This is a genomic window from Odoribacter sp. AF15-53 (assembly GCF_003479425.1).
Classification (GTDB): Bacteria; Bacteroidota; Bacteroidia; order Bacteroidales; family Marinifilaceae; genus Butyricimonas.
Genome location: NZ_QUHC01000006.1, coordinates 208,414 through 266,084 on the forward strand (window position 1 = coordinate 208,414; position 57,671 = coordinate 266,084).

The 57,671-nt window shown below is 44.4% G+C and carries 40 protein-coding genes (2 of these 40 only partly in view); 28 read left to right on the top strand and 12 right to left on the bottom strand.

Annotated features, from left to right (window positions below):
• The 14 genes from DWW52_RS13975 to DWW52_RS14040 all read left to right on the top strand — a co-directional run.
• Positions 1 to 1,533 carry the final stretch of a SusC/RagA family TonB-linked outer membrane protein gene (locus tag DWW52_RS13975; protein ID WP_233556917.1) on the top strand. The gene continues 1,821 nt to the left of window position 1, outside the view, so 1,533 of the gene's 3,354 nt are visible here — the last part of the coding sequence; its start codon lies off the left edge, out of view; the stop codon is at positions 1,531 to 1,533.
• An 11-nt stretch (positions 1,534 to 1,544) separates the two neighbouring features.
• Positions 1,545 to 3,023 (top strand): RagB/SusD family nutrient uptake outer membrane protein, encoded by a 1,479-nt coding sequence (locus DWW52_RS13980; RefSeq protein WP_118716120.1) that lies wholly within the window; start codon positions 1,545 to 1,547, stop codon positions 3,021 to 3,023.
• An 11-nt stretch (positions 3,024 to 3,034) separates the two neighbouring features.
• A complete protein-coding gene (locus tag DWW52_RS13985; RefSeq protein ID WP_118716121.1) occupies positions 3,035 to 3,868 on the top strand; it encodes a DUF4843 domain-containing protein in 834 nt (277 codons plus the stop codon).
• Between the two features lie 21 nt (positions 3,869 to 3,889).
• A complete protein-coding gene (locus tag DWW52_RS13990) occupies positions 3,890 to 5,497 on the top strand; it encodes a PKD-like family lipoprotein (protein WP_118716122.1) in 1,608 nt (535 codons plus the stop codon).
• A 528-nt stretch (positions 5,498 to 6,025) separates the two neighbouring features.
• Positions 6,026 to 8,422 carry a type I DNA topoisomerase gene (gene topA, locus DWW52_RS13995; RefSeq protein WP_118716123.1) on the top strand — a complete coding sequence of 799 codons (2,397 nt, stop codon included), beginning with the start codon at positions 6,026 to 6,028 and terminating at the stop codon, positions 8,420 to 8,422.
• 113 nt (positions 8,423 to 8,535) lie between these two features.
• Positions 8,536 to 10,668: a peptidylprolyl isomerase gene (locus DWW52_RS14000; RefSeq protein ID WP_118716124.1), complete on the top strand. Its 2,133-nt coding sequence runs from the start codon at positions 8,536 to 8,538 to the stop codon at positions 10,666 to 10,668.
• Positions 10,669 to 10,803: 135 nt separating this feature from the next.
• Positions 10,804 to 11,382 carry an acyltransferase gene (locus DWW52_RS14005; protein ID WP_118716125.1) on the top strand — a complete coding sequence of 193 codons (579 nt, stop codon included), beginning with the start codon at positions 10,804 to 10,806 and terminating at the stop codon, positions 11,380 to 11,382.
• A gap of 17 nt (positions 11,383 to 11,399) precedes the next feature.
• On the top strand, positions 11,400 to 12,527 hold the full coding sequence (locus tag DWW52_RS14010) for a DegT/DnrJ/EryC1/StrS aminotransferase family protein (protein ID WP_118716126.1): 1,128 nt from the start codon (positions 11,400 to 11,402) through the stop codon (positions 12,525 to 12,527).
• A 10-nt stretch (positions 12,528 to 12,537) separates the two neighbouring features.
• The gene (gene wecB, locus DWW52_RS14015; RefSeq protein WP_118716127.1) at positions 12,538 to 13,599 is read left to right on the top strand and encodes a non-hydrolyzing UDP-N-acetylglucosamine 2-epimerase; all 1,062 of its coding nucleotides are present in this window, start codon (positions 12,538 to 12,540) and stop codon (positions 13,597 to 13,599) included.
• A 1-nt stretch (position 13,600) separates the two neighbouring features.
• On the top strand, positions 13,601 to 14,908 hold the full coding sequence (locus DWW52_RS14020) for a glycosyltransferase family 4 protein (protein ID WP_118716128.1): 1,308 nt from the start codon (positions 13,601 to 13,603) through the stop codon (positions 14,906 to 14,908).
• Complete coding sequence (locus DWW52_RS14025) at positions 14,905 to 15,918, top strand: D-glucuronyl C5-epimerase family protein (RefSeq protein WP_118716129.1); 1,014 nt, start codon at positions 14,905 to 14,907, stop codon at positions 15,916 to 15,918. Before DWW52_RS14020 ends, DWW52_RS14025 begins: the two co-directional genes overlap by 4 nt.
• 45 nt (positions 15,919 to 15,963) lie before the next feature.
• On the top strand, positions 15,964 to 17,892 hold the full coding sequence (gene asnB / locus DWW52_RS14030; protein ID WP_118716130.1) for an asparagine synthase (glutamine-hydrolyzing): 1,929 nt from the start codon (positions 15,964 to 15,966) through the stop codon (positions 17,890 to 17,892).
• A gap of 166 nt (positions 17,893 to 18,058) precedes the next feature.
• On the top strand, positions 18,059 to 19,099 hold the full coding sequence (locus DWW52_RS14035; protein ID WP_118716131.1) for a glycosyltransferase: 1,041 nt from the start codon (positions 18,059 to 18,061) through the stop codon (positions 19,097 to 19,099).
• Between the two features lie 2 nt (positions 19,100 to 19,101).
• Positions 19,102 to 20,289 (top strand): glycosyltransferase family 4 protein, encoded by a 1,188-nt coding sequence (locus DWW52_RS14040; protein WP_118716132.1) that lies wholly within the window; start codon positions 19,102 to 19,104, stop codon positions 20,287 to 20,289.
• Here DWW52_RS14040 and DWW52_RS14045 read toward each other — a convergent pair.
• The 3 genes from DWW52_RS14045 to DWW52_RS14055 are packed head-to-tail and all read right to left on the bottom strand — an operon-like array spanning position 20,286 to position 23,721.
• Positions 20,286 to 21,056, bottom strand: a complete 771-nt coding sequence (locus DWW52_RS14045) for a hypothetical protein (RefSeq protein ID WP_118716133.1) — start codon at positions 21,054 to 21,056, stop codon at positions 20,286 to 20,288. The two genes, DWW52_RS14040 and DWW52_RS14045, sit on opposite strands and share 4 nt — an antisense overlap.
• 27 nt (positions 21,057 to 21,083) lie before the next feature.
• The gene (locus DWW52_RS14050; RefSeq protein WP_118716134.1) at positions 21,084 to 22,604 is read right to left on the bottom strand and encodes a lipopolysaccharide biosynthesis protein; all 1,521 of its coding nucleotides are present in this window, start codon (positions 22,602 to 22,604) and stop codon (positions 21,084 to 21,086) included.
• The gene (locus tag DWW52_RS14055) at positions 22,597 to 23,721 is read right to left on the bottom strand and encodes a glycosyltransferase (RefSeq protein ID WP_118716135.1); all 1,125 of its coding nucleotides are present in this window, start codon (positions 23,719 to 23,721) and stop codon (positions 22,597 to 22,599) included. Before DWW52_RS14055 ends, DWW52_RS14050 begins: the two co-directional genes overlap by 8 nt.
• A gap of 111 nt (positions 23,722 to 23,832) precedes the next feature.
• Here DWW52_RS14055 and DWW52_RS14060 point away from each other — a divergent pair, with 111 nt between their 5' ends.
• The 3 genes from DWW52_RS14060 (at position 23,833) to DWW52_RS14070 (ending at position 28,772) form a co-directional block, all read left to right on the top strand.
• On the top strand, positions 23,833 to 26,307 hold the full coding sequence (locus DWW52_RS14060; RefSeq protein WP_118716136.1) for a YfhO family protein: 2,475 nt from the start codon (positions 23,833 to 23,835) through the stop codon (positions 26,305 to 26,307).
• 261 nt (positions 26,308 to 26,568) lie between these two features.
• On the top strand, positions 26,569 to 27,966 hold the full coding sequence (locus DWW52_RS14065) for a PCMD domain-containing protein (RefSeq protein ID WP_118716137.1): 1,398 nt from the start codon (positions 26,569 to 26,571) through the stop codon (positions 27,964 to 27,966).
• A gap of 11 nt (positions 27,967 to 27,977) precedes the next feature.
• The gene (locus DWW52_RS14070) at positions 27,978 to 28,772 is read left to right on the top strand and encodes an outer membrane beta-barrel protein (RefSeq protein WP_118716138.1); all 795 of its coding nucleotides are present in this window, start codon (positions 27,978 to 27,980) and stop codon (positions 28,770 to 28,772) included.
• 535 nt (positions 28,773 to 29,307) lie between these two features.
• Here the strand turns inward: DWW52_RS14070 and DWW52_RS14075 are convergent.
• On the bottom strand, positions 29,308 to 30,564 hold the full coding sequence (locus DWW52_RS14075) for a peptidase U32 family protein (RefSeq protein WP_118716139.1): 1,257 nt from the start codon (positions 30,562 to 30,564) through the stop codon (positions 29,308 to 29,310).
• Between the two features lie 148 nt (positions 30,565 to 30,712).
• Between DWW52_RS14075 and nhaC the strand changes: the two genes are divergently transcribed.
• From nhaC to frr, 3 genes are all read left to right on the top strand, one after another.
• Entirely contained in the window at positions 30,713 to 32,152 is a 1,440-nt protein-coding gene (nhaC, locus tag DWW52_RS14080; RefSeq protein WP_118716140.1) for a Na+/H+ antiporter NhaC, read from the top strand.
• Between the two features lie 110 nt (positions 32,153 to 32,262).
• Positions 32,263 to 33,522: an energy transducer TonB gene (locus tag DWW52_RS14085; RefSeq protein ID WP_118716141.1), complete on the top strand. Its 1,260-nt coding sequence runs from the start codon at positions 32,263 to 32,265 to the stop codon at positions 33,520 to 33,522.
• Between the two features lie 65 nt (positions 33,523 to 33,587).
• Positions 33,588 to 34,151: a ribosome recycling factor gene (gene frr, locus DWW52_RS14090; protein WP_118716142.1), complete on the top strand. Its 564-nt coding sequence runs from the start codon at positions 33,588 to 33,590 to the stop codon at positions 34,149 to 34,151.
• A 32-nt stretch (positions 34,152 to 34,183) separates the two neighbouring features.
• Here frr and kdsB read toward each other — a convergent pair whose 3' ends face one another.
• From kdsB to rsgA, 8 genes are all read right to left on the bottom strand, one after another.
• On the bottom strand, positions 34,184 to 34,927 hold the full coding sequence (gene kdsB, locus DWW52_RS14095) for a 3-deoxy-manno-octulosonate cytidylyltransferase (RefSeq protein WP_118716143.1): 744 nt from the start codon (positions 34,925 to 34,927) through the stop codon (positions 34,184 to 34,186).
• Positions 34,928 to 34,934: 7 nt separating this feature from the next.
• Positions 34,935 to 37,460 carry a M1 family aminopeptidase gene (locus DWW52_RS14100; protein WP_148315374.1) on the bottom strand — a complete coding sequence of 842 codons (2,526 nt, stop codon included), beginning with the start codon at positions 37,458 to 37,460 and terminating at the stop codon, positions 34,935 to 34,937.
• Between the two features lie 8 nt (positions 37,461 to 37,468).
• Positions 37,469 to 37,822 (bottom strand): polymer-forming cytoskeletal protein, encoded by a 354-nt coding sequence (locus DWW52_RS14105; protein ID WP_118716145.1) that lies wholly within the window; start codon positions 37,820 to 37,822, stop codon positions 37,469 to 37,471.
• A gap of 15 nt (positions 37,823 to 37,837) precedes the next feature.
• Positions 37,838 to 38,185: a polymer-forming cytoskeletal protein gene (locus tag DWW52_RS14110; RefSeq protein ID WP_118716146.1), complete on the bottom strand. Its 348-nt coding sequence runs from the start codon at positions 38,183 to 38,185 to the stop codon at positions 37,838 to 37,840.
• A gap of 130 nt (positions 38,186 to 38,315) precedes the next feature.
• Positions 38,316 to 39,329: a beta-ketoacyl-ACP synthase III gene (locus tag DWW52_RS14115; RefSeq protein ID WP_118716147.1), complete on the bottom strand. Its 1,014-nt coding sequence runs from the start codon at positions 39,327 to 39,329 to the stop codon at positions 38,316 to 38,318.
• Between the two features lie 109 nt (positions 39,330 to 39,438).
• The gene (gene rpmF, locus DWW52_RS14120; protein WP_027201828.1) at positions 39,439 to 39,624 is read right to left on the bottom strand and encodes a 50S ribosomal protein L32; all 186 of its coding nucleotides are present in this window, start codon (positions 39,622 to 39,624) and stop codon (positions 39,439 to 39,441) included.
• 16 nt (positions 39,625 to 39,640) lie between these two features.
• A complete protein-coding gene (locus DWW52_RS14125; protein WP_233556920.1) occupies positions 39,641 to 40,153 on the bottom strand; it encodes a DUF177 domain-containing protein in 513 nt (170 codons plus the stop codon).
• Positions 40,154 to 40,665: 512 nt separating this feature from the next.
• Positions 40,666 to 41,589 (bottom strand): ribosome small subunit-dependent GTPase A, encoded by a 924-nt coding sequence (rsgA, locus tag DWW52_RS14130; protein ID WP_118716148.1) that lies wholly within the window; start codon positions 41,587 to 41,589, stop codon positions 40,666 to 40,668.
• A gap of 144 nt (positions 41,590 to 41,733) precedes the next feature.
• On the opposite strand from rsgA, the gene DWW52_RS14135 reads away from it, so the two are divergent.
• From DWW52_RS14135 to DWW52_RS14170, 8 genes are all read left to right on the top strand, one after another.
• Complete coding sequence (locus DWW52_RS14135) at positions 41,734 to 42,309, top strand: non-canonical purine NTP diphosphatase (RefSeq protein ID WP_118716149.1); 576 nt, start codon at positions 41,734 to 41,736, stop codon at positions 42,307 to 42,309.
• A gap of 8 nt (positions 42,310 to 42,317) precedes the next feature.
• Positions 42,318 to 43,034, top strand: a complete 717-nt coding sequence (gene recO, locus DWW52_RS14140) for a DNA repair protein RecO (RefSeq protein ID WP_118716150.1) — start codon at positions 42,318 to 42,320, stop codon at positions 43,032 to 43,034.
• Between the two features lie 334 nt (positions 43,035 to 43,368).
• Complete coding sequence (locus DWW52_RS14145) at positions 43,369 to 44,298, top strand: ABC transporter ATP-binding protein (protein ID WP_118716151.1); 930 nt, start codon at positions 43,369 to 43,371, stop codon at positions 44,296 to 44,298.
• 173 nt (positions 44,299 to 44,471) lie between these two features.
• Positions 44,472 to 47,708, top strand: coding sequence for a hypothetical protein (locus DWW52_RS14150; protein ID WP_148315375.1), 3,237 nt, complete (start codon positions 44,472 to 44,474; stop codon positions 47,706 to 47,708).
• Positions 47,709 to 47,725: 17 nt separating this feature from the next.
• Complete coding sequence (locus tag DWW52_RS14155) at positions 47,726 to 49,198, top strand: TolC family protein (RefSeq protein ID WP_233556921.1); 1,473 nt, start codon at positions 47,726 to 47,728, stop codon at positions 49,196 to 49,198.
• A 29-nt stretch (positions 49,199 to 49,227) separates the two neighbouring features.
• Positions 49,228 to 50,292, top strand: a complete 1,065-nt coding sequence (locus DWW52_RS14160; RefSeq protein WP_118716153.1) for an efflux RND transporter periplasmic adaptor subunit — start codon at positions 49,228 to 49,230, stop codon at positions 50,290 to 50,292.
• Between the two features lie 6 nt (positions 50,293 to 50,298).
• Positions 50,299 to 53,391 (top strand): efflux RND transporter permease subunit, encoded by a 3,093-nt coding sequence (locus DWW52_RS14165; RefSeq protein WP_118716154.1) that lies wholly within the window; start codon positions 50,299 to 50,301, stop codon positions 53,389 to 53,391.
• Positions 53,388 to 57,671, top strand: the 5' portion of a protein-coding gene (locus DWW52_RS14170; protein WP_118716155.1) for an efflux RND transporter permease subunit. The gene runs 456 nt beyond the window's last position; the window shows 4,284 of its 4,740 coding nt (coding positions 1-4,284); its start codon is at positions 53,388 to 53,390; the stop codon falls past the right edge of the window. Before DWW52_RS14165 ends, DWW52_RS14170 begins: the two co-directional genes overlap by 4 nt.

Here is a 57,671-nt window from a genome sequence, read left to right on the forward strand (position 1 = left end):
AAGAAAGGCACGTACAATTCTTCAAATGCTAAATTGAATCAAATAGAGGGCGAACTTAGCGTGACTTATGCCAAAGTGTTGGGCCTGCATCGGATTAATCTGGTCGCCGGGGGAAACATATACAGTAACAAGACATTAACGCAAGGGTATTCCGCACAGGGTTTCCCGGACGGGGATTTTACCTACCCTTCTTTTTCTAACGGTTACCCGGAAAACGGGACTCCTACCTATTATGAATCCGTATCCCGTTCCGTGAATGGTTACTTTAATGCCGGCTATTCTTATGACGATCGTTACTTGATGGATTTCAGTTTACGTACCAGCGGTTCTTCCGTGTTCGGGAGTTCCCGGAAATACAACACGACTTGGTCGGTCGGCTTGGGATGGAATATCCACAAAGAGAAATTCATCATGGATCATATCGCTTGGATCGACATCTTGAAACTACGTGCCTCTATCGGTAATCCCGGTAACCAGAGTTTCGATTCCGCACAAACCCTGTTGACGTATGCCTTCCAGTACGGCTCAATGAATTATTTTGGCTTAGGGGCAACCTTGTCCCAGATCGGTAACGCCGATCTGAAATGGCAGGTCACGGTGGATAAAAACATCGGTATCGACATCACGCTATTGAACAAACGTCTTTCCGTGACAGCCGATTATTATTACAAAGTAACAGATCCTCTTTTAATCAAAGTCAGTACCCCACTCTCTTCCGGGACTCAGACTTACATGACGAATGCCGGGGAACAGGTTTCACAAGGTTTGACTGCATCAATCTCCTATTACATTATTCAGAATTTCGCAGAACGCTTCACTTGGATGGTACGTGCCAACCTGAGAACGCAAAAGGCTCGTATCGACAAGATCGGAAACAAGTTGTCCACGCTCAACGCAAGCGGTAAAGGAGCAAACACGGTGAGATATTATGACGGGGCGGACCCGGATGATATCTGGGCAGTAAAATCCGCGGGAATCGATCCCTCGAACGGGAAAGAGCTGTTTCACGATAAAAACGGGAATTACACCTACGATTTCTCTTATGACGATGAGGTGATTTGCGGAAATACCCGCCCCGACCTGGAAGGCGTGATAGGCACTTCCTTGAATTGGAAGGGATTTTCCGTTACTATGAATTTCCGCTACCAGCTAGGAGCTGATGTCTTTAACAATGCCCTGTATAGCAAAGTGGAGAACATCACAACTAGCGGGTTGAATAAAAACCAAGATAAACGTGCGCTTTACGAGCGGTGGCAAAAAGAGGGCGATATCGTGCGTTTCAAAGATATTGCCAACGCAGCATCAACACCAATGTCTTCCCGTTTCGTACAAAGAGAGAACGTGTTGACCCTCGAATCCTTGTATATCGGGTACGAGTTTTATGACGGCTGGATCAAGAAAATCGGATTTAGTAGTTTGAAAATACAAGCTTCAATGCGGGATGTGTTCCGGGCATCCACGATCAGATCGGAAAGAGGAATTTCTTATCCTTTTGCTAAAAGCTTGGAAGCCGGGTTATCGTTTAATTTTTAATACTCATTCTTATGAAATTACGAGATATACTATTGTTTGGGATTCTGTTGATTATCGGTGCCGGATGCTCTGATTTTCTGGACGTGCAACCCAAGGATAAACAGTCGGAAGAACAACTTTTTGCCACGAGAGGCGGTTTCTACACCGCAACAAATGGCATTTACAACAAAATGGCTTCCTCGTATCTTTACGGGAGTAATCTTTCTTACGGGTTGGTAGATGTGATTTCAAAACGCTATATACCCCTGTCAACGAGTACCTACCTGACAGCTTTGGCCAATTTCAACTACACGGAAAGTACGGTAGAGACACAATTATCGAACACGTGGACGGAAGCGTATAACACGATTCTAAATTGCAACGTGGTGATCGAAAACGTGGATAAAAGTTCGGGGGTATTGACCGAACAAGAGGCAAAGGTGTTAAAAGGGGAAATGTTAGCCGTACGGGCTTTCCTGCATTTTGATATGTTGCGTCTGTTCGGACCCGTATACAAGAACAAGTCGGATGTCGAATCAATACCTTACAACGAATCTTCGAAAATATCAGTATTACCTTTATTGACAGCCGATTCCATCATTCACGATAAGATTTTGAGAGATTTGGACGAGGCCGAAAAATTACTGGAAGGAAATGATCCGATTATCGAGGAAGGACCGATGGCTTCACTCGAAGGCGATCAGGAAGTTTACCTGCGTTACCGTCAGTTACGTTTTAATTATTACGCCGTACAAGCATTGAAAGCGAGGGTTTATTTGTATGCGGGAGATAAGACTAATGCCCTGAATGCAGCCCGCAAACTACTGACCGACACGAAAGTAAGCGAACATTTCCCGGCTGTTGATCCGAACAAACTTCTGGCGAACCAAAGTAACCCGGATCGAGTATTCTCGACAGAAGTACTGACGGGTATTTACAAGAAAAATCGGAAAGACATTTATACCTCTTACTTTGATTCCGAACAAGCCGGGAGTAACTTCCTACAACCTCGGGCAGACTTCGTGGACGGAAGCCTTTTCGCAAACGCAACACAAGATTATCGTTTTCAGACTTGGTGGCAAGTTGCCTCCGGGATCGGGGTGAAAGGACACACGTTCATCAAGTATAAAGGCATCGACAAACCGGATAGCGAGGATGAGGATTCCGAATATTTTTATGCCGTCTTCATGTCTCTGATTCGTTTAAGCGAGATGTATTATATAGCCGCGGAAAGCGAAACCACACTAGTGAATAAATACGGGTGGTTAAACCAGATCCGGGTAAAACGGGGACTACCGGAATTACCCGTGACATCGGAAGACGACTTAATGAAAAACCTGCGTTTCGAGTATTTACGCGAGTTCTTAGGCGAAGGGCAGATATTCTTCATGTACAAAAGATTGTACATCAACATAGATAAAGATGAGAATGGATTTAATACAAGCACCTACGGAGGAACGGAAGCACGTTATGTATTGCCGATGCCTTCAGGTGAGATTGAAAACCGTTAAATGTTTAGATTATGAAATCGAGAATTATATTATTTACAATAGCTTTACTTCTTTCACTTTGGGGATGTGATAAGGAGGAAATTTCAACTTTTACCAGTGATGATGCGGGGATTTATTTTCAACGGGTGACCAGTTACATCTACGGTAGTCCAACGGAATATTACGGGGATTCCATCTCCTATTCCTTTGCATCGGCTAAAGCAACAACCAAGGCTGTCACACTTTCGGCTACAGTACGAACGATGGGCAAAGTAGTCGACTATGACCGTCCTTTCAAAGTAGTGATCGACGAGAAGGGTACAAATGGCATTGAGGGTAAACATTTTGAAGTCAACCTTGACACCGCAGTGGTTCCTGCGGGAAAAAGTACGGCATACGTGCGGGTACGTTTCAACCGGACAGAAGATATGATGGAGAAAGCCGTGCGAGTGGCTCTTCGCTTAGAGGATAACGAATATTTTAAATGTTATCTCCCGGAGTACAAGAACACAAATGCCTACACGGCGACCGGGGCACAGATTCATGGTACCCTGTTTGCCTTCTCTATCAGCGAGATGTACACGGAGCCTGGCTATTGGACGTCATTCGGGGGCGATTTCTTTGGCCCGTGGACATCTAAGAAGTACGTTATTGTGAATCAAGTCTGCGGGTTGACACCTTCGGACTGGAGTCAGGCCGGGTATGCCGGAACGAAAGTACAGTACGGCAGATTCAACTTTTTTGCGCTTTCCGTTCAAAAGTATTTGCAGGAACAAGCTGATGCGGGAACCCCTGTCACGGACATTGACGGGAAATATATGCAGCTCGCCTCCTCTTATTCGGTAGATTACTCTAAATATGAATAACCGCTTAAATCAAGTTACGTCATGAAAATAAATATTTTAGTTTTACTTTTTCTTATTTTCTCTTTTATCGCCTGTTTTGATGATAAGGGGAATTATGATTACCATGAGGTTGCGGAACTTACAATCGAAAATATCCCCGAATTGATAGAGGTATTAGGGAGTTCCGATCACATCATCGTGCAGCCGAAAGTAACCTCTTCCCTGGAGGGAGAGATTACCAATGATAACCCGAATTTTGAATTTACTTATAAATTGGAGAAGAAGTCCGGCGGGATTCTAGCTGATGAGAAATGGGTTAATTTGAACCCGTCAAAATCGTTAGACTTGGATACGTTGGCTTCCTTCCCCGCCGATACCTATATTGTCTGGTTCACCGTCAAGGACATTCGTTCCGGCGTGGAGACATCGACCACGTTTGATGTGAAAGTGACGTCTCCGACCTACGAGGGCTGGATGATTCTCTGCAACGAGGGCAATCAGGAACGGGTACGCATGGATATGATCTCCGTGATCTCGGCTGAGCGGGTTATTCCGGCTTATGACTTGTTGACCCCACTGGGATTACCCGACTTAAAAAAAGCGAACGAAATCGGTTTTTCCACATCGCTTTTTGCAAGTCCCAATGACCAGATTTACGTGATGTCAGAGGAAGGTGCTTATTTAATAGATAGAGAAACTTTTAAAACCGACGAGTCTTGGAATATTTATCTGGTGAGTTTCATTATTCCTCCTACAGAAGGAAACATCGTGAAATACACCTCGTTGAATTCCGGTAGTTCTTACGGTCCCCTTGCTTCTTTTTGTGTTTCCAACACGGGGAACGCTTATGCTCAAATATTAGGTATGGCCGGAGCTGCGTTCGAGTACCCGATAAATACTTCCGTACGGGGTGGAACACCAGAATACAAGGTTGCCCCATACATAGGGATTAGCATGGCTCGACCAGGAAACGGGCAGACTGCATTGTTCTATGACACGGATAACCAACGTTTCGTGGGGTGGAAGTACGGGAATAACGTAGATGCCCGGCAGACACTAACCCCGCTACCTGACCCGGAAAATAAACTATTCAGCTTCCAAACAGGAATGGATTTGATTTACATGGAAAGTACCCGTTATTCCAATGGATTAGTTTATTCCATACTACAGAACGCAAACGGGAAAAGGGTCATTTACGGGATTAACATGTCAGGCAACGGATTCGCACAAGAGTCCAAGTACGAGAATCCAGATGCCCCGGATTTTGATAAAGCGACGGTATTCGCTTTCCACTCGCAGTACCCCTATTTATTCTACGCCGTGGGAAATAAAGTATACCTACATAATCTGGGAACGAACAAGACATACCTCATGAATAATATTACCCTGGGAGATCAAGAAGTTGTTACCCTATTGAAATTCAATTTGTATCAACAAAATTCTCTGTCCGATTTGAACAATCAATCCGATGAGTTTATGGCCCGTCAATACGAATTGATGGTTGGCTCTTACGATTCGAGTATAGACGGGGTGAACGGCGGGAAACTAGGATTCTACCCCGTGGATGGAACCAACAACAGTGTAAGCAAACGCATTGAATATAGTGGTTTTGCCAAAATAAAAGATGTCGTGTATCGTGAAAGACGGTAAATTATTGACTCTTTTCGGGTAATAACCCGGAAAGCGGGGGGCGCCAGATAAAAAAAACTTTGAGGCTCCCCCCAATTTATAAGATACGGATTTAAATCACGAAACTAGAAATCCAGTCCTTTTTTTACTCAGATAAAATCATTCCACTTGAAAAATCCATTTCCCTTGTCCCCAGAAAAAGAGAGTTATTCGTTATAGTCATACAGAAATAAATGGGACTATATGTAAATTTCGAACACATCACTTTCGATAAAGCCCGGGCAACAGATGCCCAAAAGGAACGCTGGGAAAAAGTTATACAAAAAATTCCACAATAATCTTCCATAAAATCAATCACTTTTTCTGAAGCTGAACTCTCGTGGCATCTTAAAATCATAAAGATGAGGCTTCGAGTTCAGCTTTTATTTTCCGACCGTTTTTCATTTTCAATTGTTTTACGTAAGTTTGCACCCTAATTTTAGGACGAACCAGCTTGAAAAAGCGATAATCCGTTTCTGAAAGAAGCGGGAACGTAAAAGAAAATCGTATATGATTGAAAATTTAGTAATTGTCGAGTCTCCGGCTAAAGCCAAGACGATCGAGCGTTTTTTAGGAGAAAATTATGTTGTAAAATCAAGCTTCGGACATATCCGGGATCTGGAGAAAAAAGACCTGGGGATTGATATCGAACATAATTTTCAACCCAAATATGAAATATCTCCCGACAAAAAAGCTATTGTAAAAGAACTGAAACAACTCGCCAAAGAAGCCAAGACGGTATGGCTAGCATCCGATGAGGACCGCGAGGGAGAAGCCATCGCATGGCACCTTTTCGAGGTACTCGGCTTAAAAAAAGAAAATACCAAACGTATTGTTTTCCACGAGATCACGAAAGACGCAATCTTACACGCGATCAACAACCCGCGGGACATTGATAAAAATCTCGTTGATGCCCAACAAGCTCGCCGGGTTCTCGACCGTTTAGTGGGATTCGAGGTATCTCCCGTTTTGTGGAAAAAGGTGAAACCTTCTTTATCTGCCGGACGGGTTCAATCCGTTGCCGTAAAGCTCATTGTTGAACGGGAAAGAGAAATTAACCATTTCGTTGAACAGAAATACTATAAAGTAACCGGTACATTCGAAACGAAAGATGCAAACGGAAATGCAGTTCCGCTAAAGGCCGAATTATCCGAACGTTTTTCCACGAAAGAAGAAACGGTTGCTTTCATGGAATACTGTAAAGGAACTACCTTCACGGTCAGCAATGTCGAGACAAAACCGAGTAGCCGCAAGCCTGCCCCGCCTTTCACGACATCCACGCTACAACAGGAAGCCTCCCGTAAACTGGGATTTTCTGTTTCACAGACCATGACCGTGGCTCAAAAACTTTACGAACAGGGACACATCACGTACATGAGAACGGACTCCGTGAACTTGTCTCAATTGGCTATTGGGGCCGCGAAAGCCGTTATCTGTAACACACTGGGAGAAAAGTATTCCAAACCCAGAAATTTCGCTACCAAGACAAAAGGCGCACAGGAAGCCCATGAGGCCATCCGCCCGACTTACATGGACAAAGAATCCGTCAGTAGCGATAAAAATGAACAACAACTTTACGCGTTGATCCGGAAACGCACCTTGGCCTCTCAAATGGCCGATGCAGAACTGGAAAAAACGACAATCACGATAGCCATTGCCGGAAAGCAATACACTTTCGAGGCCGTGGGAGAAGTCATCATCTTCGACGGATTTTTAAAAGTGTACATAGAATCCCAAGATGACGAGAAAGAAGATGACGAAGCGGCATTATTACCTGCTATTCATAAAGGCGATCATTTGCAACGCTCGCTGATCCAAGCCCTAGAACAATACACGACGCATCTCCCGCGTTACACGGAGGCCAGTCTCGTGAAAAAAATGGAGGCCTTGGGAATCGGTCGTCCTTCCACTTACGCCCCGACAATCACGACGATTCAGAACCGGGGATACATTCTTCGGGAAAGTCGGGATGGTGTAGAACGCGAACTGGACCAGATCGACCTGAAAGGACAAGATTTGAAAGTCAAAAAGATCAAACGAATTTTCGGGGCCGAGAAGAAAAAATTATTCCCCTCGGATATCGGAATGGTCGTGACTGACTTCCTTTCCAATTACTTCACCAACATCATGGACTACAACTTCACAGCAAATGCCGAGGATGCTCTCGACCATATCGCCGAAGGAGAAGTTGAATGGCAATCCATGATCGGAACTTTCTATCAACCTTTCCATGCTAACGTGGAAAAAACACTGAAAGAATCCGAACGTAACACCGGAGCCCGCGTGCTTGGAACAGACCCGCAAACCGGAGAAAATGTCTCCGTACGTATCGGGCGTTTCGGCCCCATGGCGCAAATCGGGGAAGGCGAGAACGTTCGCTATGCCGGATTACTCAAAGGGCAACTCATGGAAACCATCTCCCTGGAGGAAGCCTTGGAGCTCTTCAAATTTCCCCGTCAACTGGGTGAATTCGAAGAGAAACCCGTATCCGTGGGTATTGGTCGTTTCGGTCCATACATCAAACACAACCAACTCTTCGTTTCCTTGAAGAAAGGCGTTGATGATCCGGGTACTATCACCCTGGAAACTGCTATCGAGCGTATCAACGAAAAGAGAGAAATCGAGAAAAACAGAAAAATCAAGGAATTCGATAATGGAGTACAAATCCTTAACGGACGTTTTGGCCCTTACATCACTTTTAACAAAGAGAACTACAAGATCCCAAAAGGTCAAGAGGCTGATAAACTGACTTTCGAGGAAACCATGGCCATTATCGCAAAAGGTGGGAGCAGTAAGAAGAAAACGACGAAGAAAACTACCAAAAAAACGACAGAGAAGACGGACGAAAAAACGACCGTGAAAACAACAAAAAAAGGAACAAAAAAAGAGACGAAAAAAAAGGAATAGGTCAATAAATGAAAGGGATTGAAATTTATTTGCATAAAACCAATCCATTTTATATATTCGTACCCTCGAAAAAATAGATTATTCGTGTGTAGAAACATAAAATTTTAATATAAATGGCAACGTTACAAAAAATTAGAAATCGCGGTGGAATACTTGTTAGTATCGTGATTGGATTAGCCCTAGTGGCTTTTATTGTTGGAGATGCTCTCAGTTCGGGCGCCAGCCTTATTAATCGTTCCAGAAACAAAGTTGGAGAAGTTGGTGGGGAATCTATCAGTATTCAGGAATACCAACAAAAGATAGCGAAAAACGAAGATTTCATCAAAAGCATGAACGGTCTATCCGCTCTTACGGATGATCAACAACGTATGATCCGGGAAAATACCTGGAACCAGATCGTTTCTGAAATCGTGTTGAACAAAGAATACGCGGAACTGGGATTGGATGTAAGTGGAGACGAATTGTACGATTTCTTGTTAGGGAACAACATGAATCCCGCCGTTAGCCAATTATTCGCAGACCCCAACACGGGACAAGTAGACAAAGATCGGGCTCGCTTGATCATCAAACAATTGATCGAAGCTCCTGCCGGAACCCCGCAAAAGGAATACTGGTTAAACATGGAAGAGCAAGTAAACACCGCTCGTAAACAAGAAAAATACAACACGTTGTTGGCAAAAGCATTGTTTGTAACAGATGCCCAGGCAAAAGAACTTGCCGAGAATGCTGCCACCACAGTTGACATCAGCTTCATCATGAAAAGCTACAACACAGTTAGCGACTCTGCCGTGAAAGTTACCCCGAACGAAATCAAGGATTACTACAACTCTCACAAATATTTGTTCGAGCAAGAAGAATCTCGACAAATCGCATACGTGAATTTTGATATCACGGCTTCCGCCGAAGACATCAAAGAAACTGAAGATTGGGTGAACGATTTAAAGCCCGAATTTGCAGAAGCAAACAACGTGCTTGAATTCGCAAGTCTTTCAACCGAGAAAAGACATCAACCCAAATATTACAAAAAGGGAGAATTGGAAAACGAAGCGTTGGATGAGTTCCTGTTCACGGAAAAAAGCAATGACGTATTCGGACCTTATTTGAAAGATAACGCATACAATATCGTGCGTGCAGCAGATCGCCGTGTATTACCCGATTCAGTAAGAGCTCGTCACATATTGATTGCAACAGGTAACGTGGCCCCCGCTCAGGCTCAAAGATTAGCCGACAGCTTGGCCGGTTTGATCCGTAAAGGCGGAGACTTCGATGCTTTGGCAAGACAATATTCTGCTGATCAGAACACGTCTGTAAACGGAGGTGATTTTGGCTGGTTCACTCAGGAGCAAATGATAAAACCGATCAGTGATTCTGCTTTCTTCTCCAAGAAAAACAACGAGGTGAAGATTGTAAAAACAGATTACGGATATCACATCCTACAAGTAACCGACAGATCAACCCCGGTAGAAAAAGTTCAGGTAGGTATCATCTCTAAAGAGATCACCCCGTCACAACAAACGATCAACACGATCTACAACAACGCCCGCACATTTGCAAACAACATTAATACCGTGGCAGATTTCGAGGCGGCTTTAACAGCCAACAACCAAACGAAACGTATTGCCAATTTGGCTAAAAATGCTCACCAGATCCCCGGACTGGACAATGCAAGAGAGATCATCCGCGAGGCTTATCTGGCTGACAAAGCGGGAAATATCCTGATGACAAAAGAGAAATCTCCGATTTTTGAAGCAGGTGATAAATTCACAGTTGCCGTTTTAACTGGAATTCAAGAAGAAGGTATTGCCCCATTAAATTCTGTCTCTGCTGCTATCCGGAACGAACTCATTCGCAAGAAAAAAGGTGAAATCATCGCGAAGGAACTGGAAAGCGCTATCGCCGGAAGTGAAAGTTTGCTTTCTGTAGCACAAAAAGCAAACGCTCAGGTAATGGATGCAACAGACGTTAGCTTCAGTTCATTCCAGATCCCCGGAGCCGGAATCGAGCCCGTGTTGAACGCCGAGGTCGTTACGATGAATGAAAACGAAATATCCAAACCCATTATCGGGAACCAAGGTGTTTACGTGGTAGTTGTCAACTCAAAAACAGTTGATACGGTTACCCCGGAACAAATTGAAATGGCAAAAAGAAGTATCGAACAAAATACCATATACTACAGATTCCGCCAACTCCTTCCCGCTCTCGTGAAAAAGGCCGGAGTAGTAGATACAAGATATAAATTTTACTAGTAACCTAAACCACAAACCGAAAAAGCCGTCCTCCATAGGGCGGCTTTTTTTAGTACAAACAGAAATAAAAAACATCATCCATGTTTCTCTCAATACTTTAAGAAAAACTATCTTTGCCTTTAAAATAATATAAAGATGAAAGACTATTTCGTACATGAAACCGCCATCGTAGACGAAGGCGCAACCATAGGAAAAGGAACTAAAATCTGGCATTTCTCTCATATCATGAGCAACTGCCAGATCGGAGAAAACTGTAACATCGGTCAAAACGTGGTTATATCCCCGGAAGTTATCCTTGGGAATCAAGTCAAAGTACAAAATAATGTATCCGTGTACACGGGAGTCACCTGTGACGACGATGTCTTTTTAGGCCCCTCCTGCGTGTTCACGAACGTAACCAACCCGCGTAGTGCCGTCAACCGGAAAAGCCAATACGCCCGGACGCATGTCGGTAAAGGAGCCACGATCGGGGCAAATGCGACCATCGTGTGTGGTCACGACATCGGGGCTTATGCTTTCATCGGGGCCGGGGCCGTGGTAACAAAAACCGTACCCGCATACGCCCTGCTGGTTGGGAATCCGGCCAAACAAATCGGTTGGATGAGTGAATTCGGGCACCGCCTTCACTTCGATCAGAACGGTATCGCCGAATGCCCGGAAAGCAAACAACGTTATCATCTACAAAACGGACTAGTCCAAAAAATAGAAGAATAAACAATAATTTCACAACCATGAAAATAACAATGGTAGACCTTCACGGGCAATACGAGCGTATCCGAGAAGAAATAAATAGTGCCATCCAAGAAGTACTTGACACCACGGCCTTCATCAACGGTCCCCAGGTAAAAACTTTCGCCCGGCACCTTGCCGAATATAACCAGATTGAACACGTCATCCCTTGTGCCAACGGCACGGATGCCCTACAAATTGCCTTAATGGCCCTAGGATTACAACCCGGAGACGAGGTGATCGTTCCCGTTCATACCTACGTGGCCACGGCTGAAGTAATCGCTTTGCTGCATTTAGAACCCGTCTTCGTGGATTGCGTAGCCGATCGCTTCACCATTGACGTCACCAAAATAGAAGAAAAAATCACGCCTCGCACGAAAGCCATCGTTCCCGTGCACCTGTACGGTCAATGTGCCGACATGGCCTCTCTCATGGAGATCGCCCGCCGCCATAACCTATACGTGGTAGAAGATACCGCCCAGGCCATCGGGGCCACTTACACGTTCCGCAACGGCCACAAGCAAAAAGCAGGCTGCATTGGAGACATCGGGACCACCTCCTTCTTCCCTTCCAAAAACCTGGGATGCTATGGGGACGGAGGAGCTCTTTTTATCCGGGACAACCAACTGGCAGAGAGAGCCCACATGATAGCCAACCACGGCCAAGAGATAAAATACCATCACGACATCGTGGGTTGCAACTCCCGCCTGGACACGCTACAAGCAGCCATCTTGGACGTGAAACTGAAATACTTGGACGAATACACGGCTGCCCGTAATCAAGTTGCCGATCGTTACGACAAGGAGTTGGCTTCCGTCAAAGGAATCATCTTGCCGCAACGGGCAAACGACAGTACCCACGTGTTCCACCAATACACGATCCGGGTAGAAAACCATCGCCGGGATGAACTGAAAGACTACCTGATGCAACAGGGAATCCCCAGCATGATCTACTACCCCATCCCGTTGCATTTGCAGAAAGCCTACACAAAAGAAGGACAGGGCAAAGGAACGTTCCCCGTGGCAGAACAATTAAGTGAAGAGGTATTATCCCTCCCCATGCACACGGAAATGAAACCGGAAGAACAGGAGTATATCATCGAGAAAATTCACGCTTTTTTTAACCGATAGAATTCAATTTATGGAAATCATTACCATCGTCGGGGCAAGACCACAATTCGTAAAAGCCGCCGTTGTCAGCCGGGAAATCAGCAAACATGCCGATATCCGTGAAACCATCGTGCACACGGGACAACACTTTGACCCGAACATGAGTAATCTTTTCTTCGAAGAGATGTGCATCCCGCATCCCACCTACAACTTAAATATCAACAACTTGGGACACGGGGCCATGACCGGGAAAATGTTAGAAGAAATAGAGAAAATATTACTTGACAGGAAACCGGACTGGGTTCTCGTGTATGGCGATACGAATTCCACGCTTGCCGGAGCATTGGCTGCCAAGAAACTGCATATCAAAGTTGCACACGTGGAAGCCGGTCTCCGTTCCTTCAACATGGAAATGCCCGAAGAGATCAATCGGATATTAACAGACCGGATTTCCGACACACTTTTCTGCCCGACAGAAACGGCTATCGAAAACTTACGTCAAGAGGGCTTCGACCATTTCCCGACCCGTATTGTCACCTCCGGGGATGTCATGCTTGATGCGGCCCTGTTCTATCAAACCCATAGCCGCCCCCCCAAGGTTGAATTAAGTGATCATTTCGTGCTCGCAACTTTACATCGGGCTGAAAACACGGATCATCCACAACATCTGATGGATATCATCCATGCATTGGAAACGATCTCGCGGGAACAGGAAGTTATCTGTCCCCTTCACCCGCGTACCCGATCAAAACTTGAAACCCAAAACTACGACACGAAGAATTCCCCCATTCATTTCATCGAACCCGTCGGATACTTGGAAATGCTTTATTTGCTAAATCATTGTTCTCTTGTCATGACGGATAGCGGTGGGCTGCAGAAAGAGTCCTTTTTCTTCAAAAAATATTGCATCACGCTGCGTAACGAAACGGAATGGACAGAACTTGTAGAAAACGGGTACAACTCCCTGGCCGGTAATTCATACGAAGTAATCATGGATACCTACCGGAAATACCATGTCCCGAACTTCTCCAAATCCTTATACGGAGACGGGCACGCGGCCAAAATCATTGTCGACACGTTAATACACCCGTAAAATGAGCAAAAAGGTTTTAATCATCACTTATTACTGGCCGCCCAGCGGGGGCCCCGGAGTGCAACGGGTATTGAATTTCGCCAAATATCTCCCGAAATTCGGTTGGGAACCCATCATTTTAACGGTACGCAAGGGAGAGTATCCTGCCAGGGATATCTCTTTGGAAAAAGAGATTCCTTCCGGTCTCAAAATATACAAGACTAAAACTTTCGAACCCTTTTCCCTTTTCAAGCTGATTTCAGGTAAAAAGCAAAATGAAAATATCGGGACATACATTCTGACAGAAAAAAGTCCCAACCTCGTGACCCGCCTTTCCAAGTGGATCCGATTGAACTTGTTCATCCCGGATGCCCGTGTCGGTTGGAAACGCTTTGCCGTCAAAGCCGGGGAAAAAATCATCCGCACGGAAGGGATTGATCTCATACTAACCTCATCACCTCCCCATTCCCTACAACTTATCGGGCAATCCCTTGCACGGAAAACCGGGAAACCTTGGGTGGCTGATTATCGCGATCCTTGGAAAGAAGTCGTTTACAACCAGAATGTCAAAAGATCACCTTTCGCAGAACGCAAAGACCGTAAACTTGAACATGCAGCCCTGAACCAAGCCGACGGGATAGTATCTATCAGCAAGGATATCCTCCGCTTACTGGAAAGTAAATGCGATAAACCCAAAGAGACTCACCTCGTCTTCAACGGTTACGACAACACTCCCGCCCCTATGCCCGACAATTCCTGTCCGGTAATCACATACACGGGTGTATTATCCGTAACCCGGATTCCGTACCCTCTTCTCGTTGCTCTCAAAGAACTCCGGGAAGAAAACGTCCGGTTCCGACTTAAATTTATTGGCAACACCTGCCCGGAATTAAAATCCCTGGTCGATGAAAACGGTTTAACATCAGATACGGAATACATATCCTATCTCCCTCACGAAGAATCCATACGGCACATTAATCATTCTGATGCCCTACTCCTCGTGATAGATAATGTTCCCAACAACAAGGGTATTCTTACCGGAAAACTATTCGAATACATCGGGGCCCGACGAGCCATCTTCGCAATAGGCAATTTAGAAGGAGAGGCAGCCCACATCATCGAGGAATGTCAATGCGGAAAAATGATTGATTATAATGACGTGGCAGGAGCGAAACAAACACTACGCGAATTATATTCGGCATGGGAAAACCACATCCCCGCCTATCCTTTCAGTAACAGCTCCCGTTATTCCCGTGAAGCAACCACGGGAGAACTGGCAAATTTCATGACACATATCCTCTCTCAACAGGCGCAAAAAACAGAACTATGAAAATAAAGAATGCCATTTTCTTCGGGAAAAGAATGCTCACGGATTTCAACGAGAACAAACATTTAACCATTTGCCTGGATAACAAAAACTCCAAATTATCCTGTTATTACTTCGTGTTCGAAGAAGACAAGATCAACACGAGAGGCGGGAATCATCCCTTTCTGTTTGACGCACAAGGAATTCCTCAAGTTCACTCTTATATTGACGTTGTTGATACCAAAGGCTATTTCTATTACCCGATAACGATCGGGCAATACGCCCTCGCCGTTTTCCACACGTGGCTAAAAACACAGGACCCGGACAAGAAAGCTTATTTTCTGCGATTTGCCGACTGGTTCATGGACAAGCGGACCGATGATCCTATGCTGGGAACTTACTGGCTTACCGAGACTGCCAAGCCCGAATACGGGGTAAACACGCCATGGAAATCGGCATTCGCTCAAAGCCGGGCAATTTCAGTTTTACTACGAGCCTGGCAACTTACCGGAGATAAAACTTATCTTGAAACCGCCACCCGTGCCCTGATCCCTTTTACCAAAGATATCACTTCCGGCGGGGTATCCGTCGATCGGGAAAAAGGAGAAACATTCTATGAAGAGTACGTGGCTGCAAAACCAACGCGAGTGCTGGACGGTCACGGGTTCTGTCTTTTCGGTTTATACGATTATATCCGGGCTGTCCCCGAAAGCGTGAATCCCAACGGACACGCTCTCGCCCAGCAACTTTTCGACGAGGGAGTGGAAGGACTCATCCGCCAAATCCCTAAGTTTGACATGGGCTTCTGGTCCCGCTTCAACCGTTGCGACCTCCCCGGCTACCCGCAGGATGATCCCTGTACTATCGGTTATCTTCGCCTCGTCCGCCAACAATTCCTAATTCTCCACGGGCTAACAGGAAGAGAAGAATTGCATACATTCAGTGAAAAATTCCGTCATTACGACCGAATCCCTAACATTTTAAAAATGTATCGCCACAAGTTCCGAGCCCTGAAAAAACTAAATCGCTTGTAAACCCGTGAAATAAATGATACTTTTGTATAAACAAACTCTTGCAATATGTGCGGAATAGCCGGAATATTCGAACGGAATACAGATAACAAGCTACTCATGTCGGAAATGTTGTCCTCTATCGAACATCGGGGACCGGATGATCAATCCATATACACTTATCAGGATTTCACCCTCGGACACAGACGCTTGTCGATCATTGACGTATCCACCTGCGGCAACCAACCCATATTCAACGAAGATCAAAGTATCTGTGTCATTTTCAACGGAGAAATATACAACTACGAGGAAATCCGGGAAGAGCTGAAAGCCAAGGGCCACGTGTTCTACACGGCAACCGACACGGAAGTGCTCGTTCACCTTTACGAAGAATACGGGACCGGATTTTTGAACAAATTGAACGGGATATTCGCTTTTGCCTTGCTGGACAAAAACAATAATCGTTTGATACTCGTTCGAGATCATTTCGGGGTCAAACCCTTACACTACTTCTTAAAAGACGGGGTGCTGGTTTTCGGCTCCGAACAAAAATCCATTATCCTGCACCCGAAATACGAACGCCAGCTAAATCTAAAAGCCTTACATATACACCTGAACCTGCGCTACACGCAGGGAAACGAGACTCTTTTCGAGGGAATCAAACGATTACCCCCGGCTCATTTTGCCGTGTTCGAGAACGGATTGTTTACCGTCAAACGTTACTGGCAACTGGAAGTAAACATCGACCGGTCGATCAGCGAAAACGAGGCCAAAGAAAAGATGAATGACTTAATCAAACAAGCAGTCAAGCGACAACTGGTCAGTGATGTCCCCGTGGGAGTGTACCTTTCGGGAGGCCTGGATTCCTCCACGATCGTACAAAAAATGCACGAACTTGGGATTCCGGAGATCAACACATTCACCATGGGCTTCAACGAACCCACGGATGAATTCCCCGATGCCCAACAGATCGCCGACCACTTTCACACGCATCATCATACGTTGAGCCTTTCCATGAACCCGATGCAACAGATGCCCAAGGTCATCTGGCACGCGGAAGAACCCAAGATCAACTTGTTACAGGGTTTCAACATGTCGGCCTTCGTTCACCCGACCGTGAAAGTGATTCTGGGAGGCCTGGGAGGGGACGAACTGTTCGCCGGGTATGATATCCACAAGTTCATCTACCCGTTCAACAACTGGCACCACAACACCCCGCACTGGCTGCAACGCATGTTGCGCTGGAAATCGGATTTCATTTTTCGCCTCCAAAACAACTCGAAATCGTTACGCTATGACGAATATCGACGGGGCGTGCAAATGTTACTATCTATCGGGGACGTGGAACGTTTTTACCTCATCCTGCGAAACGTGTGGGATTACGATGCCCCATTCTACAAAAATATTTATTCCGAAAAATTCTTAAAAGAACAGGAAGTCGAAAAATTCAAGGTCCACAAAGAATTCGATAAAATCTTTGAATCCGTACGCCACCAGAACGGGTTGGATCAGGTGCTATACACCGAGTTCCAATCTAAAATGACCAATGATTATTTACTCACGGACGACCGGATGTCCATGGCCCATTCCGTGGAAGAACGGGTTCCGTTCCTAGATCGTGATCTCGTTGATTTCGGTTTTACCCTCCCCGTGGAAATGAAGATCAAGAATAATCAAACGAAAAATCTTTTCCGGGAAGCCATGAAACCCTATCTTCCTCCCAAAATCATCACCAAGAAAAAGTGGGGGTTCTCCGTCAACCCGTACCTACAATTCAAAAAGGACTTGAAAGACACGGCGGAAAAAATCCTGACCAAAGAATACATTGAAAAACAAGGTATATTCAATTACAATTACATCCGGTACATTCTGGATTACCCGGCACACCCGAAACTCCGGTGGCATTACAACTTTATCTGGATCATCCTCGGACTCGCAATTTGGGAACAGGAATTTATCCACAAACGGGTGGAGGATAACGTCGAAGCCTATTATTAAAACTAAATAACAGGCATACAAATACGAAGCAAAATTTTCCAGAAAATCTTCCGTGATCATTCGTGATGAATGATAAACACGTCACGTAAATATCCCCGCATTTATTAGCATCGCTTAACTAAAAATCCGTATATTCGCAACAGAATAGCATATCCCAAACAAAACCATGAAATACTCTATTATCATTGCCGTATACAACCGATTGGAAGAGGTGAAGGAACTTCTCGATAGTGCGGAAAAACTCGAAGGAGACCGAAATATCTTTGAATTATTATTCGTGGATGATGGCTCGAAAGACGGTTTCCGAGAATTTATCGAGCAATACCATTCGAGCAGCGACTTACAAATCCGGGCAGTCTACCAGCAAAATCAAGGACCGGGAGCAGCCAGAAATCACGGGATGAGCGAGGCAAAAGGAGATTATTTCGTATTCGTGGACTCGGATTGCATGTTTCCACCTCAATGGCTGGTAGAAATAGAAAAAGTACAAAACGAACATCACTATGACGCTTTCGGGGGACCGGACACCTGCCATCCATCGTTCTCTCCGCTACTGAAAGCAATTAACTATTCCATGACTTCATTTATCGGAACCGGAGGTACGCGGGGCAATAAAAAACACGTGGGGCGTTTCTATCCCCGTAGCTTCAACATGGGTATCTCCAGAGAAGTATACAACAAGATCGGAGGCATGGGAAGCTTACGCCACGGGCAGGACATGGACTATTCTATGCGGATATATAATGCCGGATTCAAAGTCGGACTAATCGCCGATGCTTACGTCTATCACAAACGGCGCACGAGTATCCCGAAATTCTTTCGCCAAATATTCAACTGGGGCGTTGCCCGTATCAATTTATCTCGCCGTCATCCCCACACGCTGAAACTTGTACATCTATTGCCGGCCATATTAATCGTCGGGCTATTCATACTAGAACTCGTTACCCTGTTCACGAGCCAACATTATCCCCCCGTGCATTTCCTATGGAATATCGTTGATTACGGGTTAATGGCCGTTTGCCTGTTCGCGTTTCTTCAATCCCTTTTCAGGTACCACAATATCGTCGTTGCATTCTTTTCAATCCTGACCCTGTTAATACAGGTTTTCGCTTACGGGTTCGGGTTACTTTGGGGTGGTTGGAATGCGTTACTTGGAAAAGAGGTGAAAGGGTTCTCGAAAAATTATTACGGGAGTAAAAAATCATAATCATGAAAATCGGAGTCATACTAGATAAAGAAATCACGAGAGATCAACGCGTGTTGAACGAGGTTAAAATATTGGAAGGCCACGGGCACGAGATACATATCCTGTGTCCCGACCTGTATCATCTTGGAATGTCCGCAACGATCGGTAACATCCAAGTAACCCGTTTCAGTATGAGCAATCGCAAACGCGAAGTGTTATTCGGAATCGTGAACCGTTTCCCTCTCTACTACTGGATATGGCAAAAGCAAATCCGGGCCTTCATTCAAAACACCCGCGTGGAAGCTCTTCATACACATGATTTGTACATGGCAAGACCCGTACACGTGGCAAACCGAAAGTTCCATCTCCCGGTCACCGTGGATTTACACGAGAACTTTCCGGCAGCCATACAATCCTACACGTGGGCAACCACATTCCCCAAAAGTTTGCTGGTAAATCCCAAACGCTGGAGCCGGATTGAAAAACGTTACCTGCTATACGCGGATAATATCGTGGTTCTCTGCGATAGCTTCAAAAATGAACTACAACAAAAGTTTCCCCAACTCCGGGAGAAACATTTCGCTATATATCCCAATGTCCCGGATGCCCAAGAATTACTAGACCACGAGATACACCCGGAGGTTCTACCGCATGACCATGATTTCATTCTATTCTATTTCGGTGCCATTGGCGTGCGCCGCGGGTTCGTCACTTGTTTCGAGGCACTAAAAAAACTGTCTGCCACGCACCCCAAAATAAAGATGTTATTCATCGGCCCCGTGGACAAAGGCGATGCGGAACTTTTTAACGCTTACTTGAAAGACCCGCAACTTAAAGACCAGATTATTTATTTCAAGTGGAAAGATTTATCCGAATTTCCCTCGTTCGTTCATCAATCGGCTGTGGGTCTCTCTCCCCTAATCAAGAACCCGCAACATGATTCGGGTATCGCGAACAAGGTTTTCCAGTACATGCTGTTCGAGCGTCCCGTGCTGGTGTCCGACTGTACCCCTCAACTGGAACTGGTAGAAGAAACAGGATGCGGTGTCGTGTTTAAAAATCAAGACCCGGAAGATTTTATCAAAAAAGTTCTCTACCTGTACAACCACCCGGAAGAGTGCAAGCAGATGGGCGAAAAAGGGAAGAAAGCCATCTTGGAAAAATATAACATGACAACAGCCGGGAAAGAATTAGACAAATTATACCGTTAATTCGGGTCAACAAACGAAAGCCATAATTTCCGGATATTAGAACAAAAATCATAATTCCAATGTCCGGGATGTGTCAGTAACAAAATAACGGCATCACCGTTCTCTATCGCTTGCAACGGAGACTTCCCGTATCTCCATGCATGATTATGGTTCAACGAAGAATCGGATATATACGTGGAGATATTATCCAATAATTCCGGGTCATAAGTTTCAAATAATATCCCGTTCTCCTCTCTGAATTTCTCGTCCGCAAGCAGACAATTCGAGACATCCAGTTTTCGATTCCATTTCGAGCCGTGAGAACAAATGGATTGCATTTCCCCGATCTCCTCTCGAAAACACGCAATTTCCCGTGTCAAACGAGTTCGACAGATCGTATATATATCTTCTGATAATTGTTCTTTCGTTTCCAAACGGGACTCCCGGATAAACGTGGCTAATGTCTCGTAATGTAACCCAACCTCGAACCCGTCCGACAACATGCGCTTCATCAAAGCAGGCCTCATCGTGATGTGACGAAAATAATACGTAGCACGAACATGTAGCTCTTTTTCGATCTCGTACATCCGCCCGGCTCCTCTCGCATCAATATCAACATCATGACGCAATAAAAAAATCTTATCACGGGGAAAGCCCAGTTCTACCCACTCCCTTAAAGTCATCACCCGGTACCCCTGCCCTATCGCCGCGGTCAATATCTGCCGATATTCTTCCAACCGACTCTTCTGGGTGATTTTTCTATATACGCATTTCAATTTCGTTATCATTTCCCGGACTAAATCAATTATACCCTCTCACTTTTTTATATTCCTGATATTCTCTTTCAGGTTTTGCAGATTTGACCATTTTACCCAAGCCCCTTTCAAATTAACCAATTCCTCTTGCTCGTAAAAATGCCACCAATACAACAAAAACGGATAGCTAGCTAAAATACCACATTTTATCACGATCCCGATCCACATATTAACCCCGTTCACCATGATCCCGGCCAAATACAAGACCGTACCCACGACCAGTACTTTCCCCACTTTCGACAATTCATAAGGAATCGGGTAATAACGTTGCGCGTACACATAGCAGGCAAACCATGCGACGAATTGCACTAATGTAGTCGCTAATGCCGCTCCATACATTCCCATCACGGGGACAAGAATCATGTTTAATACAAAATTCAAAATAGTAATACTAACGATAACATAACTGATGATTTTCGTTTTTTTGGTCACCTGTAATCCTATCAAGCAACATTCACGCATCATACCAAAGAATATTGCGTATGTTATAAAAGGAATGACATAAAGAGCGTTGATATAATCCGGATTCGTAGTAACCAAAATAATCCCTTCACGAGAAAATAAATTCAATCCTAACGCGCAAAACATCAGTCCGAAAGAGAAATAAGTCAACACTTTGGCATAAAATCGTTTGTTATCAGGATCATTCATTTTTTTCATCAACAGTGGTGTTAACGCCAACTGCACCGAAGTAACAACAAATACTTTTAACGTGTTCCCGACTTTATACCCCAAACTATAAAAACCGACTTCATCCAATCCCTGAAAACTTTTAATAAAATAGCGATCGAAGACCGTCAACAAATTCCCGATAATAGCCGAAAAGATCAACGGGTAACTATAGGTCAGCAACTGCACGGTACAGGCTCTATCCACATGTAAAGAACTATTCCGGATAATTAAAGGTAACAGTATGATTAATTGCACGGCAACACCTATTAACTGGGCCTCGTATATTCCCCAAATTCCCCGTTCTAAAGAAACCGTAAAATAAACCGTCAAGACCAAAGTAACCAAAAGCCGGGTAATGTTGGATAAAGAATAAAAAAGAGGTTTGCTCTTCAATCGTAACAAATTTTGGGGTAACTCGATTAAAGCGGCCAATATAGAATAAAGAATAAGCAACTGCAAAATGTAGGGCACCCGACTTGCCATCGTGTATTCCTCGCCGTACAAGATTAACGCGGAAAGCCCGTCCACGTTGAACCAGAGCAATCCTCCCACGAAAATGGAAGTTGCAAAGGTAAACAACAAGGTCGTGAAAAAAATAGACTTTTGCCTGTCCTTGTATTCATCATCCCAATACCACCTGATCAACCCGGAAAACAAGGATAATCCCATCACGGCAATGATGATCTGAGAGGTTACTTCCAACAATCCCATTAAACCGTAATCAGCGGGAGAGAAATATTTTTCATCCGTGTACAAAGGAATTAAAACAAACCCGACAAGTTTCACGGCAATATTTCCCATGCCGTAAAGAATCGAATCTTTGACTACTTGTCTAATATCCTTAAACATTTTTATTTGTTGACATTAATTTATACACAGAAATCATCTCCTCCACGTTTTTACCCCAATCATACAACGCACGTACTCGTTCTCTCCCGTTTTTCGCTAAAGAAAGTCTCAACTCCTCGTGATCAACCAAATTTTCCATCGCCTCCGAGGCTTGTTGGGGATCATCGCGTTTCACGATCAGCCCCGACTGGCCATGTTCCACGATTTCGGTAAAACCGGGAGCATCCGAGACTATCACGGGACATCCCGTTGCCATCGCTTCCACTACCGCCACTCCAAAACTTTCTATACGAGAAAGAGCCACAAAGATATCAAATTGATTGATGACTTCGGGTAATTTATCATTGGCAATACGCCCCATAAAAGATATTTCCTTAGAAAGTCCCAAATCAGCCGCTTGTCGTTCCAGTTGTTCCCGTTCCTTTCCTTCTCCCACAATCCGCAAAGAAATAGACAGCTCCGGGCGACGAGCCCGCAAAAGAGCAAAAGCATCAATCAACGTGTCGATACCGTAACCATGCGACAGAGTTTTTACAATACCAAAAACAACGTGATTCTTTTGCTTTACTACAGGCAATGGTTTAAACAATGACATATCGACCCCGAAAGGAGTTACGAACAACCATTCTTTATCGGTATACTTGAAAACCTCTTTTGCCATTACGTGGCTTGTCGATAATATACAATCCGCCTTACGCAACACGTAACGAATCACACGTGCCCGGCTTCCTGACCATTTCGGGTAATCGTAAACATCCGTTCCCCAAGCCGAAACAATCAACGGATGAAATCCCGACAACGCCCCGAACAAACCGTTATCCGAGAGGTAATGCGCGTGAACGATATCCGGCTGAAATGACTGGATAGACGCCTTGATATCTTTCAATAACGTCCGATAATAAGTCAACAATTTAATTGGAAAAAAATTCCTTATCCCTTTGAGTTCCCGTTGTTTCGTGAAAGATTTGATCTGCACGTTATTCATGTCCTGATAATATCCATTATCTTTATACGGTCGGAAACTATATAACATAACCACCACTCCCCGTTCCGCAAGAGCCTTCACCCACCTTTGCGTATGTACCGCGTTCGGGTTTGATAACATGAATATTCTCATAACACAATTCTTGATAAACAAAAATAGTAATTATTCGCCACGTATTAAAGGTTTAAATATTATATTTTTTATTTTTGTCGGTGATTTATTTACCATGTAAAACAGATTCTAATGAAACAATTAAACCTGAAAGCATATTATCCGCATATTTTCGCAATCATTCTATTCGTTATTATCGGGTATGTCTACTTTTCCCCGGTATTGGAAGGTAAAATCGTAAACCAGTCGGATATATCTTCTTACGTGGGTGCCGCAAAGGAAACAAATGATTATCGAGCCGCGCATAATGGAGAAGAACCACTTTGGACGAACTCCATGTTCAGTGGAATGCCTACCACGATGATCGGGACCAGTTATAAAGGGAATTTCTTAAAAACCGTTTATAATCAATTATTCTGGGGACCCAGGCCGGCAAGTTATTTGATTTTAGGTCTCGTTTGCTTCTATCTCTTGCTGTTGGCCTTCGGTGTTAATCCCTGGCTATCCATTCTAGGTGCGTTGATTTTTGGTTTTTGTTCGTACAATTTCCAGATTATTCAAGTAGGCCATAACGCCAAAATGGTGGCTATTGCATTCATGCCCGCCGTTCTCGCTGCCGCCGTTTACGCCTTTCGAAAAAACCGATGGCTCGGAGCCGTACTTTTTGGTATAGCGCTCGCCTTCGAGATCATGGCAAATCACCCGCAGATCACGTTTTACCTGGCTTTTATCATTCTCTTCTATGGTATCGCCCAACTATATAAAGCCATTAAAGCGAAAGCTCTTCCGGCATTTTTCAAAACGGCCATTTTACTCGTGGTGGCTTCCGGTTTCGCTGCCGCCACCAATGTAAATTACTTGTGGCCAACGTGGGAATATGGGAAATACACGATGCGAGGCGGTTCGGAATTGACCATGAACCAAGATCAACAAACCAAAGGCGGCCTGGACAAACAGTACGCGACAGCATGGAGTTACGGAATCGACGAAACATTTAACTTGTTAATCCCTAACTTTAAAGGAGGTGCTTCTGCCGGTGCTTTGAGCAAAAACTCCGAAACCTATAAGTTCTTGAAAAGTGCGGGAGCCCAAAATGCGGATCAGATGATCAAACAGATGCCCTTGTACTGGGGTCCCCAGGCATTTACCGCCGGACCGATGTACATGGGTGCAATTGCCATTTTCTTGTTCGTACTAGGGCTAGTTCTGATCAAAGGCCCCATGAAATGGTGGATCGTGGGAATATCCGTGCTGGCTTTATTCCTCGGTTGGGGACGTCATTTCATGGCATTGTCCAGCTTTTTTTATGATTACATTCCCCTGTACAACAAATTCAGGGTGCCGTCCATGATGCTGGTGGTCTTGCAAGTCACGATCCCATTGTTAGGTATATACACGCTGAATAAAATTCTGAACGGTTGTTTCGAACGGAAAGTTCTTGTCAAAGGACTAAAAATATCTATCGGGATCACAGCCGGAATCTGCGCCGTATTCGCTTTAATTCCCGGTTTGGCAGGTAATTTCTCTGCACCCGTTGATACCCAAGCTGAATGGTTGCAACAATACCTACCCGCGGAACGGGAATCCTTACTCCGCACGGATGCCTTCCGTTCTCTGGCTTTTATCCTTCTGGCAGGAGTCGTTATCTGGGCATGGGTCATCCAAAAATTGAAAGTAACGCAATTCGCTATTATCATGGGGTTACTTATTCTTGCCGACATGTGGACGGTGGACAAGCGTTATCTGAATAACGATCATTTCGTCACCCAAAGGGAATTCAATAATCAATACAAGCTTCGTCCTGCCGATAAAGCCATTTTAACAGACAAAGATCCCAATTACCGGGTACTGGATTTAACCGTGGACGTGTTCAACGATTCACATACCAGCTATTTCCATAAAACCATCGGGGGATACAGCGCGGGAAAATTGCAACGCTATCAGGATATAATTGACTATTTTATCATTCCCGAAATACAAAGTCTGGGAAATGATATCAAGCAGTCCCCGACGCTTTCCTCCATCGAAGAAAGCCTGTCCAGACAGAAAGCATTAAATATGTTGAATGCCAAATACATCATTATCGATCCGAACAGCGCCCCCATCAATAATCGTTTTGTTTACGGAAATGCGTGGTTTGTGAAAGATTACGAGCTTGTGAATACCCCGGACGACGAAATCATCACGCTGAAACAAATCGACCCGAAAGAATCTGCCGTGATTAACAAGGAATTCCAATCCATCATTCAGGACAAAGGTTTTAACTTCGACGAGAACGCGACCATTCAGTTAACATCTTATGCCCCGAACAAATTAGAATACAAGACATCAGCAGCAGATGAACAACTGGCCGTCTTCAGTGAAGTATATTATCCCAAAGGATGGAATGTTTACGTTGACGGTAAACCGAGTGAACTCTTCAGGGCCGATTATATCCTGCGGGCCATGATCGTACCCGCCGGAGAACACGTCATCACATTCGAGTTTAAACCGCAATCCTATTTCATGGGAGCCAAAATATCTGCGATAAGCTCCGGTATTCTCCTGTTGGCCTTGTTAGGTTGTATTGTATTTTACATCATTCGGTATTACAAGAAAAAAGATTGATGATCTAGAAAAACGAAACATGTTTAAAATAAATGATAAATTGAGAGGTATCGACTAACTTCCAAGAACGCAAGTTGTGACCTTGAACAAAGAAAGAGTTCGAAATCTTGATATCACAAATTGTGATATCATTCAAGGATGGAAAGAACTGCGAGACAAGTAAATATCATGAAGATATGCGTGAAAATGATTATAGTAATAAGTAAATTTAAGTTCAGTTAATAACCCAAAGCCCCTTTTTCCCGTAATTACATAGATGGCATGAAAATTGCTGAATATTACAAAAACTTAATTTATATGAGAAAACATTATTGGATGCTTTTACTTGGATTAGGACTATTGAGTTCATGCGAAAAAGTAAAAGATTTAAGTGATGAAGCTAGTATCGAACGCTTCGAAATTACATCATATACACCCTCCACGGCTGAATTAGGTGATCTTTACCGTGATGACAAATTCATCACGATCCCTGTAGTTCCGGAAGATAATCTGTTCCCTTTAACATGTCAAACTGTTTTAGAAACAAGTTCTAGCACTCATAAAATCCTCGGAAATTACGAAAAAGGACAAGATATCGTATTTAACGGGGGTGAATCAACCATTAATTTCTTTTTAATAGCAGAAAGCGGATTCGTTCATCCATACACGATTCGACTAGAGCCTATAGATACCGGTGCGGACATTACATATTTCAAGTTTACCGGATCCGATAAAATGACTGTCGCGATAAATCCCTGGAACAAAACAGTCAATATTTCTGTTCTAGATCCAGGTTTCCCGATAACAATAGAACCTAACATTCATCTATCCGAAAATGCTACTTACGATGGTTATACAGAGGGAGAATCCTTAACATTTAACGGTTACGATGATATTAAAAAAATCACGGTCGTTTCCGAAGACGGGCAAACTCGCCGGACATGGAATATACAATTCACCGGACTAATACAAATCCCTAATTCTGATTTTGAATTATGGGGTAAATTTGGAAATGAAATCAACTTGAATGTCGAAACAATAGACCCAACTCCAGGATATGGTAAAGGTTGGGCTACAGCAAATAATACTTTCGTGAAAGGCACCTTACCCGTTGAACACAACGGGGGATATGCCGCCAAGATGACGACAAATGAACAGAATGCCCTTATTTTCGGAAAATTAATTGCAGCAGGAAGCATGTATACAGGATGTTTCAAATTTGATGTCGGCGCTCTTAACGATCCTCGCTCCATGACTCACTTTGGAATCCCGCATACCTTAAGAATCAAGTCTATTGAATTTGACGCAAGGTATGAACCTGGCCCACAATTGAAACAAGCTGTTAAGAGTGGCTCAAAATACTCTATCGAAGATCGCGAAGGTGTGGATGTCGGCCAAGCCTTTGTTGAGTTGATCCGTTGGACAGGTACTGGAGAATTTGAATACCACGGAAGACCGGCAGACGGAGTTGAATTACTCGGAAGAGGGGAAATCCTTTTTGACGGTAAAGATTCAAAATACCGTAATTGGGCACACTACAATCTTCCGGTTGAATACACTGACTATGAAAAAATTCCGACTCATATTGTCATTGTATTTAGCTCTAGCAAGAGTGGAGATATTTTCTTAGGAGCTCCTGGTAGTACAATGGAAGTCGATAATGTCAAATTGATTTATTAAATAACAGACACATGAAACATTACATCATATATATACTTGTATTTCTAATCTGTGGAGCTTTCGCTGCGCAAGGACAAGAAAATATAAAGAAAACAGACGATGTTGATTATCGTTTTGCATTGGGGGTTCAGTTAGGAACAGACATTGGGGGAGCAGTTCCCTTTCCGTTCAAATATATACCTGAAACATTCAATCCTTACCCGAAATTGAATTTATCATTAGGAGCCAAATTATCCTTCCCGATTACCTCTCAATGGTCTCTAGGAACCGAGTTCACGTACAAAACGATCACGATGAACGCCGATGCCAGAGTTGAGAATCAGCGTTATCAAGACAAAGACCTCGTTCAATACTTTTCCGGATCGGCTGAAATGCACATGGATTTTACCATGCTTGAAATTCCCGTGTATACCAAATACACGTTACGAAACGGGAAAGATCGACTTCTACTTGGCCCCTATTTCGCATGGGTAATGAAAAGTTCATTTGTGATTGATCCTAAAAAAGGATACATAGGGACTACCGGACCGGATAAAGTCGACTCGATCATGCCGGAAGATATGGATGACATGGATTTTAACTCTTCCCTAGACTCTTGGGATTTAGGTATATTAATGGGATATGAGCGAAAACTTTCAACCCGTTTCGAACTTGGTCTAAGATTCTCATGGGGATTCAAGGATATATTCAAAAGCAATAACCAATATTTCGATTATAGCATGTTACACATGCGAGGAACTGTGGTTATCAGCTACAATTTATTTGATATCAAACCGCCCCGGTTCCCAAAATTTAGTAAAAGATAATTTAAATAAAAGAGAGACTAGGGGAAGCTAGTTTTATATTAACGTCAGTTCGATGAAATTTACTTGATTAATTTATCAGTAAACCGACTTCATCGAACTGACGTTCAACTTTTATAGGAGAAAATACATCTGTAAATCAGCATAAAAACAGGTAATTACCATGGAGAGTTACTATTTTATTAGATCATTAATAGTTAATCACTACTTATTAAGTACCGTCATGAACCCTATACGAACCCTATAGTAACCCTATATGAACCCTATTATAATAAGGTTTGTAAAAGCTTCATATAAGATTTCTAAAAGATTATTATCACTATTAACCAGTAACTCATCAAGAATTCATGATGCAATCACGTATTACATCAATAAGGAATCTCCTGTAATGATGTATATACAATTAATTAAGGATTATAAATGTTATAATTGAAATGAATAAATCAACTACTTTTATCGCTATTTATCAATAAATAAAATAGATACGTTTCATCGGACTGACGTTATATTAATTAGCTTGTTAGACATCCCCCTTTTTTTATTGCATCAACTTTTCCGTCGTGTCTACCAACTTATACAACTTATCCGACCGTCGTAATTTAGTTTCGCAAGGCATGGAAAACACGGCACCTTTCTCGATCTGCTCCACGGGTTCCATTTCCAACCGTAATTCGGGAACGATCATCTGGACCACCCCGGTATTCGGGCCGACAATCATTACCTCGTCACCCACTTTCAAATCATAGGACTCCAATTTAAACTCCCCGACTTGCAATTTACCGAAATAATTGGTCACTTTACCGATACATATTTTCTTCTTCGTGGCTTTCGAACCATACACCTCGCTCCATTCGCCCAAACGTTGCCCCAAATAATAACCATCCCAAAAGCCCCGATTAAACACGGTGGACAGGCGTTTTTTCCAGTCCGCGATCTTCTCTGCCCCGTAACTTCCGTCAAGATATGCTTCCAAAGCTTCACTGTAACATTCACAGACTGCCTTCACGTATTCGGCCGGACGGGCACGCCCCTCGATCTTAAACACCCGCACTCCCGCATCAATCATTTTATTAATAAACCCGATCGTGCATAAATCCTTGGGCGACATGATATACTTCCCATCCACTTCCAACTCGATATCGCTCTCAGTATCTTTCACCGTGTAAGAACGTCGGCATATCTGGTAACAAGCGCCTCGGTTGGCCGAAGCGTTCATTTCGTGAAGACTCAAATAACATTTCCCGGAAACCGCCATACACAACGCCCCATGAGCAAACATTTCAATCTGTATCAATTCTCCCTTGGGGCCACGCAAATCATTTTCAACAATTTGACGATGAATCGTCATCACCTGATCCATATCCAACTCGCGAGCCAATACCACGACATCGGCAAATTGGGCATAAAACTTCACCGCCTCATAATTCGTGATATTACATTGCGTACTGATATGCACCTCAACCCCGACAGACCGGGCGTACAAGATTGCTGAAATATCCGAAGCGATAATTGCCGAAACACCCGCTTCCTTGGCACAATCAATAACCTGATGCATCTTCTGCAACTCGGTATTATATATAATCGTGTTCACCGTGAGATAGGTCTTCACGTCACAAGCACTACAACGCTCCACGATATTCCGCAGATCGTCCAACGTGAAATTAGCCGACGAACGGGAGCGCATATTCAATCCTTCCACCCCAAAATAAACAGAGTTCGCCCCTGCTTGTAATGCAGCCTCCAAAGACTCATAAGAACCTACCGGAGCCATCACCTCAAAATCTTTCCTTTTCATATCGTTTCTTTAAGCAGACAAAAGTAACTCCCTTAATTGAAAATTAAAAATTTAAATGCCATTCTCTCATCCTCATATAACTTAACTTTATGAACTATTTCTCGTCTTTTCCCGTATATACGCGTAAAAATCAACGATAACACATACTATGAAATCTCCGTCATTACTACTCTCTGTTACGCCTATCTTCGTGTTAATCGGCTTCTTGTTTCTGAACGTGATCTACTTTGACGACCCGCTGGGCGGGGCCAATCAAATAGCACTCATGATCACGGCAACTATAAGCGGTATCATTGCCGGAGTTCATCACGTGAAATGGAAAACCATACAAAGTAAAATATTAAGCATGATCAATTCCGCCATGCCCGCGATTCTCATTCTATTACTTATCGGAGCATTAAGCGGCACGTGGATGCTGAGCGGGGTGATCCCGACCATGATCTATTACGGGATAAAACTCATGTCGCCTTCTTTCTTTCTGGTAGCCTCCGTCATCATTTGCAGCATCGTCTCCGTTGCCACGGGAAGTTCGTGGTCAACGATCGCCACCGTGGGCGTGGCCATCATCGGTATCGGAAACGCATTCAACATGAACACGAGTATTGTTGCCGGGGCTGTCATTTCCGGAGCTTACTTCGGGGATAAAATGTCCCCGCTTTCCGACACGACAAACCTGGCATCCGCTATCGCCGGGACCGACATCTTCACGCATATCCGCTACTTACTCTATACTACTACACCAACTTACCTGATCACGCTAGTTATATTTGGAGTAATCGGTCTATGGTATCATAACTCCACGGAAATCAGCGATACCGACATGATCCTGTCTGGTATTGAAAGCACATTCCACATCACTCCCTGGCTATTTCTAGTTCCCACTTTACTGGCTTTCATTATCATCAAAAAAGTCCCGCCGGTTCCGGCCATGCTCGTGGGGATCGGTCTCGGCGTGCTTTTCGCTTTAATCTTCCAAGGGCAATTAATAAATAGCCTGATTCAAGGGGAGCAGTTCTCTAACGCTTATCAACTTATCGTTCAAACCATATTCGGAAGGATGAAACTATCGACAGGAGCCCCGGAGATCGACTCGCTATTATCCACCCGTGGAATGGAAGGAATGTTAAACACGGTATGGCTCATCATTATGGCCATGATATTCAGCGGCATCATGGAAGCCGGGGGATTTCTCAAACGTATTAGCGAAGCCCTGCTTTCATTTGTAAAAAGCGACACTTCGCTCATCTCCACAACCATTTCTACCTGCATCCTGTTCAATATTACCTCTTGCGATCAATACCTCTCCATCGTGGTCCCGGGTAAGATGACTCAACAGATATATAAAGACCGGGAACTGAAACCGGAAGTATTAAGCCGGGCTCTCGAAGATTCCGCCACGGTCACCTCGGTACTTATCCCGTGGAATACCTGCGGGGCCACGCAAGCGAGAGTGTTGGGGGTTGCCACATTGGACTATCTTCCCTACTGCTTTTTTAACCTGATCAGCCCGGTAATGAACATTTTTATAACTTCTATAAACTATAAAATCCGCCGGATTCATCATCACCATTCGAAAATCAATTCTTAACGAAACAAGTTAAACTTTCATTAAATCTTTATATTCATTGCAAAAGCAAAAAAAACGTTCTATATTTAGCTGTGATAAAAAGAACTATTTATCACTCTAAGAAACGCACCATGATACTAAAACGATACAACGCCAAATCACGACTTTTAATCAAGTCACAAATCGGGCTGGTGATCCTTTTCACCATTCTGTGCATACACCCGGCGATTAGTCAAGTTCAAGAAAAACAACCCGTTCAGGATTCCACGGCTGATAATAAGGTCCACCTGTTCGTGGAAGAAATGCCCGTTTTCCCCGGCAACTTGAATGCCTGGATATACAACAACATTCATTATCCGGAAGCCGCAAAAGACAAGGGAATCGAGGGAAGAGTCTACGTCCGGTTCATCATAGAAAAAGACGGATCTGTCAGTGATGTGAAAATCATCCGTGGAGTCTCTCCCGAACTGGATAACGAGGCGAAAGAAGTTATCGCTTCCATGCCCAAATGGTTTCCCGGAAAACACAACCATGTTCCCGTACGAGTTTCCTACACCGTGCCGGTCTATTTCGCACTAAGAAGCACTCCCCCCAGCGTTGAAAGGCGTACCTTCGAGAAATACCTGAAAGTGTTAAACAACGAGGAAGAGAAACTGAAAACCGGACTCGACACGGTTCCCCAAGCCTCTTTTGACATGTATCGCCTCTACCTGAAAAAACGCTACGGATCAGACAACGCCGCTTACAAGAGAATTGTCACCTCGGCCCGCGAACAACAACAGTCCTCGGAAATCATGTTAAGCATTGTCATGCCCACGATGTCTCTCCCCGTTACAGACAAGAACAAGATATTACAATTCTACAAAGAAGAATGGGAAGAACAAATCCGCCTCATTGATAGCCTTCCCGGTGAAAATTTCATCACCGAATACGTGAAAATCACACCTCGTTTCAGAGCTAACACGACACTACGGGAAATTAAAATTCGTGATTATCTGGGGCTTAAAAAATTCAAAAGATACGTCGAAGACTGCATCTTCAGTCCGGGCAAACTGATTCGGGCCGTTATTGCTAACCCGTTCATCGGGAAATGGGAAAAAATATCAGAGAACGGGGTTGATACCAAAAATGTCCTACAAAAAGAATTCTATGATGATTTCACGTTCAGTTGTTCCAACGGTGTCAGCGGCACGTACAAAATCACGAACGGGCGATACCTTTCCGAAACCTCACCATCGGTTAAAATAAAAGACATCATGGAATATCACGCCAGTTACGAGTACGAAGTAAATAGCCGGATTCTGGTGCTCACGGGAGAAGTAAAATTGAAACTGGCCGACGGAACACAGAAAAATATCCAGGTCAAGGAAACGTGGCGTAGGATAGAGTAAAAATAAAGTTTTTTTTATACCTTTGTTTGATTCATTACGTGATATTAAATCAAATAAAAAGTTATATGAACGAGGAAGTACAATTTTATCTCGACGAAGCAAAAGAGAGAATGGAAGCCGCTCTGACTCATCTTGAAACAGAACTTAGCAAGATCAGGGCAGGAAGAGCCAACCCGAAAATCTTACAAGACGTGCTGGTTGACTATTATGGTAGTCCTACCCCGTTATCACAAGTTGCCAATATTTCAACCCCGGATCCGAGAACGATTGCCGTTCAACCATGGGAGAAAAGCATGATTGCCCCGATCGAGAAAGCGATCATGAATGCTAATCTCGGACTGAACCCCGATAATAACGGAGAACTTATCCGCATAAATATCCCGCCTCTCACGGAAGAACGCAGACGCGAACTCGTGAAACAAAGTAAAGGCGAAATGGAAACCGCGAAAGTAAGTATCCGTAACGCCCGCCGGGATGTCATCGAACAAGTGAAGAAAATGGTTAAAGACGGACTCCCCGAAGACATGTCCAAGGATGCCGAAGCCATAGCTCAGAAAATGACAGACGAATACGGCAAGAAAGCCGATGAGTATTTCGCAAAGAAAGAGAAAGATATCATGACGATATAATAAAAAATCCCGGCTTTTGCCGGGATTTTTTATTATATCTTCTTCAGGTCTTCCGGGGTATCTATCCCGATAGATTCGTGATCCGTGATACTCACGGCAATCGTGTAACCATTCTCCAACCAACGTAACTGTTCCAATGACTCGGCCTGTTCCAGAATACCTTGCGGAATAGAAGTCACAGCTTTAAGAATCTCCGGGCGATAAGCATACATGCCCACGTGCTTATAATAGGGCGTTTTAGCTAACCACGCATCCCGTTCCACTCCCCGGCAATAGGGAATCGGATTCCGGCTGAAATAAAGAGCCGTACGACGATCAGAAAATACCACTTTCACCTTATTCGGGTCAAAAATCTCGTCATTCTTCTCGAAAGGCTTTGCTAATGTCGCAATCTGGACGGCTGGCTCTTCAAACCGGACAATCAACGATTCAATCTGTTCCGGAATAATAAAAGGTTCATCTCCCTGCACGTTCACCACCACGTCAAAACTCCGATGTAGCATTTCCCTCACTTTCGTGTAGGCCTCGTAACACCGATCCGTTCCGCTACGATGCGCCTCGGAAGTCATCACGGCCCGTCCGCCAAAAGCGGTCACGGCATTGTAAATACGCTCGTCATCCGTGGCGACATAAACGTAATCCGAGACAGCAACAGCTTTCTCGTAAACATGCTGAATCATCGGTTTCCCGGCAATATCCACCAAAGGCTTTCCCGGAAAACGAGTGGAAGCATAACGAGCCGGGATCAATATCAATGTATTTTCCTGAATTGTCATATTTAATTTATCTAGTCTCTTCTCCTGAATATATACGCCGCAAATGATCGGAATTAGCCAATATTTTCAGCTTCAGATTTTGCGGGTAATTCGGATGTTTCTCCAAAAACGTATTCACCATCGAATACACGTTTTTACTCGTGTGCCCGGATAATCCCGCATTCAGCCACGAATTAGGGAAAAAGATATCTCCTGTCTCCTGGATTTCCAGCAAAGCTCCCAATATTTTGGGAACATACTCTTCCGCCTCCATCCTCCTCCGCGGATGATTCAACCAGCGCAAACACTCTGCCACCCATACCTCATTCACCCGGTTCTCATTTACCAGCAAAGCATTAAACACACTGTCCCGTACCTGTTTGTTCCCCGACAAAGAAGGTAGCACGTATTCAAAACGATCCAATAAATCTTTATTCCGAACCGTTTTCATGACATATCCTTTTACCTCCTCGTACATACTCGTATCCCTCAGTGCGAGATTAAATGCAATATTGATCCTATCCTGATCGTTGATTGTCACGCCAGTCGGCAACTCGGCTCCTTGCAAGATTCCCGCCATATAACTACAAGTCTTGGAAGAAGAACAAATCGACAATAGCGTATTAAAATATGACTTCTTATTCTTCCCTTCTGCCTTGTTATTCACCATATTCATGCAAAAACGCTCCAGATCATCCTGCAACAACTGGCGACTTCCTTCATCCAGGTAAGTCGAATAAACCGATCTCAGAAAACTCAACGTCCGGTTCACGATCAGGTTATCCTTTTCCGCGGGTAAATGCTTGATACAAAGTTTTACGAAAAACTCCCCTTTCACCTTCTTGTTCAACACACCCTCGTAAAGCAGCTGCCACCCCACGGCCCGGTAAAGCGGGTTACCGATTTTCCCCAGTTCCTCGTCCAGAAAACGGATCGAGTACTCCGTAGGTAAAAAACAACCATACCCCAAAACTTCCCCGTCCGGTAATACCACCGACTCGCCATGCCTGAACGGAGTCAACGTATCCCGCAACGGAACCAAGGTTCCCTGCTTTAATCCCATGTAATTCCAACAAACAGAAATCACCTGAGGCCAAACCCGTTTTTTCCCGCTCTCGTCAATCATAGCAATTCCATTTTTCTGGAATTCAATCACGGGAGCCCCGCTTTCTTTTATCCAAATCTCGTTCCACGCCTGCAAATCTTTTCCCGTCGTAGTCTCCAACAACTTGATCAAATCATCCCAATCCGCATTGGAATACGACCACCTGCGAAGATACCTCTGCAAACCGATTCGCAACTGCCGTTCAGAGATTTCCCGTTCCAGCATACGCATCACGACCGGAGCCTTGTGGTAAATAATATCACCATACAGGGTTCCGGCATCCTTCAAGTTGTCCAGCTCCTGCAATATCGGGTGCGTCCCCTTCGTGCGATCCGTCCGTAACGCCGGTTCATAATGATTCAAGAAAAAATTCAAGTGATGATTCACCTCCGGGTACAATTGAGCCATAATCTTATCCGACATGAATCCGGCAAACACTTCCTTCAACCACACGTCGTTAAACCACTTCATGGTAACGTAATCACCAAACCACATGTGAGCCGTCTCGTGGGCGATAACATCGCTACGACTCATTCGAGCCGATAGATCGGCATCCCGATCCAAAAACATCCTTGATGCCAAATAATATGTCGCACCCGGATGTTCCATCCCCCCGTATTGGAACGCGGGAATAGCCACCACGTTATACACGTCAAACGGGTAACGGATACCCGTGTAATGTTCCATCCAGTCCAAGGCATGACTAACCTCTTTGACAATCACCGGGATACTGGCATTAATCTTGGCCGTATCAGTCTCCCGGTGATAAATTCCTATCCATCGGTTCCCCACGTAACGCTCCACATAAGAGAATCGTCCCACGGTAAAAGCGAAAAGATAAGTACTCAACGGTTTTGTCTCCTCGAACTCGTATAATTTATAATCGCTGAAATATTCCGTCCGGACAGGCTCGCCATTGGCAACCGCCCTCCAACGGGAAGGGATCTTCAATGACAACTTGAATCTCGCCTTTATATCAGGCTGATCAAAACAGGGCATCAACGTACGGCACCGATCCGGAACCAGTAACGTGTACAACATATCCTCACTCCTATTTAAAGAAGATTCCCCCGCTTTAAACTGGATGACCAGCTCGTTTCTTCCTTTCTTAAAATTTTCCGGTTGAATAATAATATGTTCGTTCTTGAACGTGTACGGGATCTTTTTCCCGTCCGAAGTCACCGATATTATATTCTCTTTCGCTTCCTTAAAATCCAGAACTACCGGAATCAAATTCAACAACTCGAAAGAGATCACCGACTCTGCCATGATCGCCTCGCTTCTCTCCATGGGGATCGAGAAATATAATTTGTAAGAAACCCCGCCTATATTGGTCTTACGCTCTTTAGCCAGTTCCCTCGACACACCCTTGTCTACCTTATCCTGTTCCTTTTCACAGGCAACCAGCACGAGTAACAATGAAATCACTGCAAATACACGACACACCACGATTTCATTTATTTTTGTTGAACATCACGTTGAATATGGCATTCGCCATTAAAGACCGCCCCGGATTCGATCGCGATATAAGCAGCCTTGATCGTCCCGGTGAACACGGCTTTAGCCCTTAACGACACGGACCCCGTTGATACGATACTTCCCTCCATTGTCCCCAGAATATCAACACTCGGAGAATTAACTTCTCCTTCTACCTTGGCCATCTGTCCGATAACCAAACGTCCCGTCGTATTAATCTTTCCTTTGATTTCCCCGTCAATACGGATGTCATTCGAAGCGTGAAGATCCCCGATGATTTGAGTTCCTTCACTCAGTAAGTTTAACGCGATTTGCTGTTGTGCTTCTTTTCCCATGATTTATCGTTTACTTTATTTTCTTACTAAACGTAACCGTTTTATCTCGTACTTCTCCGCTCTCACGAGTAGTCTACCCGTTTCCACGTCTCCTCTCAAAACGGCATTCTCACCGATTGCCAAAAAAAGAGTTTTCACAGTCCCCTCCACAGTCCCCTCGATATCCAACTCTCGACAAGAAATATTTCCGGTCACCACCGCTCCCGACTTTACTTCCACCCGCCCTCCAGCGATAATATTTCCTAATATTTTACCAAACAAACACAAGCCTCCGGGTAAATTGATATCACCCTCGATCACGGCGTCTTCCAAAACAACAGCCGGTTTTGTTTCCGCACTATCCAAGCTCGCACTTTTTTTCATTTAGCTTCCATAATAACCGACCAAATATACAACAACTAATTTAAAATCGGAAATGAATCCGATCCATATTAAGCACAAAAAAAGCGGGAACCTTGTCCCGCCTATATCAACTCAGAAATTCCTGTTTTGACTATTTATTATTCTCGGATTTCCCGTCGTATCCCCATTTCAAATAAATGGCTCCCCACGTGAATCCGGCTCCAAAAGCGGCAAGAATTAGATTATCTCCCTTCTTCAACTGATCTTCCCACTCGTATAAACACAATGGAATCGTTGCAGAAGTGGTGTTCCCGTATTTATGGATATTCACCATGACCTTCTCTTTCGGCAAGCCCATACGTTCCCCGGTAGCCTTGATTATACGCAGGTTCGCCTGATGAGGAACCAGCCAAGCCACGTCTTCCGAAGTCAAGTTATTCCGGTGCATCACTTCCACCGACACGTCGGCCATGTTCGACACCGCGTGTTTGAACACGGGCTGACCTTCTTGGTAAATATAATGCTCCCTTGCCATAACCGTCTCAAGAGTAGGCGGTTTTAACGAGCCACCCGCTTTCATGTGCAAGTGAACACGTCCCATCCCATCCGAACGCAACACGTGATCAATCACCCCAAAATCCTCGGTTGTCGGTTCCAGCAACACAGCGGAAGCCGCATCCCCGAAAATAGGACAAGTTGCCCGATCCGTGTAATCCGTGATAGCAGACATTTTCTCGGCACCGACCACAATGACTTTTTTATAGCGCCCACTTTCCACGTATTGGGTAGCCGTGACTAAACCATATAAGAATCCGGAACACCCGGCATTAAGATCAAAACTAAACGCATTTTTTATACCCACCATATCGGAAATCACGTTTCCATTAGCGGGAAAATGCATATCGGCAGTTACCGTACAACAGATTAATAAATCAACCTCTTCCGGTTTCAAGCCTGTCTTGCGAAACAAGTCCTCAACCGCCTTGGCCCCGAGATAAGCACTGCCTTTACCGGCATCCCGCAAAATACGTCGTTCTTTAATACCAATCCGAGTCATGATCCACTCATCGGTAGTATCCACCATACGGCTCAACTCTTCGTTTGTCAGAATATAGTCGGGATAATACGCTCCTACCCCCGTGATTACTGCTCTTGGCCTTTCCATAAAATAAAAATTTTCAAATTCGAATAATAGAATCAAACACCTATATACGAGCATAGCCCCCTACTACAGGGGGCTGTATTATTTAAGGCAATCTATCATTGCATAAATATTATGCAACAACTGCTTTCTCAATAGCCAATTTACCCCTGTAATACCCGCATTCCGGACATACAGTATGATACTGTACTGCAGCACCACAATTTGAACACTTTGCTATTGCAGGAACTGTTGCCTTATCGTGTGTTCTTCTTTTATTCCTTCTCTGTTTAGAGATTCGGTGTTTAGGATGTGCCATTTCTCTCTAGTTTTATTTAGTTATTATTAATTAATTTCCTCAATTCATCCCAACGGGGATCAATCTTATCATTTTCTTCCATCGTCAACTCTTCCAGTACATGTTCCATCTCCTCGTTACATTCTCCCTCCGGGTGAACCACGCGAAGCGGGTAATTCAACATGTAAACTTCGTATAGCGGCTCGCTCAAGTCAAGATAATCCTCGTCTTGTGCCAAGACAATAAAATCATCATCATTCCCCTCTTCCCGCTCCCCGTACTTCACGTACAGGTTCATCTCCCCACCAATTGGCAAATCCAATTCTTCCAGACAGCGATCGCAAATAGCTTTCACTATCCCCTCGATCTTCATCCGCACCTCCATCAGCAAGGATGATTTCACGATATCCACTTTCGCGTTTACCTTCCCTTTCGTTCCTGTTGTCGCTTCAAAACAGCCAAAAAAACTGTCATCCATAACAAACTCGAAAGAGTGAACGCCTTCCCCTAAGCCCCTGTGAGCTATCTTATATTCTTTCAATCTGTCCACTAGTCTTGACGTAAAACGGGGGCAAATGTACAAAAAAAAATAATACTCGCTACCAAATACACCAGTTTTTTCTAAAATCCATCCCTCCTTACCCGAAGACTCTCCCCTCACGATTAATTTTTCGTGCTTTCTACCATTTCTTTGCCCTTGCTCGCTTTGCCCTCCGCATGTCTCACGCTTACATCCTGCCGTCACCCCGTCGTTTAAACACCGTTATATTACCCTTGTATAGAACGAAAAGATAAGAAAGCTATAACACAGACTTAACGAAGAGATGTAAGCGTTTGTAAGGAGTAGCACAACCTTTGCCGGGAACATCATACATCTCCCCTACAATAAACTTCATCTTGAATAAAGCATCCATTAAAATCATATCTTCTTTACACTAACTTCTATCTATCTCCCATCAACCTTCTATCAGGATGGTAAAAAAATCCCAAGAAGATAATGCCCCCGTTACTAAAGACGACATGAATGTCTCCTGAAGAAAGGCGCACTCGTCAAAGAGCGTGTCATCCCTTGCGATACTTCTCTTCCCCTTCCTCGAACATGCTCACGTAACTGAAATATCGACTTTCACTGATCTCCCCGTTTTCAACAGCCTCCAACACGGCACACCCCGGCTCGTGGATATGCGTGCAGTTATAATATTTACAATCCGTGGCACGTTTGAATATCTCCGGGAAATAATGAGAAATCTCATTTTTTTCCATGTGTATTAACCCGAATGCCCGAATACCTGGAGTATCCACGATATAACCTCCAAAACTCAGCGGGAACATCTCGGCAAAAGTAGTTGTATGTTTCCCCGTATCATGCGACTCGGATATTTCAGCCACCTTCAAGTCTAAACCGGGTTCCACGCGGTTGACCAAAGAAGACTTCCCCACACCCGACAAGCCGGAAAACACGGTAATCTTATCCTTCATAGCAGCCACGACATCTTCAATTCCCTCGCCAGTCAAGGAGGAAACATGAAGACACTCGTATCCCGCCTGCATATACACCTGAGTCAAGGCTCCCAGCATCAATAAATCATCTTCCCCGTACAAATCAATCTTATTAAACACAAGTACCGCCGGAATACGATAAGCCTCCACCGAAGCCAGGAAACGATCAATAAAAACAGTTGAGGTCACCGGATGATTCACCGTCACGACCAACATCGCCTGATCCACGTTCGCAGCAATGATATGCGCCTCCTTCGACAAATTGGTCGATTTTCGGATAATATAATTTTTCCGGTCCATGATCTGGCTGATCACGCCCCCTTCCGCTCCCGCTTCAATCTCCACGACATCCCCGACAGCCACGGGATTGGTCGTCTTGATCCCTTTCATCCTAAACTTTCCTTTAATCCGACACTCAACCTGTTCCCCCGATTCAAGGCGAACAGAATACCAACTCCCGGTAGATTTCACGACGGTACCCCTCATGTGATTTACGATTTAATGATCCAAAGATTCAATGATTATTATCGCTTTTCTATTTTTTAGCTTTTAGTTTTTAGCTTCTAACGTGGCAAAGATAATCTATTTCATTAATTTTGTCCTATCAGTAATTCATGAATTTAAAAGAAGATGAAATTAGTTTTTGCAACCAACAATGCCCATAAACTAGAAGAAATTCAAGAGATGCTCGGATCTCAACACGAAATAGTGTCGTTAAAAGATATTCAATGCCATGAAGATATTCCCGAAGAACAGAACTCTCTGGAAGGAAATGCCCTCCAAAAGGCCCGATACATCCATGACAAATACGGCCTCGATTGTTTCGCGGATGATACCGGATTAGAAATTAAAGCCTTGAACAACGCACCCGGGGTTTACTCTGCCCGATATGCGGGCAACACTCATGACTCGGAAGCGAACATGAAAAAAGTACTGCAAAACATGCAGAACATTACTGAACGCCGAGCTCGTTTCAGAACGGTTATCGCCTTAATTCTAGGAGATAAAGAATATTTATTCGAAGGAATTGTAAACGGGGAAATCCTGACCTCGAAACACGGTCACGAAGGATTTGGCTACGATCCCATATTCCGCCCCGCCGGCTTTCAGGAAAGTTTTGCCGAGATGCCCCTCCACGAAAAAAACGAAATCAGTCACCGGGGACAGGCCGTTCGAAAATTATGCCAATTTCTGAACTCGCTATAAAATAAAACATGCACACCATCAAGGCCATCATATTAAAAAGCATCCCCCACTCCGAGCAACAGCAAATCCTGCACGTGTACTCGGAAGAAAGAGGTTACATGCAAATGATCACTCCCATGGCCTTGTTCAAACGCAAAAGCAACGCATCGGCCCAATGCATGCAAATCGTGGAGATCGAATTTATTCCTAACGAGAGAGGAGGACTCCACAAACTGAAATCGTTCTCCCCGCTCGTGAATACCCCCGCGATCTATTTTGATGTTTACAAAATGAATATCGCCCTCTTATGGGGAGAAATTTTAAACCTCGTTTTGCGAGACTCCGACCCGAATCCGGATTTATACGAATACATCAAAAATTCCGTGGAATACTTGAATATTTCCCAGGACGATATTGCCAATTTCAATTTACTATTTCTATTCCGACTGGGCAAACTACTTGGGTTCAGCATAGACAACAGCACCTACCGCCCCGACCACGTGTTCAACATCAACGACGGTTGTTTTTACCCGACAGGTTCCCCGAATAGCTACCATACCGGCCCGCACTCTGCCAAAGCAATCCACGCACTTTGTACCTGTCAACTCCAAGAATTGAAAAACATTCCTCTCAACCAGCAAGGTCGAAAAATCTTACTCGACATTGTTCTCCTTTTTCTTGGCTTTCATTTAAATATCGACTTCAACACGAAAAGTATTCGTGTCATTCGTGAAATTTTTTCTTGACGCCAGACAACTTCCCGTCGACAAAATTTCCATATTTGTAGATATTCTCCCACCTTTTACCGAAACGAATTGCATAACATCAATTCATATCGTATATTTACACAAGTAAACCATATTATAAAAATATCTATTTCATCATGAAAATTTGTTGGAAATATTTTGCCCGAAGTGACACAAAACAGCATATCAAAGGCGGTATATGTTAATATTTTGTTAAAACAATAAACCTTTTTAAGCAAAAAGTGTCTCATACAGAGAATGACATTTCACATTTTATTAACATATATTCCGGCTTATTATGTATAGATTTAGACCAACCTAAAATACCAACGTTATGCGTATTAAAATTGCAAATCTAAACAAAGTCTACCCGGGAGGTAAAAAAGCCTTAAAAGACTTGAATTTAGAAATCGAACCGGGAATGTTCGGACTGTTAGGACCGAATGGAGCAGGGAAAACGTCTCTGATGAGAATCATGACGCTTCTGCAAAGTTGCACATCAGGGACCATCTATTTCGATGACTATGACATCGCTAAGGACCGGAAAGCCATTCGTTCCCTATTAGGCTATCTGCCACAGGATTTCCGTTTCTTCGAGAAATTGAAAACGTGGGAATTCCTGGATTACGGGGCCGGACTTGCCGGAATAAAAGGCAAACAACACCGGGGCGAAGTTGTAGACGAAATGCTGCGCAAAGTAGGATTGTTTGAAGTACGCGACCGTTGGGCCAACCGCCTTTCCGGTGGTATGAAACGAAGACTCGGAATTGCTCAGGCAATCATTGGCAACCCGAAAGTCATCATCGTGGACGAGCCGACAACCGGACTAGACCCGGAAGAAAGAATCCGGTTCCGTAACATCCTGTCCGACATCAGCGACAAGGACACGATCATCATCCTTTCAACCCATATCGTGGGTGATATTTCCAGCACCTGTAAAAAATTAGCCTTGCTGAACCGGGGTGAATTAAAGTTCGAAGGTTCTCCGGACGAAATGATCAATCTGGCCCGCGGCAAAGTATGGGAAATATTCGTGACCGACCTGGAATACGAAGAAATTAAAGATAAATACCCGATTATTTCAACCATCCCGACGGACGGCGGCATGGAGATTCAAGTCGTGGCCGACGCTATCGAGGGCTACTCGAACAAGGCCATCGAACCCAATCTCGAACACGCTTATGTTTATTACATGGACTACTTGTTGAAAGACAAAATGAACATGCAGGTTGAAGCAATCAAAGAAAACGAACTGTTCAAGTAATATTTTAGAATAAATCAGCGATGAACGTACACAACATCAGCACAATATCGAGATATGAATCCAAACTTCTACGCAGAAGTTGGCTATTTCGCATATTTGCTATTTTATCCCTTTTAATCATTGTATTTTTTCATTTGGGCACCCAGTCAACCCTCGGGTGGTACCAATGGATCATGACAGCTATGCCATCTTCCATCCCGTTTGTCAACATTTATCTTTTCAATATCGCACAATCCATTATCGCCATATTTCTGGCGGGAAGCTTTTTGAAAAGAGACAAGAAACTGGATACCGCCGAGGTAATCTACGTGCGCCCGATGAGTAATGCCGATTACATTGTCGGCAAAACCTGGGGTATTATAAAGGTTTTCGTGTCATTAAACATCATCACTTTAATCATCGCTGGTTTTATTCACGTGTTTTCTAGTGAATCCCCGTTCACTTTATTCCCCTATTTTTTCTACTTGCTCACGTTATCAATCCCATCACTCATATTCGTGCTCGGGCTATCGTTCGTGATCATGAGTTTCATTCGTAACCAAGCAGTCACGTTCGTGATCATGCTGGGCTTCATCGTGGTTACGTTATCTTATTTCGGGAACACGGAACACGGGGCTTTCGACTTTTTCGCCCTCACCGTGCCGAATATGTTCTCGGATGTACTCGGACACACGAATTTATACCCTTACCTGCTCCAACGGTTGACTTACTTATTTTTAGGTTTGGGATTGCTCTCTTTCACGATCGCACTCGTAAATCGTCTGCCTTTACATCCCAAGAAAAACATCCTGTTGAACGCCTTAGGATGTATCATTCTTCTTATCGGGATGGGATGCGGATTCTCGTATATCGCCCGTTTCAACCATATTAACAGCCAGCGGACACTCTACTCTGAAAGGTATAAAAAATACAACAATCTCGACAAAGTCCATTTGCTTGATCAGGAAATCATATTCTCCCAGAATAGCAAAAACATTACTGTAAACTCCCGTTTAAAAATACAAAACCGGAATCACCGGGAAATCAACAAGATTCTATTCTATCTTAACCCCTCTCTTAAAGTTGAAAAATTAACCCAAAAGGGAGAAAATATCCCGTACGAAAGAGATGCACAAGTAATTGTCGCCGAATATAAACTTCGCCCGTACGAGACACTGGAAGTGGAACTTACCTATTCGGGGACCATTGACGAAAACATCTGTTATCTCGACATCACGGATGAAGAGTATTATGACACGCAAACCGGCAGTAGCGTCTTACGCTTCGGGAAAGCCTACGCTTTCGTGCAGGACAAATACACCCTCCTGACACCGGAATGTTTGTGGTATCCTACCACGTTCCCCCCGGTAAATCCGGAAGCCCCCTACAATATCCGGAAAAACTTCTCAAACTACACGTTGAAAGTCGTTCATCCCGACAACCGAACGATCCTTTCGCAAGGTGCAAGCACCCAAGTCGGAGACACTACCATATTTCAAAATAAAGAACAGTTACCGGGGATCAGTCTGGCCATCGGAGATTACGAGAAAAAAAGTATCGTGATTGATTCCGTGCAGATTGAATTATATAATTTTAAGGGTCATGATTATTATTCCCAACTTTTTCCTAACATTTCCGACACGTTGAGCGGGCTCCTCCACGACATCAAGTCTGAATACGAAATGCGGAAAGGACGTAAATACCCGTTCCAGAAATTTATCATGGCAGAAACACCTATTTCTTACACGGGATACGTCAGGAACTGGAAAGGAAACAGCGAGCAATTGCAACCGGAAATCGTATTTTTACCCGAATTCGCCACAACATTACCCAATAGCGATTTCAAGCAAAGCAAAAAGAGAATGGCCGAGTGGGGACGGCACGACCCGCAAAGAAGTCCGGAAGAAATTGATATTGAAATGAATGTTATCCGAGAATTCGCCCGCCGGGTACTCTTATCCGAAGAATCCTACGAGTCGGAAGGTAACACATTTTTGAACCTATTCATGGGACAATGGTCCGGAACTTCCAAACTAAATAAATACGACCTGTCGTCCATGTACTTCAACTACGCGGGCTCTATTTACTCACAAGATTTCCCGATCATTGACATCGTGATGAACACGTTACTCAAACAGGAAGAAAACGACGAGAGAAGAAGATTTTTCAGAATGTTCTCAGGAATGGGAGATAATCAACGGGCCGCGGCTTACTTGAATGGCAAAAGTTTCGAACAGGCTGTCCTCGACAACACCCTTTCGACCGAGGTCTTCTATGAAATGATGAAATTAAAAGGCATTTATTTGCGCAATTATATCAATTCTCGCGTTAACTCCGACGAGTTTAAAACCTTCATGGCGGATTTTACCAAGAAATACCAGTTCCAAGAAGTCAACTTCACTCGCTTAAACAGCGAATTCATTCGGAAGTTCCATTTTAACCTTATGGACTTCATTCCCACCTGGTACACGATCAACACCACCCCGCGCTTCATCGTGAAAGGAATTGACGCTGATCAGGTTGAAGTGGGAGATTACACGAAATATATCGTCAAATTCAAGGTATATAACCCGACTAACACGGAAGGTATTCTTTCTGTCAAGCTGGAAGAAGGCGGGGGCATGTTCCCCGGCGGACCGCGGGGAAGACGTGGAAGAAGCGCACAAATGGAAGATAAACCGGCTAAAAATTATATCATCGAGCCCCGGAAATACAAAGAAATCCGGATTCTAAGTGACGAACGTCCGAGTAGTCTTTCGATCAACACGAATATCGCACAGAATCTTCCCAGCGACATCGTGCATACTTTTGCCAAGATAACAACTACCTCTTCGGATACGACAACGGGCATATTCGACTCGAACGCTCTCCTTTTCGAATTCAACCCGAAAGAAATCACGGTAGACAATGAAGACTCCGGTTTTCGGGTCATCGAATCCAATCAAAAGAATAAATTACAATCTTTCTTCAAGAAAGAGGACGAGGATAAATACAAAAATTTAAATCTTTGGTCACCCCCTAGCAAATGGACGGCCACCATCGGAACGAATTATTACGGAGACTATATAAATAGTGCCATGTACAAAAAATCGGGCAGTGGAAGCAACAAAGCCGAATGGACAACACAAATTCAGATTCCGGGCTTCTACGAGGTGTTCGTTTACGCGATAGATTACCCCAGAATGGGATGGTTCCGAATGGGTAGAGGAGAAAATAAAAAATATCAATATTACACGGTGAAACATGATGACGGTGAAGAGGAAGTATCTGTTGAAACAGGAGGACGAGGCCAACAAGGATGGATCACGTTAGGTTCTTTCTATTTCTCGCCGGGAGAGGCTAAAGTCACGCTAAGCGACAAAGGCTCCGAACCGAATCAGGTGATCATTGCCGATGCCGTGAAATGGGTATACACGAACAATAACAAATAAAATAACAACAACATATTATGAAGAAGATCACGTCGATATCGTTGATTATTTCCGGATTCCTCATGCTTTGTTCCGGATCAACGTTCGCTCAGGAAATTTTGACACTGGAAAAAGCTCTGGAAATCGCTTATCAACAGAGCCCATCCATCATCCAAAGCAAAATGAGCCTTGAACAAAGCGAATTAGCGTTAATACAGCAAAAAGCCTCGCTAAAATCGCAATTCAGTCTGAACTTGAGTCCGTTTCAATACACCCGAAGTACCTCGTTCGATAACTATAACACGCAATGGTACACCCGCAAATCTATGAGTTCCGGGCTGGATTTCCGAATCAGTCAACCGATAAAATGGACGGACGGAACGCTTACACTCAGTAACTCGTTCAACTGGCAGGATGACGATAATCAATCTTTTGGCGCAAAAAGTACATCTTTTTCAAACAATCTTAGCCTGAATCTAGAACAACCCATTTTCACGTACAATAAAACAAAAATGCAATTAAAAAGGTTGGAATTCAATCTTGAAAAAGCAAAAATACAGTACGCCCTAGCTCAATTGAACATCGAGAAAAACGTAACCTCGGCCTTCTACGGGGTCTATCAGGCTTACAAAAGACTCGTTACCGCCAGAGAAGCTTTCCAAAGTCAAAAAGAAAACTACGAATTAATCAAGAATAAAGTAGAACAAGGACTTATCGCTCAAGAAGAACTATTTCAGGCGGAAGTGACCCTTGCCACCAACGAGAATTCTCTCGCCGACACGGAAATGAGCTACGAGAATACCAAAGATCAATTCAAGCAAACACTCGGCTTGCCCCTGGATATAGACATCAGCATTCTCCCCAATATTCAGATTGACCCGGTTCAGGTTGACGTGAATCAAGCCGTGAAATACGCGCTGGATCAGCGAATGGAAATCCGTCAACAACAAATCGCCATTGAAGAAGGCATATTCAGCTTGATCGAAGCTAAAGATAATAACAAATTCAAAGGTAGCATCTCTGCCAGAGTCGGATTGATGGGACAAGGAGACAAATTTAACGGAGCATTCTCCAAACCGGATGACAACGAGACGATCGGGGTTACCTTGACCGTACCTCTTTGGGATTGGGGGGCACGAAAAGCCAATATCCGAAGCTCGGAATTATCAAATGAAAATACAGAAATTTCTAACGCCGAAGAAAGAAAATCAATCATGCTCGATGTTCGTCAATTGTGCCGGGAATTACCGAAACTCTTGAGACAAATCGACATCGCAAGGCAAACCGTCTCGAATGCGGAACGCACCTACGATATCAATGTAGAAAAGTATCGCAACGGGGCTCTCACGGGTATGGAACTGAAGAATCAACAAACCCAGTTGACCGATGCCAAAAATGCTTTAACCGACGCTATCATCTCATACAAATTAAGATTGCTGGATCTGAAGATTCAAACCTTATGGGATTTCCAGAATAACAAATCTTATTTACCGGTTGATTTATTGAAATAATCCGAATAAAAATATAAAACAAAAACGCTATGATCAACAAATCTATAAAATATATCGGGGTAGTTCTACTCGCTTATACCCTGAACGCTTGTAACGAGCAACGCATGAGTTCTTCTTCTGAAACAACAACTCCCGTGTGGCTTTCCGAAGTCGGCAAACGGGATATCCGGGAACTGACCACCACGACCGGAACCGCCAAGGCGGCAAAAACCGTTGAACTGAAATCCGAAATCAACGGGAAATACGAACTCATGACTAATCCCAAAACCGGACGTCCTTATAAATTGGGAGATATCGTTGACGCGGGTACGGTGATCATCAAACTCAACAACAAAGAACACGAAAACAGCGTGTCGCTACCCACGAAAAAGATGCAGGTTGATATCGCACAAAAAGAGTGGAACGGACAAAAAGCCGTGTATGAAAAAGGAGGAGCCACAGAAAAAGACGTGCTGACCGCTGAAAGTGCTTACATTGGTGCCCAGACCGCATTAGAGACGGCAAACTCCGATCTGGCCAAGTTAACCATTAAAGCCCCTTTTAAAGGTGCTATCGTCAACTTGCCCTACTTCACCCCGAACGTGGAAGTCGCTTCCGGCGAAACCATGGTCGGCCTGATGGATTACAGCCAGATGTACATGGAAATTGCCTTACCGGAAAACACCATAGATAAGGTAAAAGTGGGACAAAAAGTTCTTGTTACCAATTACAATATTAAATCGGATACCCTTTCCGGCATTGTTTCTCAATTATCCCCGGCAATCAACGAGGATACGCGTACATTTGTCGGATTTATCACGATCAACAACCCGGAGTTGAAATTACGCCCCGGAATGTTTGCCAAAGGAGAGATCATTACTTTGCAAAAAGACTCGGTAATCGTTATCCCGAAAGAAATTGTCAATTCTCGTCGCGGTGGAAACCGTATCATCTATACGGTTGAACAAAACCGGGCCGTCGAGAAGATGATCACTACCGGAATCAGCGACGATCGTTTCATCGAGGTAGAAACCGGCCTGAACCAAGGAGACAAAATCGTGGTGAAAGGCTACGAATTCCTGAGAAACAGAGGCAAAGTAAAAATCATGAAATAAATCGACATGAACAGCATTACGAAATTTGCAGTAAAATACCCTGTGAGCGTACTCATGCTCACGTTAGCGGTATGTTTACTGGGAACAATATCTTATAATAAACTGGGAACAGACCTTTTCCCAGACTTGAAAAACCCGGCCCTTTACGTGGAGGTTAAAAGCGGCCAACGCCCGCCGGAAGAAGTCGAGAAACAAATCACGACAAACATTGAATCCACCGCAGCGCGCCAAGAAGGCGCCAAAAGCGTGTATAGTGTCACGAAAGTCGGGTATACCAAAGTCACCGTTGAATACGGTTGGGACCAAGATATGGACGCAGCTTTTCTGGATTTACAACGTAGTTTATCCAGTCTTTCCCAAGATGAGAACATCGAGGAGGTTAACGTTACCCGTTACGATGCCAACGCAACCCCGATCATGACGATAGCCCTCACACACAACGAGGTCAAGGACATGAATGAATTGCGGAAGATCGCGGAAAACTACATGCGAAACGAACTTGTCCGGGTTGACGGAATCGCGGATATTCAATTAACCGGTCAGGAACAAGCCATTGTTGAAATATCCACCAACCCTTACATGCTGGAAGCCTTTGGCCTCACGGCCGATGCCATCGCCACGAAGATCAGTTCCTTGAATCAAAATGTTTCGGGAGGAAATATCACCGATGGAGATATCCAATACACGGTAAAAGGAGTAAACCTGATCTCCAACCTTCAGGATATTGAAAATATTATCGTGGCCTTCAAGGAGAATTCTTCCGGGAGCTCGTCTTCAAGCCAAAGCACGACAACAACCAGTACCAGCAAGACAAAAGCCCCGGTATACCTGAAAGATGTTGCAACCGTATCCATCCGGAACAAGGATCCGGAAAACCTCGCTCGCTATAACGGCGAACGTTGCCTGGGTATCAGCGTTTACAAGGAAAACAAATACAACACGGTTAATGCGGTTGATAACTTGCTTGCCAAAATAGATGAATTCCGTAAAAGTTTACCGGGATACGACTTTCATATTATCAGCAATCAGGGCGAATTTATCGGAAGTTCAATCAATGAAGTAAAAGATTCCGCGTTAATGGGTATCATTCTCGCCGTTATCATACTTTATGTCTTCCTGCGACGGGTAAACATGACATTGATCGTGAGCGTTTCCATCCCGATCTCCATCATAGCAACCTTCAACCTCATGTATTTTAACGGGCTTTCCATTAATATCATGACTTTAGGAGGACTCGCGTTAGGTGCGGGAATGCTGGTGGATAATGCCATCGTGGTCATGGAAAACATCTTCCGGAACATCGAAGAAAATCACCTCTCCCCGACGGAAGCAGCCGTCAGGGGAACCTCTGAAGTGGCAGGAGCCATCACGGCTTCCACCTTAACCACGATCGTGGTATTCCTTCCCATCGTGTATTTACAAGGAGCAGCCGGGGAATTATTCAAAGAACAGGCATGGACAGTTAGTTTTTCTCTCCTCTCCTCCCTCTTCGTATCCATTCTCTTTATCCCGATGCTGGCCTCCAAATTTATCCGTAAAAAAGATAATAAAGTCAGTCACGCCATCACAATCAAGGGATTCGGAAACTTCATCGGCAAAGTTCTCAAGAAAAAATATCTCGTTATCACGATTGCCTTCTTACTTATGTGTGTATCCTACCTGATGCTACCGCTGATCGGTATGGAATTCATGCCCAAAACCGAGTCTAAAGAATTCTCCGTCTTGATTACCATGGAGCCGGGAACAAGACTACAAAACACGGATAACGCTGTCGGGACGATAGAAGACGCGATCCAGACCCTCGGACAAGACGAAATCGAATGGCAATACACCCTTGTCGGACCCTCCAACTTGGAAAGTCAGAGCGGGGGAAAACTAGAATCGGAAAATCAATCCCAAATCAAGGTAAAGATCAAAAAGGATTCCAAACTGGATGCCGACTATTTTATCTCGAACATAAACAACAACTACCCCTTACCCGAAGGCGTGGAAATCTCCTACGAGAAAGGTGAATCCGCCCTACAAAGTATCTTGGGTACAGAAGGAGCTCCGCTCGTGATCGAGGTGAAAGGAGAGGAACTCGACCTGTTAGATGAACTATGTACCGAAATCAAAGAAAAGATTAGCGGGCTCCCCGGTATTTACGACATAAAATCCTCTTTGGAAAAAGGAGCACCTGAAGTCAACATCAAAATTGATCGTCTGAAGAGCGGTATTTACGGCATTGACGTTACCACGGTAAGTAACCAGGTGAGCGAAAAACTAGCAGGTAAAGATGCCGGAACTTTTGAAACTCAGGGAGAAACCATTGACATCAGCATCAAGGTCCCCGAAGTCACGCTTGCCGAAATCAACAATATCGAGATTATTCAAGGAGACAAGAAATACCGTCTCGGAGAAATAGCCGATATCGAGATCACTTCAGCCCCCAAAGAGATCAACCGGGTAAACCAAAGCCGAACGGGTATCGTGACAGCCATGATCGAGAAAAACTACTCGCTCAGCCATATCACCCCTTCCATCAAGGCCAAACTGGCAGAAATGGAATTCCCGGCCAAATACACGGCCAGCATCACGGGAGAAGAAGAAATGAGACAAGAATCATTCGGCGGACTCGGTTTCGCCCTGTTCCTGTCCATCCTGCTCGTGTACATGGTCATGGCGGCACAATTCGAATCCCTGCGCCACCCGTTCACCATCCTACTGACCATACCGTTAGCCGGCGTGGGATGTATTTTGGCCTTCTTGCTCACGGGACAAACGCTTAACATGATGGCCTTCATCGGTATTATCATGCTGGCGGGTATAGCCGTGAACAGCTCTATTATACTCGTGGACGCTATCAATCGTCTAAAGGAAGAGGGACACCCGTTGGAAGAAGCCATAAAAATGGCAGCCCAACACCGCGTACGTCCGATCATCATGACCAGTGCCACCACGATTCTGGCATTGCTCCCCATGTGCTTCGGATTCGGGGAAGGTGCTTCACTCCGCTCCCCCATGGCTCTTGCCGTGATCGGCGGTTTGTTTACCTCGACCATCATGACCCTGATCGTTATTCCATGTGTGTATTACGTTATTGATAGAAAGAAGTCATGAACACGATTATAAAAAGAAGGGTTCTTGTATCGATGCTTTTCATCGGCCTGGTACTTATGGGAATTTTCTCCTATAAACACCTGCCCATGGAACTATACCCCAATGCCGAACTTCCGGTATTGAGTGTAAGCATCTCGCCCAAGACAGAATCCGATCCTTCCTATATAGAAAACCAAGCAGCTATCCCGGTTGAAGGAGCCATCAGTTCCCTCAACGGCGTGGAAAAAATGGAGACCCAGATATACTCCCGGGGAGCTAATATCTCGATCTCTTTCAAACAAGATGTTGACCTGAAATACACGTTTCTTCAACTGGAAGAAAAAATCAAAACGATCTCGAAGAACATCCCCGACATCTTCACCCTGCGGGTAAGCAAGTCTTCCGCCGGAGCCGTGAGCGATATGTTCATGACCCTGCGGATTCTCGGGGAAGATGACGTGGATTACGTCCGTAATATCACAGATGCGGATATCGTCCCTTATCTGGAAAACATTGATGGTATCGCCAACATAACAACCATGGGCGGACGCCAGAAAAGTATCGAAGTGATTATTGACCCCGAAAGATGCAAAGCTCTCAATATTACCCCGAGCAGCATCAGTTCGAAAATATCATCCAACCTGGCCGAAAAATCGTTTGCCGGCTCGGTCTTCGATCATAACAAACGTTATTTCGTCAACGTGACAGCAGAATACCTTGCCACGGAAGACTTGGGAAGTATCGTTGTTGCCCCGGGACCGATCCAGTTGAAAGACATCGCGGAAATTCAATTCGGAGTTAAAGAAGAGGAATCTTATTCCCGTACCAACGGGAAAGAGGTCATTTCCTGTATCCTGTCCAAATCCCCGCTCGCCAACGTGATCGACCTCTCCGAAAGAGTACGGGAGGAAATTACACGCTTGAACGAGGAAATGGCTTCTAAAGGAATCACCATTGAAGTCCAAGATGACGCCGCCGAAGTCATGAATAAGAATATCGACCAGATTATCGACCTGGGACTCTCGGGTGCAATATTGGCTATATTCGTGTTATTCCTCTTCCTGCGTAAAATACGGATTATCTCCATCGTGGCGTTTGCCATCCCGATCTCCGTATTCTCGTCTTTCTACTTTTTCTATCTTTTCGGGATAACGATCAACACGCTAACGCTTACAGGTATCGCCCTTGCCGTCGGGATGTTATTAGACAACTCCATCGTGGTCATGGAAAACATTTATCGCCTGAAATCATTGGGCGTATCCACCGATGAAGCTTGCGTGCAGGGAACCACCGAAGTCTGGAAAGCAATCATGGCCGCCACGGTCACCACGATTACCGTATTCCTACCCTTTCTGTTCGCTGACAATTACCTGATTAAACTTATCGGGGAACACATCGGGATCTCTATTGTCGCCACGCTTACCATATCCCTAGTCGTGGCCTTGTTGCTTATCCCGATGGCGATGAACCAGATTTTACGGAAGACGTCCGATAATGTCAATTTCAGCAAGATGTCTATCCACAACCGACTGGTGCAGATGTACGTTGCTATACTCAAAATGTCTCTTCGCCGTCCGGCACAGGTCATCATTATCGCGTTAGTGGCACTATTAATCACGGTTGTCTTATCCACCTCTTTAACCCTGAATACGCTCCGGGAGGTTGAACTGAACACGTTCAACGTGTATGTCACACCCCCGACAGGATACACGCTCCAAAAGACAGACGAAATGATCCGTCTTTTTGAAGATGCCCTACTCGAAGTGCCGGAGATAAAAGAATTTTCATCCAATATCGTCAAAGATCAGGCACAATTAACCATTCGCCTGAAAGACGATTATCAGAAAATCAACAAAAAATCCATTATCCAGTTGAAGACAGAAGTACTTCGACTTGCAGAAACCGTCAATATCAACCAGATCAGCCTCGAAGCTAGCGAAAGCAATGAAACGTTCAGAGGCAGTAGCGGGGGAGGCGGCATGTTGGGCAACAGTTCCCTGCTAAAACTCATGGGTATGGGGAGCCAGACGGAAAAAGTCATCATCAAGGGACAAGATTTCGAGTCCATGACAAACTTTGCCGAATACCTCAAATACCAACTTGACGATCTGGATAACATATCCAACTCGCGTGTTTCGGTTTCCCAGGGAAGCACGGTCGCTAAAATATTCTTCGACCAATACCTCATGGGCGTCAATGACGTAGAACCCCGTAACGTGGGCAGCGAACTTAGCAATTTCCAGCCCCAAAGCACGGCAGAAGTGAAATACAAAGCCGGGAATCAGGAATATGACATCCTGATCCGGGACATTAACTATGACGAAGACGACCAAAAAACGCAAACCCGAACACTGGAAGATTTGCGTAACATGGAAGTCACGAACAGTAATAACGGTTTAATCCAATTACGGAGCTTCAGCCGGATCAACCTAGGACGAGACAAAGGAAATATCACCCGGATCAACCAAGAAAAAGAGGTGAATCTCGTCTATATGTTCAATTCCGACATCAACGAATCAAAAGACCTGCTGGAATCAGCACGGGAAGAAATTGACGAACTGGTGCAAAGCCTGGATGTTCCCACGGGTATTGCTGTTGAAGTCGTACACGAGGAAAACGAAATGGATGACTTCACCTTCCTTATCCTGGCCGCATTCGTGCTGATATACATGATTCTGGCCGCCGTCTTCGAGTCGACAACCGCCCCGATCGTGCTGATGTTCACGATCCCCCTAGCTGCCATAGGTTCATTGCTAGCCCTACTGTTCACAAGCAACTCGCTGATGAACGCCAATGTCTTCGTGGGTTTTATCATCCTCATCGGAATCGTGGTCAACAACAGTATCATCCTTATCGATTACACCTCCTTGCTACGCCGGACAGGCAACCGCAAGCAACGGGCAATCATCACCGCCGGACTATCACGCCTGAGACCGATCCTGATAACGGCGATCACCACCATCGTGGCCATGATCCCGTTAGCTCTCGGTAAAGGAGAATACGTTTCCGGATTAGGAGCCCCGTTTGCCATCACCGTGATCGGTGGACTTACCATGAGTACCCTATTAACACTGGTAATCATCCCGACCTTGTACTCCGGCATGGAAGACGCACTGGCACGTCTACGCTCGCAAAGCCTTTTTATGAAAGTACTGCAAATCGTACTTTTCATCGTATCTGTCATTTGCGTGTACCTCTGGACGGCAACCCTGTTAAACCGGATTTTGTACTTAATCCTGACTGTCATTCTAGTACCGGGTATCACTTGGTTCCTAGAGGATAGTTTGCGTCGGGCACAAAGTAATATCATTCCGGAAAACGAAGAACTGGAAATCAAAATTTATAACCTTGTAAAAATATATGGTCGCCCCTCACGTTTCAACCGGGAATGGAATTCCGGTCTGAAAATCCGTGAACGTCTCGGTCTGCAAGGTAACTATTACAAATGGTCAGACATGCAGCCCATGCTCTGGTCACTACCGGTTCTTGGTTTCATGTACTACTTCACGTTCAGTTACCAAGTACTGTTCATGTGGGCAATCATCTTTGCTTTCATCTCCTGGACAATGACGTTAAGCACCCTAACCATCTTCCGGAAATTCTCCGAGAATCGAGGCAAGGCACTTATCGCCAAAATTCTTCGAATCATTGCCATTATCATCTATTATGTCGGTCCCATGTTCATTCTTATTTGGGCAAGCAAGAAATTCGAAAACAGCGGGGGAGCCATCTTCCTAGGCATGTTCTGGTACCTCGGTATCGCAGCTCGTTACCTATCCAATAAAATCAATAAAGAAAACATCAATATTGACTTGATCGACGGCCGTTTCCGTATGTTGCGGAAGACCATTTTCCAACTGGCCTCCAAAGCTCCTTTTATCGGGGTAAAAAAGAAACCGTTCAAGGCATTGAACTCCGTTTCTATGGATATCCACACGGGAATGTACGGTCTGTTAGGCCCTAACGGGGCAGGTAAAACCACCCTGATGCGTATCATTTGCGGAGTCTTCGAACAGAGCTATGGGAAGATATTCATCAACGGCATCGATACTCAGAAAAAACGGGAAGAATTACAAGGTCTCATCGGATACCTGCCACAGGAATTCGGTACTTACGAGAACCTCACGGCATGGGAATTCTTGGAATACCAAGCCTTGCTGAAAGGAATATACAACAAGAAAGTACGCCATAACCGGATTGCCGAAGTACTTTCCGCTGTCCACATGTACGAAAACAAGGACAAAAAAATCGGAGGCTTTTCGGGAGGTATGAAACAGCGTATCGGTATCGCCCAGACGTTG

Bases quoted from the DNA above. Each gene is read 5' to 3' on its own strand.
- DWW52_RS13980 (WP_118716120.1), top strand. From the start codon at position 1,545: ATGAAATTACGAGATATACTATTGTTTGGGATTCTGTTGATTATCGGT.
- DWW52_RS13985 (WP_118716121.1), top strand. From the start codon at position 3,035: ATGAAATCGAGAATTATATTATTTACAATAGCTTTACTTCTTTCACTT.
- DWW52_RS13990 (WP_118716122.1), top strand. From the start codon at position 3,890: ATGAAAATAAATATTTTAGTTTTACTTTTTCTTATTTTCTCTTTTATC.
- topA (WP_118716123.1), top strand. From the start codon at position 6,026: ATGATTGAAAATTTAGTAATTGTCGAGTCTCCGGCTAAAGCCAAGACG.
- DWW52_RS14000 (WP_118716124.1), top strand. From the start codon at position 8,536: ATGGCAACGTTACAAAAAATTAGAAATCGCGGTGGAATACTTGTTAGT.
- DWW52_RS14005 (WP_118716125.1), top strand. From the start codon at position 10,804: ATGAAAGACTATTTCGTACATGAAACCGCCATCGTAGACGAAGGCGCA.
- DWW52_RS14010 (WP_118716126.1), top strand. From the start codon at position 11,400: ATGAAAATAACAATGGTAGACCTTCACGGGCAATACGAGCGTATCCGA.
- wecB (WP_118716127.1), top strand. From the start codon at position 12,538: ATGGAAATCATTACCATCGTCGGGGCAAGACCACAATTCGTAAAAGCC.
- DWW52_RS14020 (WP_118716128.1), top strand. From the start codon at position 13,601: ATGAGCAAAAAGGTTTTAATCATCACTTATTACTGGCCGCCCAGCGGG.
- DWW52_RS14025 (WP_118716129.1), top strand. From the start codon at position 14,905: ATGAAAATAAAGAATGCCATTTTCTTCGGGAAAAGAATGCTCACGGAT.
- asnB (WP_118716130.1), top strand. From the start codon at position 15,964: ATGTGCGGAATAGCCGGAATATTCGAACGGAATACAGATAACAAGCTA.
- DWW52_RS14035 (WP_118716131.1), top strand. From the start codon at position 18,059: ATGAAATACTCTATTATCATTGCCGTATACAACCGATTGGAAGAGGTG.
- DWW52_RS14040 (WP_118716132.1), top strand. From the start codon at position 19,102: ATGAAAATCGGAGTCATACTAGATAAAGAAATCACGAGAGATCAACGC.
- DWW52_RS14045 (WP_118716133.1), bottom strand. From the start codon at position 21,056: ATGATAACGAAATTGAAATGCGTATATAGAAAAATCACCCAGAAGAGT.
- DWW52_RS14050 (WP_118716134.1), bottom strand. From the start codon at position 22,604: ATGTTTAAGGATATTAGACAAGTAGTCAAAGATTCGATTCTTTACGGC.
- DWW52_RS14055 (WP_118716135.1), bottom strand. From the start codon at position 23,721: ATGAGAATATTCATGTTATCAAACCCGAACGCGGTACATACGCAAAGG.
- DWW52_RS14060 (WP_118716136.1), top strand. From the start codon at position 23,833: ATGAAACAATTAAACCTGAAAGCATATTATCCGCATATTTTCGCAATC.
- DWW52_RS14065 (WP_118716137.1), top strand. From the start codon at position 26,569: ATGAAAATTGCTGAATATTACAAAAACTTAATTTATATGAGAAAACAT.
- DWW52_RS14070 (WP_118716138.1), top strand. From the start codon at position 27,978: ATGAAACATTACATCATATATATACTTGTATTTCTAATCTGTGGAGCT.
- DWW52_RS14075 (WP_118716139.1), bottom strand. From the start codon at position 30,564: ATGAAAAGGAAAGATTTTGAGGTGATGGCTCCGGTAGGTTCTTATGAG.
- nhaC (WP_118716140.1), top strand. From the start codon at position 30,713: ATGAAATCTCCGTCATTACTACTCTCTGTTACGCCTATCTTCGTGTTA.
- DWW52_RS14085 (WP_118716141.1), top strand. From the start codon at position 32,263: ATGATACTAAAACGATACAACGCCAAATCACGACTTTTAATCAAGTCA.
- frr (WP_118716142.1), top strand. From the start codon at position 33,588: ATGAACGAGGAAGTACAATTTTATCTCGACGAAGCAAAAGAGAGAATG.
- kdsB (WP_118716143.1), bottom strand. From the start codon at position 34,927: ATGACAATTCAGGAAAATACATTGATATTGATCCCGGCTCGTTATGCT.
- DWW52_RS14105 (WP_118716145.1), bottom strand. From the start codon at position 37,822: ATGGGAAAAGAAGCACAACAGCAAATCGCGTTAAACTTACTGAGTGAA.
- DWW52_RS14110 (WP_118716146.1), bottom strand. From the start codon at position 38,185: ATGAAAAAAAGTGCGAGCTTGGATAGTGCGGAAACAAAACCGGCTGTT.
- DWW52_RS14115 (WP_118716147.1), bottom strand. From the start codon at position 39,329: ATGGAAAGGCCAAGAGCAGTAATCACGGGGGTAGGAGCGTATTATCCC.
- rpmF (WP_027201828.1), bottom strand. From the start codon at position 39,624: ATGGCACATCCTAAACACCGAATCTCTAAACAGAGAAGGAATAAAAGA.
- rsgA (WP_118716148.1), bottom strand. From the start codon at position 41,589: ATGAGGGGTACCGTCGTGAAATCTACCGGGAGTTGGTATTCTGTTCGC.
- DWW52_RS14135 (WP_118716149.1), top strand. From the start codon at position 41,734: ATGAAATTAGTTTTTGCAACCAACAATGCCCATAAACTAGAAGAAATT.
- recO (WP_118716150.1), top strand. From the start codon at position 42,318: ATGCACACCATCAAGGCCATCATATTAAAAAGCATCCCCCACTCCGAG.
- DWW52_RS14145 (WP_118716151.1), top strand. From the start codon at position 43,369: ATGCGTATTAAAATTGCAAATCTAAACAAAGTCTACCCGGGAGGTAAA.
- DWW52_RS14150 (WP_148315375.1), top strand. From the start codon at position 44,472: ATGACAGCTATGCCATCTTCCATCCCGTTTGTCAACATTTATCTTTTC.
- DWW52_RS14155 (WP_233556921.1), top strand. From the start codon at position 47,726: ATGAAGAAGATCACGTCGATATCGTTGATTATTTCCGGATTCCTCATG.
- DWW52_RS14160 (WP_118716153.1), top strand. From the start codon at position 49,228: ATGATCAACAAATCTATAAAATATATCGGGGTAGTTCTACTCGCTTAT.
- DWW52_RS14165 (WP_118716154.1), top strand. From the start codon at position 50,299: ATGAACAGCATTACGAAATTTGCAGTAAAATACCCTGTGAGCGTACTC.